The organism is Campylobacter hyointestinalis subsp. hyointestinalis (genome assembly GCF_013372145.1).
In the GTDB taxonomy this organism is placed as follows: Bacteria; Campylobacterota; Campylobacteria; order Campylobacterales; family Campylobacteraceae; genus Campylobacter; species Campylobacter hyointestinalis.
The window spans coordinates 1,549,374-1,607,044 of sequence record NZ_CP053827.1; the positions used below are offsets into that span (position 1 = coordinate 1,549,374).

Here is a 57,671-nt window from a genome sequence, read left to right on the forward strand (position 1 = left end):
CTATCATTGTGTATATTTCCGACTGCTATATGTTTTGCAGCGTGAGACGCACAAGGCACGACAAGTCCATCTCCGTGTATAAATAACGATTCAAAAGGATATGAACAACTTTGTTTTCCATCTATAGGAGCTTCAGATATTGCCATGCTTCTTTCATCGCCAAATGGAGAAATCGGCACGTATCTTTGTACTGCTACATAATCAACCTTATCCACCCAATATTTCTTAAATGCTTCAAGTTCGTGTTTGTTTTTTTGTTGTAGTAAAAAACTCACGCGAACTATAGGCAAATTTTTACCCATTTTCGCGCGTAAATTTAAAAACGTTTCTATATTTTTTATAACAGTTTTAAAATCTAGCCCAATTCGAATTTTATTATAAGTTTCTTCAGTAAAAGCATCGATACTAAAATTCATTCTGCTTACATTTGTATCAAGCATTCTACGACTGATTTCTTCTGTGAGTAAAGATGCATTTGTATTAAAATGTATATCCATTATATTTTTTTTTGTGCTTACGTATTCAAGTCTTTCCATTATATCAGGATCTAAAAGTGGCTCATTTGTTTGCGAAACACCTACGGATGGACATTCGTGTTCGTCGCATTCATCGACAAGTTTTTTAAAGGTATCAAAAGCCAAATAGCCTTTATAAGCATAATCTTTTCTTAAATCAGGATGACCATGGACGCACATTGTACAGCGAGCATTGCATTTAAATTGATTTTCAAAACGGACAAAAAGCGGAAAATCATTTAAAATTTGCTTTGATGCATCACTCCATTTTTTGCGATAATCAAGCCATTTTTGTCCATATTTTTTTACAAAAATTTCATTGATATCATTTTTTGAGTTATTAACAACTCTGCCAGCAGATGTTGCTTCAGTTTTTATCTCATTCATAATCTTCCTTTTTTTCTAAATTTTGATTAACTTTTAGCTCTATAATTCTATAAATAATATCAAATACATATATAAAAGATATGACAAAAAATAGAGCCTTAAACCAGCCAAATATCAAAAATAAACTAACAGTGCTAAGCATCAAAGAACAATCAATGCCTAAAATAAAATTTCTATCCATAAACCATTTTTTAAGCCCAAATCTACGAATTTGCTTTAATTTTCTGAGCTCTTTTTGCAAGTAAAACATCGCTATAAATCCATGCAAATTCATACAAAAAATAACCATCAAAGCAAGATATATACTCAAATTTTCGCTTATTGCTATAAAGATAAAAATCACGTTAAAAAATACATTATCGTTAAATCTATCCAGCCTAGAGCCGATCCAGGTTTTTTTATCAGTGTATCTTGCTAGTGTTCCATCAGCATGATCAATAATAGCATAAACTTGTATAAAAATAGCAGCTAAAGTATAATAATGATAATATATAAAAAATAATACAAGAGGGAAAATTATACAATTGACAGCAGTAACCGCAACTGGATGTATGCCGCTTTTAGCAAGCGGTATAAGTAAAAATTTTCTGACTATCAAAATTCTATAAACGTATTCTATTAAATACATAGATTTTGTTTCTAGTCGCTGACGTTTTTTTAATTTTTCATCTAAATCCACAATTTATCCTTTTTATTTTTTTAATCGACAAAAACGAGCTTTTATTGATATTTAGCAAAATATTTTATCAAAATTTAATTCATTGATATGACGAAATTTAAATTTATTATCTATATTTTTTCTCATTGCTAAACGTTTTTCGTAGTTTAAATTTTGCAAATTTTCTAAAATTTTATCATCTTTTACGCTTAAGATTATTCCCATTTCAGAGCCAAATTTGGCTAAATTTTCTTGATTTTGAGCCAAAACTAAACCCAAACTAGGCACACCAAGACAAAACAGTTCATATGCAGTCTGTCCAAGCCCACAAATAGCAATATCACAATTTTTCATCAAATCCACCATTTTCGCATTTTCATAACATTTTATATTTTTACTTTCAAAAGAAATGATTTCATCTCTAAATTTAAACGCTTTGCCTATAACAGCATGTAAAGTAATATTTTTTTGTTTTAAAAATTCGCTTAAACTCAAAATAATTTTTTTAGTTAAATTTTTATCGTCACTTCCGCCAAGCGTAAGCAATATATCCGTAATTTCATTTTTTATATGAATTTTATTTTGCCCTAAAAACTCATCTCGTAAGCACAAAAATTCAAAAAATTTTTGCGTTCTTTTAGCTGTTTTATAAGGTAAAAGCTTAGCATATAAATTTTGATTAAAAATATAATCCACATCGTAAAACTCAAGTTCGCATTCATCATCTATGCACATTACTTTTTTAAATTTTGTTTTAGATTTTGTAAAAAATTCGGCCGACACATCATAACTATCAACGATTAGAAACTCAGCTTTAATTTCTAGAATCTCATCTAAAGTTTGAATCTTAACTAGTTCAAATCCGCTATTTTTAACCAGATCATGTCCAGCACTAAATCTTGATTTATTATCACTAACAAAATAAATCTGAAATCCTTTTAGATACGAAGCAAATGAGATCATTCTAACAATATGACCTAGTCCGACACTTTGGCCGCCATTTGCATAGATTAAAACTTTTTTCACTCTAATTCCTTATTGATCTGACTAAAATATATTCCATCGTCGATTAAAACTCTACTTTGTTTTGCTCCGATATTAAAAAGCATATCAAGTACTGATAAATTTGGCTCAAATCCTACTTTTGTCTGCGTATAAATAGGAGATTTATACCCACAATATAGATGATTAAATTTTTGACTATTTAAAAAATTTATATCCACATAAGCTTTTGAACCCTCGTTTGATAAATAAGTATCAGCACCTACTGCTTTACATATAGAAGCTAAAAAACTATTTTTTGCTGTCATACCCCCCCCAGCATCTCTTTCTAACAAATAATTTTCATCATATACAATAGGTGTTTTTATTTCTAGCTCATTTATAAAAAAATTTATTAAAAACAGATCTAATTCATATAGACTTTCCCATCTTCTTTTATATAAATCTTCGAAAAAATCTATATACAAACCATAAAATTTGCTTTTTTGGTAAGCCATTTTTATACTTAAAAAATGTTTTTTACCCCAATCATTATCATTATTTATCTTTACTTCTTTTATTTTTTGCTCAAATTTTCCTTTGCTAAGCACAGGAACACTTAAAGTCAAAACACCATTTTGAGTTAAAATCCTATTGCGATTTTGCCAAGACTTTTTCTCAAATTGCACATTTGAAATTATCATAAAAATATCGCTAACAGCTATCTTAGCAAAGAATCCTGGATATGGTAGATAATTAACCTGATGAGCACTTGCTAGCATATTATTTTGTCAGCGTTATCGCATAGTCATCATCAGCAAAGCTATCATTCTCATGCGACCTTAAAATTCTATTTATTTCTATATTTTTAAATTTAGAAAAAATACGCTTTACTTCATCTTTATCAAAAAAATACATCGGCATTCCGTTTTCTTTAAATGCAGATCTTGACTGATCGCTTTCATTTATAGTTACTTGATAAACGCTCTCTTTTATACTATCTTTATATCTGTAATCATCTAAATTTCTAACCACTACATAAGCTTTTGATCCAGGTTTTAGCACTCTGTGTATTTCATTAGCTGCTTTTTGAATAATTTCTTTTGTATTGTAATAAAGTACGCCATAGCATATCAATCCATCAAAAAAATTATCACTATATGGTAGATCGCTTACGCTAGTTACATCAAGTTTTGCATTTAATGAATTTTCTTCCAATAAACTTTTAGTTGCTATTATGCCATTTTGTGAATAATCACAACCATAAGCGTCATAGCCTACTTCTGATAAAAACTTTACGTGTCTTCCAGCACCGCAACCAAGATCTAAAATAGTCCCACCACGAGAAAAATTTTTAAATACAAAAGTTACTACATCATCACTTGGGTATTTTGGTTGATGACGTTTGTCTTTGTGAAGCTCTAACCATTCATTTTGATTTTGCATCATTTCTCCTCATATTTTTTCTTATATATTTTCTAAAATTATATCGATATTTTGCTTAATTTGATTTTCGCTTATACTCTCATCAAGCCACAAATTTACCACTTGTTTTTCAAAAATTTTAGAATTCTCAAGACCACAGTGAGGGTAACTAAAAATCTTATCGTTGCATTCATACCAAGAACTACAATCTATATTATGACTCCGTAATTTTTGCAGTAGATCATCTCTACTTTTCCCTATAAAACGAAAAGTATATCTCCAAGGTATTGTATCACTAGAAATTTTAGGATTTATAATGAGTGGGTGTTTTAATTTACTTTGGTAAATTTTAGTTTTTTTTATTCTATTAGAACAAATTTCATCAAGCCTATTTAATTTTTCTTCTAAAAGCTCATTTTTACTTTCTTTATATAAAAATGTATACTCCAAAAGTAAATCTCTGATTTTATTATAGCAATCAGCGCTTTGTTTATCTATAGCATAATATTTGCTTCTATACCCCTCAAAAAGCTCTACAAAATTACTAGGGCGAGAAACCAAAGTATTATTAAGTGTTCTTAAATCATCTAAATTCAAAGCACTAAGCAAGCAACCCCCCCCAATCTTATTTTGTAGAAATTTCGTATGACCAAAGCTTAATATAGAAAAATTTGAATTTGAGTTTATTTTATAGGTTTGAGCAGAGTCTTCTATTATAAATATAGATTTTTCTTTGCAAAAATTTATTATGTTTTTGTCGCATAAATGCCCATAAATATGCACTAAAACAAGAGCTTTAAAGCCAAACTTCTCATAATTCTCTTGAACGCTTTCATAACTAAGAGTGAAATTATCTAAGCTTATATCTCCAAAAATAGGCGTTAGTCCAGCCTTAATACAAGCACAAGTAACTTGTGGGCAAACTATATTTGGTATTAATGCATTTTTTATACCCATATTTTTCAAATACGTAAAACATATATATAACGCACTAGTCCCTGAAGCAGTATACATACACTCTTTTGCGTTAAATTTTAGTGCAATATTTTTTTCTAGTCTAGTCATAATCATATCTTTAAAAATTTTGTTTTATTATACATTAAAATTTAGCTTGTTTAGGTAAAATCATAATCTCAAAAAGCCGATTTGAAAATATCAAGCATAGACAAAGAGACTTTCACTCAAAATAACGGAGATATACAAAATGAATTCTACATCACAGAGGCCATACATAATAGCTGAAATGTCGGCCAACCACTGCGGAGATAAAAACTTAGCTTTTGAAATCATAAAAGCGGCCAAAGAAGCTGGAGCTGACGCCATAAAAGTGCAGACCTACACAGCCGATACTATCACGATCGATTGCAAAGATGAGATATTTATGACTCAAAATGACGGTCTTTGGGCAGGACAAAGCTTATATGAACTATACAAAAAAGCGTACACGCCTTGGGAGTGGCAAGGCGAGCTAAAAGCGTACGCCGATGAGATCGGGATAGACTTTTTCTCAACTCCGTTTGATTATAGTGCTGTGGATTTTTTAGAAAGCATTAACGTTCCTATGTATAAGATCGCCTCTTTTGAAGCGATCGATTATCCACTCATCAGATACGCAGCTAAATTTAAAAAACCTATGATAATCTCAGTTGGAATTTCAAGCTTAGAAGAAATTTATGAAACCATTGAAGCTTGCAAAAGCGTAGGAAACGACGACATAACTATACTTAAATGCACTTCAAGCTATCCAGCTAAAATAGAGGATATGAACTTGCTCACCATAAAAGATATGCTTGAAAGGTTTTCTCCTATGGGTGTAAAAGTCGGACTCAGTGATCACTCTATGAGCTTAGAAGTCCCGATAACAGCGGTCGCATTAGGAGCTAGCGTGATAGAAAAACACTTTACCATAGACAGGGCTCTAGGCGGGGAAGATAGTGGATTTTCTCTGAATAAAGATGAGTTTAAAGCTATGAGCACAGCAGTTAGAAATACTTATAAGGCTCTTGGGGACGTGGATTACAGTGTAAATGAAAAAAATAGAAAAAGCGCTAGATCGCTTTTCGTAGTAGAGCGTATTAAAAAAGGTGAGGTTTTTACTCCGAAAAATATCCGCTCAATACGCCCAAATAGCGGACTTCATCCTAAATTTTACGATGAAATTTTAGGAAAAACGGCAAAAAAAGATTTGGAATTCGGACATCCCTTAAGTTTAGATGATACCCAATAAATTTATTAGGTAGAGTAAAAATTTGGCTGATCTTCAGCCAAATTTAGATATCTATTAAACGTATCCTTGATCTATCATAGCGTCAGCAACTTTTCTAAATCCTGCTATATTTGCTCCAAGAACAAGGTTTCCAGCATCGCCAAACTCTACTGAAGTATCGTAACTCTCATGAAAAATATTTGTCATTATATTATGAAGTTTTTTATCGACTTCATCAAAAGTCCATTTTTGCATACTTGCATTTTGAGCCATTTCTAAACCGCTAGTAGCAACGCCACCGGCATTTGCGGCTTTTGCTGGACCAAACAAAAAGTCTTTTTTGCTAAGCATAAAATCGATCGCATCAAGAGTGCTAGGCATATTCGCACCTTCGCAGACCAAGCGACAACCGTTGTTATAAAGAGTTTTTATATCTACTAAATGAAGTTCATTTTGAGTAGCACTAGGGAAAGCAGCGTCACAAGGTACGCTCCAAACACCGTTTGTTCCTTCTTTATATGCGCTAACAGGAGTAAATACTGCGCTTTTTTTCTCATTTGCGTACTCTATAAGACCTTTTCTTTCCACCTCTTTTAGGCGTTTTAAAAGCTTAGTATCGATTCCATCTTTGTCATAAACAAATCCAGTTGAATCACTAACAGTAACAGGAAGTGCGCCAAATTCATATAGTTTTTCTACTGTATATATAGCAACATTTCCAGCTCCACTAACTGAGCATTTTTTGCCTTCTAAAGAACCGCCTGATTTTTTCAACATCTCATTTGCAAAATAAACCGAGCCATATCCAGTAGCTTCAGTCCTAGCTAAGCTTCCACCCCAATTTAGCCCTTTTCCTGTAAGAGCTCCATCAAAGCGATTAGTTAGTTTTTTATACTGGCCAAACATATATCCGATCTCACGACCACCTACTCCGATATCACCAGCTGGTACGTCTTTTACGTCGCCTATCAGCTTATAAAGTTCATTCATAAAAGCTTGACAAAATCTCATAATCTCGCCGTCGCTTTTACCTTTAGGGTCGAAATTCGCTCCGCCTTTTCCACCACCAATATTAAGTCCGGTAAGTGAATTTTTAAAAATTTGCTCAAAACCAAGAAATTTGATGATATCTAAGCAAACCGATGGATGAAATCTCAAACCGCCTTTATACGGGCCAAGAGCAGAGTTAAACTCTACGCGATATCCAAAATGCGAGCAAGGTTCATTTTTGTCATTCATATAAGTTACTCTAAACATCGTAGTACGTTCCGGCATAACTATACGATCAATTATACGATGCTTTAGATACTTATCTTCTTTGCTTAGCAAAGGCTCTAAACTACGTAATATCTCTGTTGCTGCTTGTAAAAATGTTGTTTGACCAGGACTTGTACGTTTGATATGCTCAAGCGTTTGATTTATGTAGTCATGTACTCCCATTTTGGCTCCTCTTTGTAATAAATTTATTTTTCATTATACAAAAAAATATTTAAAGTTTGATTTAATATTAAAATTTATACTAAATAAATTTTTAAATAGTTACCATACTAAACACTATTTAGGATCGAATTTCAATTCCCTAGCCAAATTTAGAAAAATTTTCAGAGATTTTTTCTCTTTTTTATCCATTTTATAGCTTATAAAGCCAAGATACCATAGGATATCTTTTGATTTTACGTTTCTACTTTTAGAGTATTGATCCACTATGTATTTTGGTATTTTAACTTTAGTCTTTAAGAATTTTTTAATAAGTTTTTCATAACTATTTTTATTTTTAATATACGAAAACCTTCCGAAAACAAACGGAAGATTTCTTTTTTCGTGCCAAATTCTACCCATATCATAAAACGCATTTTCCCCCTCATCAAGGTAAGCTTTCAAAGCTCTATCGCCTATGATGACTTCTCCTTTTAAACCTAAAACTTTACAAAGCATATTTGAAGTCATGGAAGCTGGATCTAAAACTTTATCGCTATTTTTTCTGATAAGAACAGATTTTACGTCTTTTTTAGAACAAATTCCAAAATCAAGCGTTTTATACTTGCTTTTCCTGCTTTCTATGCTTGAGATAACAGCCGCATCCACGCGCCTAAACTCAAGATCTTTACACAATTTACTAGGAACGCCTTTTTTAAATTCAATACTTTTTTTTATATAGCTTTGTAAAGGATATGATTTTAAAAAGACGTGAAACGGAAGCAAATTTAGATAATCGATCTTGCCAAATAACATATTTATACCTTTTTACAACGTGTTAAAAACTCTATCTCCAGCATCTCCAAGTCCAGGAACTATATAGCCTTTTTCATTTAAGCCTTTATCGATAGCTGCAGTATAAACTTCTACATCTGGATAAACTTCGCTAAATCTATTAAGCCCTTCAGGAGCTGCTAAAATAGAGATGAATTTGATCTTTTCTACACCTTTAGACTTTAAAAACTTGACCGCATCTATAGCAGTACCGCCAGTAGCAAACATAGGATCTATGATGATCGCAGTACGTTCAGCGTGATCTTTTGGAAGTTTTGCATAGTAAAACTCTGCTTCAAGAGTTTTTTCGTTTCTTTGAAAGCCTAAAAATCCGACACTTGCATCAGGAAGCAGTTTAAATACGCTATCAAGCATACCAAGAGCCGCTCTTAGAACAGGACATATCATAATCTTCCCAGCTAATTTTTTTGATTTTGTAGTGGCAACTGGCGTCGTAACCTCGGTGTCTTTGAGCAAAAAGTCTCTGCTGGCTTCAAAAAGCATAAGATAAGTTATCTCATCAACAAGCATTCTAAACTGAAACGGATCTGTATTTATATCTCTTAAAATAGTGAGTTTATGCTCAATGAGCGGATGGGAGATCAGCTTTATATTTTGCATTTTTTTCCTTTATCACCTAGTATTTTTATATGGATTATACTGTAAATTTACTTAATATGAGCCGTATAAATAAATCATAAATAAGGAAAAAATTTACGAAAATCTCAACTCGTAAAAAATACTATAAAACTGAAATAATATAATTTTTATTAGATTTACTATATTGAAATTTGATATTTACTATAAGAAAGTATTATTCTAAAGATATCAAAATATAAATTTTTTAAAGGAAAATGATGAAAAAGTATTTGTTTGCTCTAGCTCTTGTTTTGCCGTTATTTGCGCAAGATAAGATCATGGAAGTTTATAAAGGACCTGCTTGCGGTTGTTGCGGACTTTGGGAAAGCTACATGCAAAAAAACGGTTATAAAATCAATTCTCATACGAGTGAAGATTTTTTAAAAATCAAAGAAAATTTGGGCATTAAAGAAGAGTATCAAAGCTGTCACACGGGCATTATCGATGGTTACGCTATCGAAGGCCACGTTCCTCAAAGTGCCGTAGCATGGCTTTTGGAAAGTAAACCTGCTGACGTGATAGGAATTTCTGCTCCTGGTATGCCTATGGGAAGTCCGGGGATGGAACAAGGAATGCAAGAAGAGTACCCAGTAATCTTGATGAAAAAAGACGGTTCTAGCGAAATTTTCGGCTATTATAAAGGCGATAAAAAGATTTGATTTATCTTGCGAGGCTTTGGCTTCGCAAGAATTACATTAATTTTCTAAGTAAATTTAAGATTTAAAAGACTATCTTTAGATCAATCAAACTCTATCCTAACAAAAATATTATACATTTAGATTTTATCTCTGATTTTACTACAACACAATATCATAAATTTCAAGAGCCAACTAAATAGCTATGGATTAGCAAATTTGAGAGTGAATATTTAGCTATTTTAAACAATAATGTAATTTTGATTTTGGCTTTAAGATAAGATGAAAATTTGATAATAGCCACCGAATTTCGGATAGCTATCATTAAATTTTTACTCAATTAGAATAATTTTTTAAGCTTTTCTATATAAGCAGCTTTGTCAAAGTCTTTTACCAAAGCTACTCCATCTTTTATGGCTGCTTCGGCAACTGCTGGAGCTACCGTAAATAAAACTCTAGGATCGAACGGTTTTGGTATGATATAATCCTTACCAAATTTGATCTCTTTACCATTATATGCGGCAGTAACGGCTGATGGAACCTCTTCTTCTGCTAGTTTTGCTAAAGCGTCTGCAGCTGCTATCTTCATATTTTCAGTAATTTTTGTAGCTCTCACGTCTAGCGCACCACGAAATATAAATGGAAATCCCAAAACATTATTTACTTGATTTGGATAGTCGCTTCTTCCTGTTCCCATCATGATATCATCTCTTACTGAGTGAGCGATTTCAGGCATGATCTCAGGAGTAGGATTTGCTAAGGCAAATATTATAGGATTTGGCGCCATGCTAGCAACCATATCTTTGCTTAAAACACCAGCTTTTGAAAGACCTAGGAACATATCGGCACCTTTCATAGCATCTGCTAAAGTTCTAGCGTCTGTATCTATGGCAAAATCCATTTTTTCAGGAGTTAAATTTTCTCTTTTAGTATGTATAACGCCTTTGCTATCTAACATTATGATATTTTTTACGCCAAGGTTTCTATACATTTTTGCGCACGCGATTCCAGCTGCACCACTTCCGCTTACTACTACTTTCATCTCATCCACTTTTTTGCCTGTGATTTTTAGGGCATTTATAAGACCTGCGGTAGTTATGATAGCAGTTCCGTGCTGATCATCATGCATAACTGGTATATTTACGCTTTCTTGAAGTTTTTTCTCTATGTAAAAACACTTTGGCGCACCGATATCTTCTAAATTTATACCACCAAATGTTGGAGCAAGAGCTTTGCAGATCTCGACTATCTTATCTGGATCATGCTCATCAAGCTCGATATCAAACGCATCTACATTTGCGAATTTTTTAAATAAAACAGATTTGCCTTCCATAACAGGTTTTCCAGCAATCGCACCTATATCTCCAAGTCCTAAAACCGCCGTACCATCACTGATAACTGCAACAAGATTGCCTTTATTGGTGTATTTGTAAGCAAGCTCATTATTTGCCTCTATCTCTTTGCAAGGTACAGCAACGCCAGGAGTATATGCAAGGCTGAGGTCATCAGCGGTCTCGCAAGGTTTTTTTACCTTGATTTCGATCTTTCCGTTATCGTGATACGCTAACGCTTTTTCTTGTAAATCCATATGTAATCCTTAATAATAACTTTCATATATTTTGTAATTTTTCGATTATAGCTAAAATAGTATGAATTATAATTAAATATAAATTTAGTAATATATTTTTTTAATTAGATGTTACTTTTAGTAATAATACTCAAATAAAATCTAAAATATTAACTTAAAAAATTATTGTAAGACTTTCTTAACTTTACTGCGTAACTAAATTTTAGTTTAAATAGACATCGATATATTTGAATATTTTCTCATTAATAAAACAGTATTTTTGATGGCTCTTATATGATCTGATATGGGTTATCATATAAGAGCGAATTTGTATAAATTTAATTATTATTTTAAATTTTTAAGTAGTTTTTGGATTCTAGCTTTAAGTTCTTTTATACCAATCACCTCAACCACTTCGAATATACTAGGACTAACAGAAGTTCCAGTTATCGCTATCCTTAAAGGCTGAGCTATATCTTTTAATTTTTTACCTCTAGCTTCAAGGAATGATAAAGCAAAACTCTGGATATCCTCAGCGTTATTCATATCATCACTCAAAGCAATGCAAAACTCACTCAATAGAACTTTAGAATCGTCATTTATAAATTTAGCAACGGCTTTTTCATCGTAAGTTTCAGGTGAGTTTATGATATTTAAAGCTGAATTTTTAAGCTCTACTAAAGTCTTGCTTCTCTCTCTAAGTGAGTTTAAAAGTAGCTCTCCTTTATCAAGCGCTCTAAAGTCAATACCAAAAAACTTCATATCATCAGCCAAGCGCTCATAAGGTAGAGTTTTTATGTAATGCGCATTTAGCCAGTCGAGTTTTGTAAGGTTATATGTAGAAGCGGACTTGTTTATATCGTGCGGATCAAAGTATTTTAGCATATCACTCATAGAAAAGATCTCATCATCGCCATGACTCCAGCCCAAACGCACAAGGAAATTTAAAAGTGCTTCAGGCAGATAACCCATAGCTTTATACTCCATAACATCAGTGGCGCCGTGTCTCTTAGATAGCTTTGAGCCATCGCTTCCATTTATCATAGCCACGTGAAAAAACTCCGGTAAGTCAAATCCGAGCGCTTCATAAAGTATGATCTGTTTTGGGGTATTGCTAAGATGATCATCTCCTCTTATAACGTGAGTAACCCCCATCAAAGCATCATCTATCACAACAACAAAATTATACGTAGGCGTACCATCGCTCCTTGCTATGATAAAATCATCAAGTATATCGGCGCAGTTAAATTTAACATCACCTTTTATACCGTCTTTAAACTCTATAGTTCCACTAAGTGGCGCTTTGATACGGATAACTGGCTCAATTCCAGCTGGCGGAGTACCAGTAAATTCCCTATATCTACCATCATATTTTGGGCGCTCTTTTTTAGCTTCTTGCGCGGCTCTTAACTCATCAAGCTCTACTTTAGTCATATAACATTTATATGCTTTGCCCTCGTCTAAAAGCTTTTTTATATACTCTTTGTATATATCAAATCTTTTTGACTGGTAAGTTACTTCGCCATCGTAATCTAGTCCGCACCAGTTAAATGCTTCTCTTATGGCAATTACTGCTTCTTCAGAGTTTCTTTTTAGATCCGTATCTTCGATACGAAGTAAAAATTTACCTCCGTTTTTTCTAGCATAAAGATAGCTATAAAGCGCAGTTCTAAGACCCCCGACGTGTAAAAAACCAGTCGGACTTGGAGCAAATCTAGTTGTAAGCATAACTGTTTTATTCCTAATTTATTAAATTTGGATATAATTTTAACTCAAATTTGCTTTAATAAAGGTTTTATTTAATGAAAAAAATAGCATTTTCAACCGTTTTTCTATTTAGCTTGGCAAGTGCAGATTATGTAAATGGCATTATAGCCACTGTCGAAAATCAGCCTATAACAAATTATGAACTAAACACAGTTATGAAAAAAATGAATATCGATAACCAAAAAGCTCTAAATTTGCTTATTAGAGAGAGACTTGAAGATGCGCAGATAGTAGCTTTAAATATCGCAGCAAATGGCTTTGAAGTTGAAAGCAAAATAGAACAATTAGCAAAAGCAAACGGTATGGACAAAGCTACTTTTAAAGAAGCCCTTACTTCCAGGGGGATTGACTATAACGCATTCAAACAAGACGTGGAAAAAAATCTAAAAAAAGAAAAGCTATATGCTAGGATCTTAAATAACCCGAGCCAAAATATCACGCTTGAAAATGCTAAAAAATTCTACGAAGCAAATCCAGGTATGTTTGCTCAATTTGATACCATAAACGTGGCTCGTTATAGCTCAAACTCAAGACAAAATTTAGAAACGGTAGTAAAATCTCCTATGAGTATGCCAAGCGGAGTTAGCATAGAAAACTTAAGCCTAACCTCTAAAAATCTAAATCCGCAATTAAGATATATATTTATTAACTCAAAAGATAAAACATTTACTCCTATCTTCCAGATCGCCGCTAATGAATTTGAAATGTTCTATATAGTTTCAAGAGAAGGATCTTATCTGCCTGATTTTGCAAGCGTAGAACAACAAGTCGTAAATGCAATGGCAAGTCAAGAACAAGAGATCGCGGTAGCTGATTATTTTAATAAATTAAGAGTAAAAGCAAATATAGAAATCTTAAAAAGATAGATAAATTTGGTATCAAATTTGATACCAAATTTAAATTTAATGTTTAGATAGATAGTTTGTATCGTAAAGATTGTTTATAAAATCACTATTATCCATCATATGAAGGTGAAAATCTTTCGTAGTTTTTATACCTTGTATCACAAGCTCATCAAGCGCTACTTTCATCTTAGCAATCGCCCTTGTTCTATCTTTGTCATAAACTATTAGCTTGCCTATCATACTATCATAATAAGGCGGAACGCTATAGCCCTCATAAACATGGCTATCCATACGTACATTTCTACCACCAGGTGCGATGTATTTCGTGATCTTGCCTGGATTTGGAGTGAAGCTTTTTGGATCTTCGGCAGTGATGCGGCACTCTATAGCATGTCCACTTAGCTTGATCTCTTCTTGACTAAGAAGCTTTTCACCCTGAGCGATACGTATCATCCACTCTATGAGATCTAGCCCGCTACACATTTCACTTACGCAGTGTTCGACTTGAAGTCTTGTATTCATCTCGATAAAATAAAATTTGTTATCTTTTTGATCATATAAAAACTCAAAAGTTCCAGCTCCTGCGTAACCTATAGCTTTTGTAGCTTTTACGGCTGTGGCGTGAAGCTCTGCTCTAGTTTTTTCATCTAATATAACAGCTGGGCTTTCTTCGATAAGTTTTTGATGTCTTCTTTGAAGAGAGCAGTCTCTTTCGCCTATATGCACAACATTTCCATGTTCGTCGCCTAAGACTTGGACTTCTATATGGCGTGGATTTGTGATGTATTTTTCCATATACATAGTACCATCGCCAAACGCACTCATAGCCTCACTCTCAGCAGACCAAAAGCTTTTTTCTAAGTCCTCTTCACGTTCTACTACGCGCATACCGCGACCGCCGCCGCCAGCTGCAGCTTTTACGATGACAGGATATCCGATCTCGCGAGCAAGCTTTTTGGCAGCCTCTATATCTTTTATAGCACCATCACTTCCTGGAACTACAGGTATACCAGCTCTCATCATAACTTGTTTTGCCTTGCTTTTATCGCTCATCAAAGCCATAGCTGCTACGCTTGGACCTATAAATTTTATGCCGTGCTTAGCACAAATTTCAACAAAGTTTTGATTTTCACTCAAAAATCCATAGCCAGGAAATATAGCATCGGCTTCGCTTATTTCACAAGCAGTGATAATAGCTGGGATATTTAGATAGCTTTCGCTACTTCTAGGCTTACCGATACAGATACTAGCATCGGCATACTTTACATAAAGAGCGTCTTTATCAGCAGTAGAATGCACGACGATAGCCTCTTTGCCCATTTCTTGGATAGTACGAAGAGCTCTAAGAGCTATTTCGCCACGATTTGCAATGAGAATTCTTTTTATTTCTTTCATATTTTTTCAACCTCGTATAATGCCATGCCAAATTCCACCGGTTGTCCATCTGCAACTAGCGCTTTGATTATACGGCAGTCATACTCAGCCTCGATCTCGTTCATTATTTTCATAGCTTCTATGATACCTATACAATCGCCTTTTCTTACGGTTTGACCTACTTTTACAAAGCTTGCCGCACCTGGGCTTGGAGCAACGTAAAATGTTCCTACCATAGGCGAAGTTAGAGTATCTCCACTCAAGCTTTGGCTGCTAGCACTTTTTTCATTTACAACATTTACGTTTATCGGAGTTGGTGCTGGAACTGGTGGGCAAACGACCGGAGCTGGAGCTGCCTCTGGTTCATATTTTTCAAGCTCTATTTCAAATTCTTTGTCTTTTATCTTAATTCTATTAATGTTAGTCTCATCAAAGAAAGTCATAAGCTCTTTAATTTCATCTCTTGTCATAAGAATTCTCCTAAAATTTAATTAACTTTACATTTTATCAAATTTGAGTAAAGATTTGGTTTAAATTTAAAAAAATATCTAAAATTTGGATTTAGATACTAAATTTAAGCGTAAGATAATCAAAATAATCCAAATTTATCAAACTTCAAAAGTTCGCGTATGTTTTAGTCTACCTATCATCCAAAACATAAATGAGCTAAGAATCACAAGAACGAAGCTGAGGATGAGAGCTTTTTCGTTTTCACCATCATAAACCGCATTAAATATCGCTAGTGATACGGTATCTGTCTTTCCTATTATATTTCCACCGAGCATAAGCGTTATGCCGACTTCGCCAAGACCTCTTCCAAGAGCTAAGATAAGCGATGCGAGCAGCACATGGGTGATGTTTGGAAAAATAATAAAAACAGCTATCTCAAACCTATTTTTTCCAAGACTCAAGCCAGCTTCAATAAGATCTTTTGGGAAATTCTCAAATGCAGCTTGAATCGGCTTTACAAACAGCGGTAGAGCTGCTAAAAATGAAGCTATAACTAAAGCTTTGAAACTAAAAACTATCTCTAAATTTAAAAAACTAGCTATAAAACCATTTCTACCAAATACGTAAAGTAGTAAAAATCCAGTAGCAATAGGTGGAAAAATAAGCGGAAACATTATAACTAGTTCAAAAAATGTTTTAAATTTACCTTTGTAAAATGCCAAAAAATATGCCAGTAAAATACCTATAGTTATAAACAACACCAAAGAAAAACATAGAGTTTTAGCACTCAAAATAAGAGGAGCTAAAAGCCACTCTAAGTTATTTAAGTCCAAATTTTGCAAAAATAGCCTTTGAGCGTTCGCTTTTTAGCTCATCTAAAAATTTAGCGCAAATTTCATCAGAACAATGAAGCTTTGCAGCACTTATAAATACCGGTTCATAAAGTGATTCATCTACATAAATAACAGAACCAAACTCGCTTTTTCTAGCTTCGGCTTCAGTAGAGTTGATAAATCCAGCATCAACTTCTGCATTTAAAACATAAGCTACGACTTGAGGTACAGTAGATACAGCTAAAATCTTGCCTTCAAGTTCATTTTGCAAATTTGCATTTTTTAAATACTGCGTTGCCCTTATGCCGTATATCGCCTTTTTAGGATCTGGGATAGCGATCTTGCTAAATTTAACTATATCTTTTGGATCTTGTATCTGCTTTAAAGAAACTAAAGCCAAAGTCCCTTTTCCGATTCTTTCATAACCTTTTATATCTAACCCGCTTTTATCCAAAAATGCCTCGTCGCCGATGATGAGCGCCATTTTACCTTCTTTTGCTTGAACGGTTATCTGTTTTATATTTGCAAATGCTGCTTCAACATTTATGCCGTCTTTTTTTTAAATTTTCTATTACAGCCATTACCGGTTTTTTATATCCAGCTCCAGCACCGATCAAAAGAGTATCACCGCCAAAAACAAAACTAGCCAACAAAAGTGAAAATAAAATCTTTTTCATATACAGCTCTCCTAAATTTTGGTATTTGATTATATAAAATATATTATTATATATCTATAAAAGTAGTTAAATTTAAGATCAAATAAATTTATCGTGTTACATTTTTTAATTCTCATTATAAAACTATATGTTATAATCCATAAATTTAAATCAGGAGCGATCATGGGTCTAAAAAGCGATAAATGGATACGAGAACAAAGCATAAAAAACCAAATGATAGAGCCGTTTTGTGAACAAAATATAGGCAAAGGCGTCGTAAGCTACGGACTTTCGAGCTATGGTTATGATATAAGAGTGGCTAGAGAGTTTAAAATATTTACAAATATCGGCGGTACCGTTGTCGATCCAAAAAATTTCGATGAAAAAAACGTAGTGGATTTTGAAGGTGACATCTGCATAGTCCCGCCAAATTCATTCGCACTAGCAAGAACAGTAGAATACTTCAAAATGCCGCGAGACGTTCTAGCTATCTGTCTTGGAAAATCAACTTACGCAAGATGTGGAATCATCGTAAATGTAACGCCTTTTGAGCCTGGATTTGAAGGACATATCACGATAGAAATTTCAAATACGACTCCACTTCCAGCAAAGATTTATGCAAATGAAGGCATCGCTCAAGTACTATTTTTACAAGGCGATGAACCGTGCGAGATAAGCTACGCCGATAAAAAAGGCAAATATCAATCTCAAGAGGGCATAACTCTTCCGCGTATATTAAAGTAAGGGATTAAAAATGACTTATAGCAGACAAAGCATAGATGATGATGATATCAGAGCAGTTGTAGAGGTTTTAAAAAGCGATATCATAACTTGTGGCAAGAAAGTAGATGAGTTTGAAAAAGCACTTTGTGACTACACTGGAGCTAAGTTTGCCGTGGCGATGAACTCAGCTACTTCTGCATTACACGCTGGATACTTAGCACTTGGACTTGAGAGTGGCGATGAAGTCATCACAACTCCTATCACGTTTGCGGCTACTGCAAACGCAGCTTTGATGTGCGGCGGAGTAGTTAAATTTGCTGATATCTTGCCAAATGGAAATATCGATCCAAAAAGCGTAGAAAAACTCATAACTACAAAAACAAAAGTCATAACTCCGGTTGATTTTGGCGGACTTCCAGTAGATATGGAAACATTAAATTTAATAGCAAAAAAGCATAACCTTAAAGTCTTAGACGACGCTTCCCACGCTCTTGGAAGTAGTATAAATAGTCGTAAAATAGGTACTTTTGGCGATGCTAGCATATTTAGCTTCCATGCCGTCAAGCCCATCACTACGTTTGAAGGTGGAGCACTCCTAACAAATGATGAAGAAACCGCAACAAAAGCAAGGCTATTACGCTCTCATGGTATCATCAAAAAAACTGCTTGGAACTCAGATATGACGACTCTTGGCTACAACTACCGCTTAAGCGACGTGGCTTGTGCTTTAGGTATTTCTCAACTAAAAAAGTTAGATATTTTCATAGCAAAACGCGATGCAATAGCCAAATTTTATGATGAAGCATTTGAAAAAAGTCCGTATTTAAGCACTATAAAAATTCCAACCAATATCACTAGCTCACATCACCTCTATCCAATCTTGCTTTTTAGAGATTTTTGGTGCGACAAAGAGAGCATCTATGAAGAGCTTCGTGGCGAAGGTATCGGTGTGCAAGTGCATTACAAACCGACTTATCAATTTAGCTTTTACAAAAATCTTTATGGCGAAATTAGCCTACCAAATGCAGAGGATTTTTATAGAGCTGAGCTGAGCTTACCTTGTCATCAACTGATGAGCATAGAAGACGCGAAATTCGTAGTAGAAAAACTAAACGAAACGTTATCCAAACATAAAGGCTGTAAGTTTTAATCCCAACTTTGATATCAAATTTACTCAAATTATTATTATAAATTTGAGTAAATTTAGTCTTTCTTTACAGCACTTTTGCTATAAGCTCGATAGGATTTTCACATCTCATATCGGAATTTTGAAGATGAAGCGCGTTATTTAGTTGCATTTTACAAGCGCTACACTCTGCGCTTACACAGTTAGCTTCAGTTTTTATTATGCTAGTAGCTCTACTAAGTCCTGCTGCGCGAGATAAATGATACTTTTCGCTTTGCATAGTCACGCCGCCAAATCCACAGCAGCTAGTAGTATCCCTCATCTCTTTGATATTATAAACCTTACTTAGTAAAGCTCTAGGTTCTTTAAATACGCCTTGCATTTTTTTAGCATGACAAGGATCGTGATAAGTGATAGTTTGTTTATCTAAATTCGCTCCTATTTTTGCAAGAATTTCACTCAAATTCGTATATTTCTCAAAATACTCTGTAGCCAAAAATATCTTTTTACTCACATTTTTAGCACGACCCTGCCACTCTTCATCATTTGCAAAAAAATGTTCGTAATCGACCTTTATCATCGCACTACAAGTGGCTTCTGGGATAATGATAGCTTCACAAATTTCAAGCATTTTCTCAAAATACGCAATATTTTTTTTAGCCAAAACCTCAACCGTGTTAAAATCACCAGTAAAATACGCCGGAGCAGCGCAACAACTTTGATCTTTCATCAAATGAGCATTTAAATTTAATGTTTTACAAATTTTTAGCAATCCTTCACCGATGCTAGTATATGCGTAGTTACCCATACAGCCTATGAAAATTCCGACTGTTTTTTCGCCGCCGTTATCAATAAATTCTGGATGAGAATTTAAAAAACTCTTTTTGCTAGCAGTCGGAAGTAGTCTTTCTTTTTTTAACATCGGGATGCTAAAACGCGCTTGCATCTCACCGTTTCCTACTTTAAATCCACAACTTTGAAAAACATATCCCATACAAGCCGCAAGATCCATAATCTTACGATGTCTAAGCAACCAAAAAAATGCTTTTTTAAACCATGCTATACCGAATTTATCTGCTATATCGCGCCTGACGTTTTCTATCATCGTATCAGTTGCTAACGAATTTGGACATTCGCTTACGCAATTTGTACATAAAAAGCAACTTTCAAATATATCTTTAGTGTTTTTATCTAGTTTAAGCTCACCGCGACTGTAAGCACCAAGCAGATCAAGAAATCCCCTAGGGCTCTTTGTCTCATCGCCGCTGATCTTGAAAATAGTACAGTTTGGCTTACATTTTCCACATTTTACACACGCATCTGAAATGGTATTAAAATTATATTTTTGCATTTAACTTCTCTGTTTTTTTGTACTTGCTTTTACAGCTTCTATAAAAGCGCTTCTAACGGCGTATTTTTCAAGCTCTGCTACGCCTTCTATCGTAGTACCTCCCGGACTGCAAACTGCTTCTTTGATAAGAGCTGGATGTGAGCTTGCTAAAAGCTTGCTAAAGCCGTTAAAAAGTCCATTTACTAAGATATTTGCATCATCTTTTTTTAATCCTTCTAAAACTCCTGCATTACTTAGAGCTTCAGCTATGAGAGCAAGATATGCAGGTGCACATCCCCCAAGCACGCTAGCAGCGTCTAGCTCATTTTTAGTTTCGAGCTTGACTGAGCTACCAAAGCCGTTTAAAATTTGCGATATCAAAAGTGTGTCACCTTCACTCATAAAAGGTGTTATGCTAGAGTTAAATTTAGCAGCGATATTTGGCAAACAAACAGCGTAATTTTGAGCTTTTATATGACTTTTTAATAGCTCAAGACCTGTTCTTGCTAGTACGCTTATGCAAACTTTTGCATCTCCTTTTAGTAAATTTGATACGCTTTGTAAAGCGTACGACTTTACTGCAAGTATTATATTTTTATCTTTTATATCAAAGACATCGCCGTAAAGCTCTACGCTAAATCCTGCTTCTTTTAGATTTACAAGTTTTGCTTTATCTCTTCCTACTATAATGACATCAAAACCGCTATTTTTTAGCCCGTAAGCCATAGCAGTTCCCATATTTCCGCCGCCTAAAATATATATTTTCATTTTACAACCTGTTTTAAAACTGAAATATCATCAAATTTACTCATATCGTCATCGTTTTTTATAAAATTCGTTATATCATTTAAACTATATTTTGTATGATTAAAGCTTACGATACTTATCTCATCACCAGTTTTTAAAAAGCGATTTTCACCCTTAGGCTCGTATCTAGTAGCTCCGATCGTGATGATGACGTCTTTTTTATACCCGCTTTTTCTTAGAATTTCACCTAAATCCTCAAGTACAGAAAAATCTTTTTGAGAGTTAAAAGTGTCTTTTATCCAGCCTAAAAGTTTGGCGTAGATATAGTTATATTCACTTATTTTCGCACACTCGCCATACCTAAAAAACTCTTCATTGCTTTTTAAAAACGAAACTAAAGAGTAATCATTGCAAATACCAGTTTCATCAAATTTATCTATTTTTATCTCGTTACCAAAACCTTTTGAACCGCTTGAGAAATTCTTTTTTTGAGATATTTTGGTAGCTGTCTTATCGCCTCTAACTGAAGCGTCGTTAAACGCCATAAACGCAATCGGCGTGATATCTTTAATGATACCGTTTTCATACTCAAACTCACATCTAATGGCGATTTCTGGTTCAGCTTGGATATCTTTACCGTGAGCCAATATCAAATTTAAATTATCAATACAATCTCTCCCCAAAAATCCATCAAATCCAGGAATATAAAAAGGGAAAATCCCTTTTGGAGCGTCTACTTCTTGAGTCTTGATATCTACAAAGTCACTCGCCTCTCCTGCTTGCTCTAAATGAAAAGCAAAGTTCCCAACCACCCCAAATCCTAAGAAATTTTTCATCTTTATACCGTTTTTGAAAAGCTATTTTTGACGTCTTTGAATTTGACCATATATTCATCAAAACACATAGCGATATTTCTTATAAGAAGAGTTCCTGTTTCATTTACTTTTATCTTTTGGGGTGAAATTTCTACAAAATCCTTTAATTCTTCAAGCTCATTTAGCTCATTTTTAAAATGTTCCCAAAAATCAATGTTAAATTTAGTTTCAATAGCTTTTATGTCAAGAGCGAAATTCGCCATAAGATCCATAATCACGGCTTTCCTTAGCTTGTCCTCTTTGCTTAGCATTACACCTTTGAAATTTGGCAGTCTGCCCTCGTCGATAGCTTTTTCGTATCCGTCCATATCTTTGAAATTTTGCGCGTAGTAGTCCTCGCCCTCGCCTATACTAGTAAGTCCGATACCGATGAGATCAGCACCGCCCTTGGTCGTATATCCTTGGAAATTTCTATGGAGCGTCCCGCTTTTTAGTGCGTGAAATAGCTCATCTTCAGGCTTAGCGTAGTGATCCATTCCTATCATTTTGTATCCATTTGAAGTGAGAAATTCCATAGTGTATTTTAGAATTTCTAGCTTGACTTTTGGGCTTGGAAGAGTGCTTTCATCAAATTTTCTCATACTCTTTTTAATCCATGGCACATGAGCGTAATTAAACACGGCAAATCTATCAGGATTTAGCTTAAGTCCTAGATCTAGCGTATTTTTGAAGCTCTCTAAACTCTGAAATGGAAGTCCGTAAATAAGATCTGTATTTACGCTGATGATACCCTTAGCCCTAGCCATATCTACTGCGTTTTTAGTCATGTCAAACGGCTGAATTCTATGGATCTCTTTTTGAACTTTTTCATCGAAATCTTGCACACCAAAGCTCACACGGTTAAACCCGTGACTAGTTAGCACATCTAGTTGCTCTTCGTTTAAAAATCTAGGATCGATCTCACAGCTTATCTCAGCATCATCACTCCAGTTTTTAAAATGCCTTTTTATGGATTCAATAAGTCTATTAAGCTCACTAGCGCTATAAAACGTAGGCGTTCCACCGCCAAAGTGCATCTGCGTAACTTTGCGATTTGTATCTAAAACCGTACTTAAGATATCAAGCTCTTTATCTACATAATCCAAATACCTACCCATTTTGTCACTTTTGCTAGTGTATATGACATTACAGCCACAAAAATAACAAGCCGAACGACAAAATGGTAGATGAAAATACAATGATAAAGGTCTATTTTTATCGCCGTTTCTCAGTCGTTTTGTGTATTCATCATAGTTAAACTCGTCACTAAACTCAAGCGCAGTTGGATAGCTCGTGTATCTTGGTCCTGGTTTAGAATATTTTATAAATGCGTCAAAGTTTATCATTGTATTTCCTTGTTTGTATGGATCAAATTTTGCATATCTACAAATAAATTTGGATGTTCTCTTTTGATTTTTTTGATTATCTGATCCAAATTTGGCTCTTTTTTAAATTTTTTGCCTTTTATCTCATTTATAGCTACACTCCAAACATCGCCAAAATCAACAGGAATATGCTGCCAAATAGATCTTTCAAGCTTTAGCTCAAAATTCTCTTTTTGTGTATTTTTTAATGAATTTAAAATAGCTTCAAACAGAGCTGCTGATATAAGAGCACACTCTTCTCCATTGCTACTGACGCCAAACCATGGGTTTGTAAGATCGATATTTCCTCTGTTTATAGTGAGCTTCATCTCTTTTTCATCTATTTGTTCTAGCTTAAATGTTGTTCGTTTTGCTTTAGAGATACCAAGAGTGCTACTTATATCATCTAGTCTTTTATGCTTTTTACTCATATCTTTTCCTATCGCACCAAACCATTACGCCTTTTTGAGCATGCAAACGATTTTCTGCTTCGCTGAAGATCTCTTCTGCGTGAGCTTCAAAAACGCTTCCACTTACTTCATATCCGCGGTAAGCTGGCAAACAGTGTAAAAATTTAGCATCTTTAGCAGCTAAGCTCATCATCGCATCATCAACGCAGTATCCAGCAAAATCCTTAATGCGCTTTTCTTTCTCATCTTCTTGCCCCATAGAAACCCAAGTATCTGTAGTAACGACGTCCGCACCACTAACAGCAACTTTTGGATCATTTGTAATGATTAAATTTGCACCGCTTATTTTGGCGTTTTTTTCTGCCTTGTCTAAAACCCATTGCGGTACTTCATAGCCTTTTGGAGTGGCAACCCTAAGCTCAAAACCAAGCTTAGATGCAGCCATAAGCCACGAATTAGCCATATTATTGCCATCGCCTATATATGCTACTTTCATAGTTTGTAAATTTAATCCAAGTTCGCTTAAGGTAAGCAGATCAGCCATAAGCTGAACAGGATGAAAATCATCGCTAAGACCATTTATAACAGGTACGCCACTAAATTTAGCAAATTCCTCTAAGTCGCTTTGTTTATAAACTCTAGCCATTATCATATCTACCATTCTTCCAAGAACTCTAGCAGTATCTTTGATAGGTTCGCCGCGCCCTAATTGTATATCGCGACTACTTAAAAATAGCCCTTTGCCGCCGAGCTGATGAATGCCGACTTCAAAGCTAACTCTTGTCCTAGTCGAACTTTTTTCAAATATCATTGCTAAGGTTTGGTCTTTGAGATAAGAGATATAATTTTTACTTTTTGCCTCTTTTTTAATCTTGGCGGCTAAATTTAAAATATCTAAAATCTCATCTTTACTAAAATCGTTTAATGTCAAAAAATGTCTCATCATCGCACTTTATTTTGGGATTTTAGGATTTTAGCTACTTCTTTTGCGTGGTAGCTTATTATCAGATCTGCTCCTGCACGCTTAAATCCAACCATTGTTTCCATCATAACGCGCTCATAGTCGATGACACCGGCTTTTGCACCGGCTTTTAGCAGCGCATACTCGCCACTTACGTTATACGCACAGACTGGAAGAAGAGTTCTTTCTTTGATATCACGCAATATATCAAGGTAAGCTAAAGCCGGTTTTACCATTAAAATATCTGCACCTTGCGCTTCATCTTCTAAGCTTTCATTTATCGCTTCAAGGCGGTTTGCGCAGTCCATTTGGTAGCTTTTTCTATCGCCAAAGCTTGGCGCACTCTCAGCCACGTCGCGAAATGGCCCATAATACGCAGAAGCAAATTTAGTAGAATACGCCATGATCGGAAGATTTTCATATCCGTTTTCATCAAGAGCGTTTCTTAAAGTTTCTATGATGCCATCCATCATACCGCTTGGAGCTATCATATCAGCACCCGCTCTTGCATGAATTAAAGCTTGTTTAGCAGAGATCTCAAGCGTGGCGTCATTATCGACTGTTTTATGAACATGATCAAGTATTCCGCAATGCCCGTGATCCGTATATTCGCAAAAGCAAAGATCAGTTATGACCACAAGCCCTGGAAATTTAGCTTTTATAGCTCTTAGAGATCTCGCGATCAGTCCATCATCACTCAAAGCGTCGCTACCTATGCTATCTTTTAGGCTTGGAATTCCAAATAAAAGTATGGATTTTATACCTAAGCTTACGACTTCTTCACACTCTTTTAAAAGCTCGTCAATACTTAGCTGAAATACTCCTGGCATCGAGCTTATCTCTTTTTTGATACCATTTCCCTCAACGACAAAAAGCGGATAGATGAAATCTTCTACACAAATTTTATTTTCCCTGACCATATCGCGAACGGCAGGATTTATTCTAAGTCTTCTAAATCTCGCAAACATAATATAACTCCTAGTTTTTGACAATTATATCTAAAATAATGTTAATTAAAAATTATCTATTTTTCATAAATTTAAATATTTTTGATACACTTTAGGTAAAAAATAAAAAGAAGAGTCAATGCAAATACAAAGCTCAGAGATAGCAAATTTGCCGAGTCGTTTTGGCAAATTTAAAATAAAATCATACAAAGAAAACTCGTGCAAAGAACATCTTGTCGTGTTTTCCCCAAATTTAGACGTAAGCAAACCAGTAAATGTGAGAATTCACTCGGAGTGCTTAACAGGAGACGCGATCGGTAGCCTAAAATGCGATTGCCGCGATCAGCTAGAAGCTAGCCTAAAATACATAAACGAAAATAGCGGAATGGTCATTTACTTGCGCCAGGAAGGGCGAAACATCGGACTACTTAATAAAGTAAATGCTTACGCCTTGCAAGACATCGGGCTTGATACCATAGAAGCAAATCACCAGCTAGGTTTTAAAGCCGATGAGAGAACTTATGAGATAGTCGATTTTATACTAAAAGATTTTGGTATAAAAAGTATAAATTTACTAACAAACAATCCGTTAAAACTAGCCGGTCTTACTTGCGTCAAAATAGAAAAAAGAATTCCTATCGAGATAAAACCAAATGAGTTCAACGAAAGTTATTTAAGAGTCAAAAAAGAGCAGATGGGGCATATGCTAGATGTTGTTACCAAATGATTTTTGGGACAAAGTAGATGAATTCGAGCTTGTCTTAAAACAGTTTAATAAAATCCATAGTTTGACGAATTATAACGACATAAAACCGGTCGTAGAAGATAGTATAAAGCCGCTTGAGTTTTTAGATATTAGCCCTAAAACAGTGTGCGACGTAGGAAGTGGAGCTGGTTTTCCAGCTCTATTTTTAAGTCTCATTTTAAAAACAAGCGAATTTCATCTTTATGAACCGATCGCTAAAAAATCAAGCTTTTTAGCCTACGTAAAAACGAAGCTTGGTTTAAAAAACATAACAGTTCATCCAAAAAAACTTGAGGATAGTACTAAATTTATAGCTGATCTCATCACTTCAAGGGCGCTTATGAAAACTCAGTTTTTACTCAAAATTTGTAATGGATTTTATGATGAAAATACAAAGTTTTTACTATATAAATGAAGTCTAGCAAAAGATGAGATCAATGACTTAGAGTGCCAAAAAGATATCATCAAAAACAAAGCTCATAGAAACTATATATTTTTAAAAGGGATAAAATGTTAGGAAAAATCATAATCTTCGGAGTTATAATTGCGATCATTTACTTTTTTATACTGCCTAAATTTAGAAAAAAAACACCTAAAAACAGCATAGAAAATTTCGTAGAATGCGATGAATGCAAGACGTTTGTAAGTATGAAAGATACTATTTTAAAAGACGGCAAATACGTTTGCAAGGAGTGTTTAAAATGATAGTTTTTGGAAGTGAGTTTGTGCCGTATTCAAAGATCGTTTTAGAAGATTTTAGCCTTTTAAATTTAAAAAAACAAGCCGAGTTTCTAAGAGTAAATTCAAAAAAACAAGCTATTTTTGCAAATGCAAACTCAGTTAAATTTATAGTCTGTGATAATCTTAGCTTCGCTAGAGTTCTTCAAAGCATAGCAAATGACTATCTATTTGATTCTAAAATAGCTCTTCTTGTAAATGACGATATAGAGCTAGAAGCGGCGTGCGATGCAAGAATAGACGCCGTGATATATAAAAATATATTAGGATAATATATGGAAGTTTTTAAAACGACTGCGTTTATGGTTATTTTGATGCTTTTATTTGTTAGCGTAGGCTTTTATATCGGCGGGACTAATGGTATGATTATGGCATTTTTGATAGCTTCAGCGATGAATTTCTTTAGCTATTTTTATAGCGATAAGCTTATACTAAAACACTTTAATGCCATGCCAGTTAGTCAAAATAGCCAAATTTATCTGCTTGTAAAAGAGCTAACAAGCAGAGCAAACCTACCTATGCCAAAAGTCTATATCATAGATGATAATGCCCCAAACGCCTTTGCAACCGGTAGAAATCACGAAAATGCAGCAGTAGCACTCACTAGCGGACTTATAAATTTAATGAATGAAAATGAGATAAAAGCCGTTGTAGCCCACGAACTTGGGCATATCAAGCACTATGATATTTTAACAGGAAGCATAGCGGCAGTTTTTGCAGGCGCTCTGTCTTTGATATCAAATTTCGCTCAGCTTGGAACCATTAAAAATGAAAATCGTCCAAATATGATAACAACTATCGCTTTAGCAGTGATTACGCCATTAGTAGCTAGTATAATTCAGATGAGTATATCAAGAAGTAGAGAGTATGAAGCAGATCGTTTTTCAGCTATCACGACTCAAAACCCGCAGTGGCTCATAGATGCTTTATCGAAGCTAGAAAACTACTCGCAAAATCACGCTGTGCTAAAAAATGCAGATCCGCAGACCGCTCATATGTTTATCATAAATCCATTTGGCAATGTAAAATCAAATTTAAGCAATCTTTTTAGAACTCATCCAACCACGTCAGATAGGATACAAAAACTAAAACAGATGACAAATCAAAGCCCAGCAGCAAGGTATTTTAACTCATTATAAGCAAATTTATATAATTTTTCTTGGTATATCCTTGCTTAATTTTACTAAGATATCATAGCTTATAGTTCTAAAAAACTCAGCCCAGACATTTGCATCATCAAAAACGCAAACTTTAGACCCTGCATCTATAGTACTAAAGCTATCCATAGACATTTTACCTAGAATTTTTTGTCCGTTTGCCAAATGCAAATCCCCTACCCCGCAGTATCTAAGAAGCCCATCTCCATAGCCTAAGTCATAAGTAGCGATATCTAAATCAAGACTAGCCACAAATACTCCGCCGTATCCGACGCATTCTCCTTTTGCTAGTACTCGTTTGCTAACTCTATGAGCCCACAGGCTAAGAACTTTTTTTAAATTTAAACTATCATTAAACTGCGCATAACCAAACTGAGCGATCCCAACTCTTACAAGCTCATCACCAAAGCCAGTCGCTCTTTCAAGCGCAGCTGAATTATGCGAGTGAAAAACTCCTTTTGGTAAATTAAACTTATCAAAAAGCTCTATTAATCTCGCCTTTGCTATTTCAAAATTTTCTTTTTGCACGAAATATTCACCGCTAAGCTCATCACTACTTCTAAAATGAGTATAAGCACCGCATATCTTAAGATCCATTTTTTTAGCTATTTCAAATGCACTTTGTAAATCGCATAGTTTAAGACCGTTTCTATGCATCATAGTATCGATAGCTAAATGAACTTTTAGTCCTTTTTTTAAATTTAAAAGATTGCTTATATCATTTATGGCATATATAAATTTAGGATTTTCATCTCCAGTGGGGATATGTGATAGCACGATTATATTTTCGAAAAAGGAGCTGATCTCTTCAGCCTCTCTAGTGCTTTTTACACACGCCCATTTTATACCAAATTCACTTGCGAGCTTAGCCATCAAACTAGCACCGTGCCCATAAGCATTGTCTTTTAAAACGGCGATCACTTTTTCTTTGTCGCCTACTTTATTTGAAATTTGAGTTAGATTATGCAAATAAGCATTTTTATCTATGATGATCTCAGACATTAAAACTTACACCAAATCTCTTATATACGTAAGGTAAGATTTTTCTTATAGAGTAGTCATAAGCGTAGAACTCTTTATAAAGATCTTTTAGACTCTTATCTTTACAAGACTCGAAGTCAAAGACGTTTGAATTGCCTTGTTTTGGTACATTTTTATCCAAAACTTCAAAAAAAGCATCTCTTGCTTTTAGCATTGATTCTATCTGATTTTTTATAAATTCTCTCTCTTGTTCTGATACTTCTTCCATTATTTCTCCTTATGCTATTGCTCGACTAGTATCTTCATCTTATCGCCGACTAGTTTTACGTAAAGGGTTTTGATACCGTCAAATTTATACGTAGCAGTTCTGTATTTTTCTTTGAAACTTACTCTAAAAAACGAGCCTTCTGATGTAGATGGATATGGGCTAATGCTAAATTTAGTAAATTGTATAAATTTGTCCTCTTTCTTTGAAAAAATACTCTTTTTCATATTAGCAAAATCACTGAATTTCATACCGTCAAATCTCAAAAACTCTTTATCATAAAAGTCCAAATACGCTTTTACATCGCTATCTACCCATGCTTTTTTCCATTTAAAAAGCTCGGCAAAGATAGTCGCGATCTGCGCACTTGAAGCCTCTGTTACGTTATTTTCATTTATAAGAACCATTCCACCGTTATCTTTTAAAATTTCATCAAACTGAATGATTTTATCATTTTCAAATGCCACGCAACCTTTAGTTTTATACGTATCTATCCTCATATTTCCATTCATAGGAAAGCCGTGTATCCAGATACCACCGCCTGTTCTTCCTTTTACTTTATCATAGATATTTGGGTATGAAAGGCTAAAAGCAACTGGTCCGTAGTAGTTATCACTAGGTATAAAACGTCTTGTTATCTCATAAACACCAACAGGGGTTTTTAGATCTCCCTCGACTAATTTATCACCCATTAAACCAGTTAGTACTTCATTGTTAAATTTATTAGTCAGTTTTCCGTCTTTATAATCATATAGGCTTAGATTTTTAGCTTTTTTATCCACCACGACTAAAAAAATATCGTCTTCGTAATATCCGTATTTTGTATCCATATTTCCGATACGTTTTTCCCAATAATTTTTGCTTTGAAGATTTGATTCGATAGCATTTTGAACTGCGAGTATTCCTTCATCTAAATATATCTGCTCAAGATCTTTTCCAAACAAGCCGCTAAGACAAGCCAAAACCAATAACCCAAACTTCCTCACTATTTGCCCCTTAAATTTTAAATATAAAAGGCATTATTATAACTTAAGATTTTTAAATTTTCAGTTAGTTTTTACTAAAGTTCATATATTATTTCATAATATTTCAATACAAAGGATATAATATGACTAAATTCATGTTGTCTGCTGCATTAGCGGCTGTATTTGCTTTTGGCGCAGATATCGACGTAAATGGCGCTTTTGCAAAAGCTACTCCGCCAAATGCGCAAAATAGTGCGGCTTTTATGACTATTACAAACAACACAGATCAAAACATATCTCTTGTTTCTGCTAGCAATAGCGTTAGTAAATTCACAGAGCTTCACACTCACGTAAGCGAAAACGGAATGAAAAAAATGATTCAAATTCCGCAAATCGACATTCCAGCTAAAAGTAGCGTTGAGCTAAAACCAGGCGGTCTTCACATAATGATGATAGGTCTTAGCAAAGCTGTAAATCCTGGAGATAAAGTAGATCTTACTCTAAACTTTAGCAATGGTAAATCTATCGATCTAAAAGGCGTAGAAGCTAAAAAACTACAACCTATGAAAAAATAGGTAATTTTGGGCGAGTTTCGCCCAAATTCTTACTTCACTCTTATAAAATTCTCTTTTTTTACCACCTTTTAGATTTAACAATAAAATCATCAAATAGCTTTCTTAAGATTTTAATTTAACTTCAAATTTGGTATAATCAAATAAAGGAGCAGATATGTTCAATAATAAAAATATTCTAATAACTGGTGGAACCGGAAGTTTTGGAAAAAAATATACAAAGATTTTGCTTCAAAACTATAAACCAAATAAAATAATCATCTACTCACGAGACGAACTAAAACAGTATGAAATGGCAAGTGAATTCGGCGAAAAATGTATGCGCTACTTCATAGGCGACGTACGCGACGAAAAACGTCTTAAAACTGCGATGAACGGCGTGGATTACGTCATTCACGCTGCTGCTATGAAGCATGTCCCTATAGCCGAATATAACCCAATGGAGTGCATCAAAACAAATATAAACGGCGCACAAAATGTTATAAACGCTAGCCTTGAATGCGGCGTGCAAAAAGTCATCGCTCTTAGCACCGATAAAGCCTGCAACCCAGTAAATTTATACGGTGCTACAAAACTTGCAAGCGATAAGCTTTTTATAGCTGCAAATAACATAGCAGGAAATAAACCTACTCGGTTTAGCGTTGTACGTTATGGCAATGTAGTAGGAAGTCGTGGTTCAGTAGTACCACTATTTAAAAAGCTCATCGCAAACGGTGCACGTGATCTTCCTATAACAGATACAAGGATGACTAGATTTTGGATCACGTTGGAACAAGGCGTAAATTTCGTGCTTAAAAACTTTGCTCGTATGCAAGGCGGAGAGCTATTTATCCCTAAAATTCCGTCTATGAAAATGACTGATTTAGCTAAAGCTTTAGCTCCGAATTTGGGTATTAAAATTATCGGCATAAGACCCGGTGAAAAACTTCATGAAACTATGATCAGCAAAGACGATGCTCACTTGACTTATGAGTTTAATGATCACTATGTTATAGCTCCATCTATACATTTTTTAACCGAACCAAATTTTAGTCTAAATTTACTCGGAGAAAAAGGCTTAAAAATAAATGGCGAATTTGAGTATAGCTCAAATACAAATAAAGAGTGGCTTGATAGTGTTGGATTAAACAAAATGCTTGAAAATGCATAATGAATATTTTGTTTGCAAATGACGGCTTAAAAAATTTAAAAAAAGTTGATTGCTATGGTTTGGACTAAAAGTTTTATCAAGCTTAGCAATGATGAGCTTTTAAAGAAAATAAAAAAGCTTTATATCTATATCATAAATTTGGATTTATAACTATGATAGAAGATGACAAGATGGCTCAAATTAAATTTAAAATAAACCCCCTTTAAAGAGGGTTTACGGACTAAAAATACGTGGTCTTACGTCTGAAACCGCCACAAATATTACAAATGCTCTAAACTACTTCGTTTGTAGTTTAAGAACGCTTTTAAAGAAATACTTGAAATTATTGCAGTAATTTCAAGACATTTTCACAGAAACAACCTTAGATTACTGAAGTAATTTAAGAACGTTTTGTTGCACGGCATTAGCTTGACTCATCGCATAACTTCCTGATTGCGCTAATATGTTGTATTTAGAGAAGTTTGCGCTCTCTTCAGCGAAGTCAACATCACGGATTTGGCTTTCTGCTGATTTAACATTTACTTGAGTTACGCTGATATTATTTATCGTACTTACTAGTTGGTTTTGTACTGAACCTAGATCGGCACGGATGCTATCAAGTGTTTTTTGAGCAGATTCAGCGATATCTATCATAGCTTGAGCACCAGCAAAGGTATTTACACCGCCTGATTGAGCTGTAGCAGTTTCGCCGCCTTTAAAAAATCCCATAGCTTTAGCAATACCGCTTGAGATAGTGCCTGAGTTCATGTATTTTAAATTTACTGAGGCTTGATTGAAACCTTTAGTAATGGCTGTAGAAGAAAAAAATCCCGCAGACATACCGCCTATAGCAGAAAAAGCTTTCGAAAAACCATTTATACCTACTTTTATATCCCTAGCATCTTGTCTTGTGAAAGTAAGCTGACCTAGATATGCTATACCAGATTGTTTGCTTCCGGTATTACCACCACCTGCTAAACTAAATCCACCTGCGGATGTAGTATCCACATTTATAGCTCTACCGTCTTTAGTTGCTAGGGTTAGTTTACCGTTTTCTATACTAGCTTCTACGCCTGTTTCATCTTTTCTAGCGTTTATAGCTGCAGTTAAGATATTGCCATCATCTCCAGCTTTTACTGTTATATCGCCTATCAAAACACCGTTTATTTTAAGCCCCTTTATATCTCCACCTCGGACTGCTACTGACATAACCTGAACATTTTTTGCACTAGCTTTTACACCTGTTTGATCAGCCAATGCATTTACTTGTTCGGCAACAGCTTTAAAACCGTCTACTCTTAAAACTCCTTTACTTATTGATTTAAAAGTATATCCAGCAGGAAAACCATCTATACCGCTTAATTTCACAGTTATATCACCACCGCTTGCACTTAGTTTCCATACTGTATTCATAGTAGTTTCAAATCTAGTATGACCTATAGAGTTTGAGTCAGTAGCGCCTATGCTTACTTTAGCTGTTTCGTTTGAGTAAGCGCCTATTTGGAACTCTTTGTTGCTAAAGCTTCCGTTTAGAAGTTGTTGTCCGTTGAAACTTGTAGTTTTAGCTATGTTATCAAGCTCTTCAAGAAGTCTTGAGATGTCGTTTTGAAGTGCACGACGTGAATCGCTATTTTGACCATCTTGGGCTGCTTGTATAGCTTTAGTTTTGATAGTATCAAGAATTTTGATTTGCTCATCCATAGCTTTATCAGCTGTTTGAACTATGCCTATAGCGTCATTTGCATTTTTTACTGCTTGACCAAGCCCACTAGCTTGAGCTCTTAGACTATCAGCGATGCTCATACCTGAAGCATCATCAGCCGCTGTTTGGATACGAAGACCTGAGCTAAGCTTACCTAAAGATCCGTCTAAACTACGATTATTTACAACCGCGTTTGTATGTGCGTTCATCGCAGCAATATTTGTATTTATTCTAAAACCCATTTTTAGTCCTTTTAAATAGTTTGGACTAATAAAGCAAAATGTGTTCCAAAATTAAAGAATTGAAATTTAAAACTTATATATTTCTTTTCTGTAGCCTATTTTTAAAATCAAAATTGTAATCTTTTCATCTTTTAATTCAAATAACGCTCTTCTGATATTTTATATCTATAAATTTGAGAAGTTGACCAATGAAGTTATTCTTATTAACTCCTTTGATTTTTATCATTGTATCTAAAAAAATAAAATAGTCTAAATGGCAGAAGTTAGAATTTAAAAAGCTGGAGAAAACTCCAGCTTTGAAGTGATACATAAGATTGTATTATTGAAGCAGTCTTAATACATTTTCACAGAAACAACCTTAGATTACTGAAGTAATCTAAGAACGTTTTGTTGCACTGTGTTAGCTTGACTCATCGCGTAGCTACCACTTTGAGCAAGGATGTTAAATTTAGAGAAGTTCGCACTCTCTTCAGCGAAGTCAACATCACGGATTTGGCTTTCTGCTGATTTAACATTTACTTGAGTTACGCTGATATTATTTATCGTACTTACTAGTTGGTTTTGTACTGAACCTAGATCGGCACGAATTCTATCTAGTGTTTTTTGAGCAGACTCTGCTATATCTATCATAGCTTGAGCACCAGCAAAGGTATTTACACCGCCTGATTGAGCTGTAGCTTTTTCACCGCCGTTAAAAAATCCCATAGCTTGAGCTATTGTACTTATGATATTTCCTGAATTCATATATTTTAAATTTACAGAGGCTTGGTTGAAGGCTTTAGTAATGGTTGCAGAAGATAAAAATCCCATAGACATACCTGAGCTTGACATTTTCGAAATGCCATTTATACCTACTTTTATATCCCTAGCATCTTGTCTTGTGAAAGTAAGCTGACCTAGATATAATGTACCACTTTTAGACAATACTTTTGCACCGCCTGCAAGACTAAAATTTCCAGCTGTAGTATGTACAGCTACATTTATAGCTCTACCGTCTTTAGTTGCTAGGGTTAGTTTACCGTTTTCTATACTAGCTTCTACGCCTGTTTCATCTTTTTTAGCATTTATAGCTGCAGTTAAGATTTTGCCATCATCTCCAGCTTTAATTGTTATATCGCCTATCAAAACATCGTTTATTTTAAGACCGTGTATAGTTCCAGCAGTTACGGCTGTAGACATAACTTGAACATTTTTTACACTAGCTTTTACTCCAGTTTGAGTAGTCATAGCATTTATCTGCTCAGCTATAGCTTTATAGCCATCTTGTTTCAAAGTAGCCTTATCTACAGTTTTAAATGTATATCCAGCAGGGAATCCGTCTATACCGCTTAATTTTACAGTTAAATCTCCAGCAAGACTTGCTTTCATGACAGTATTATTCGTAGTTTCAAATCTAGTATGACCTATAGAGTTTGAGTCAGTAGCACCTATGCTTACTTTAGCTGTTTCGTTTGAGTAAGCGCCTATTTGGAACTCTTTGTTGCTAAAGCTTCCGTTTAGAAGTTGTTGTCCGTTGAAACTTGTAGTTTTAGCTATGTTATCAAGCTCTTCAAGAAGTCTTGAGATGTCGTTTTGAAGTGCGCGACGTGAATCGCTACTTTGACCATCTTGTGCTGCTTGGATGGCTTTAGTTTTGATAGTATCAAGAATTTTTATCTGCTCATCCATAGCTTTATCAGCTGTTTGAACGATACCGATAGCATCATTACCGTTTTTGATAGCTTGACCTAAACCATTTGCTTGAGCTCTTAGAGAGTCGGCGATGCTCATACCTGAAGCATCATCAGCCGCTGTTTGGATACGAAGACCTGAGCTAAGCTTACCTAGTGAGCTATCAAGGTTGCGGTTGTTCATAACCGAGTTTGTGTGTGCGCTCATCGCAGCAATATTTGTATTTATTCTAAATCCCATTTTAAATCCTTTTATTGATTTGTATTTTGCTTTAGCGTCCTTGCTAAAACCTTATTTGATATATCGGAGAGATTTTAAAAATATTTAGCAAATTTAGAAATTTTGCTCTAAATTTAGAGCAAAAAATATCAAAGCCAGTCTTTAGAAGCTTCTTTTAACTTTTCAAGCGCAGCATTTGTGCTACCTGCTAAGCTAAAAAACCAGTAGCTTTGACAAGAAACCCACTCAAAAAGCTTATCGTTTTTTTCTTCTTCACTATCACTTCTTCTAGCAGATATAACAGTAAGTTCTAGCTCTTGATGCATTAGCATAGAGCTACAAACAGCGTAATACACAGACTGAAACATAGCTTCTTTATATGTTTTTTCTTTAAACGCATCTATCTCAAAAGATATGTTTTGTAACTTCATATAGTCGATTTTATCTTTTTTATCTTTAGCTATAAGCTTTTTATCTTTTTCTATCTCTTTTGCTATCTTTAAAAATATCTTTTCACATTGCTTTTGTAAATTTTCGCCATATTTTATAACACTTTTTAGATATCTTTTAGCTTTTCTTATGTGTAATTCTTGCTGTTTTGGTGAGAGTTTTGGTACTGCTACAAATCTCTTTTTTATACCTGCTTTGATGATCTCATCTGCTTTTTGCTTAAATGGAACTTCTATGGTACCTTCTATCCTAGCACCGCCCTCAGTACAGTTATAAATAGGGTATTCGCCCTTAGTTCTTTTTAAATTAGCTATAGAATGCTCAAAATACGTTCTAAATAAATTCCATGTAGAAGTAGTAGCTATCTCTCCAACCCCACCGTATTTTGTAGTCATAATCTTTTCACGTTTAGTAGGATCTATCTCGGTAGATTTAAATATATGACCCTCTGAATGACTTTTACCGTCTTCACTAAAAGCTAGATCTTGCCCTATAAGTATGATATCCTCACACTCTAAAACTTGAGCTACGTTAAATGCCATATGGGCTGCGCTTTGCCCACCGCCTATATAACCAAATTTAAAATCCTTAAATCCCATTTCATAAGACAAAGGTCTAAATGCGTAGCAAACTTCTCTACCTTTTAAATTTGCCACGGTATCATCATGAGTAAGAGAAGCAACTATAAAAATAATACCTTTATCAAATTCGCTTACTGGATCGCCAAAAAATTTTGAAGTCGCGGGAACTCTCTCGATAGAAGTAACATAATCAGGCTTTATGCCATGCTTTTTAAGTACAGGATAGCTAGCATCTACTGCGATGATAGTAGTATATGGAGCTAGTTTTTTTAGCATAGGAAGCTGCTTGGCTAGAGATGGTCCAGTGGATACTATGACTGCTGAACTACACTTTTTTTTACGTTTATCAATAATATTTTTCAAAGGTACGCCCGAGAATACTGCAGGTAAATGTTTTGTAGTATGCTCCATACCTATAAGATTGTCTTGGGAGTCGTTTCCTTGTTCTTTTATAGCTTGAGATATGGCTCTTGACATCTCTTGATTTATATTAATAACGCTATCTTTGTATTTTTCTCCAGCGTAATAATCATTCATAATATGTAGATTATATAACCTTAGACTATTAAACACTTCTGGAATTCTACATATGATATATAACTCTATAAATTTAACCTTATCCGCATGTAAAACTATAAGCCTATCTTTAAAGATCTCCTCAGAAAAATCTATCAAACTAAGCGCAGCATATAAGATCTCAATTTCTGGCTCAAACACTATTATCTTAGCGTGAGATGGATTAGACAGTAGGGATTTTAAAAAAATTCCATTTCCGATACCGTATAAAAATACTGCCTTATGACGGCTATACTCTTTTTCAAATTCGATTAGCTTTTTTTCTACATCTTTAGCCGGGCTTTCGTACAAATACTCTTTAGTTTCTAAATTTACTATATTTATATCTAGTGGATCTTTGCCCATATACACGCCAAATTTGGTATTTTCTTTTAACTCAAAAAGTTCTGTGGCCAGATCAATGCCATATGGCATAATGGCAGCTATATTTCTATCTAAAGTGGTTATCTCTTTTTTTGTAGTTATCTGGTCGGCTAATTTATTGTTTAATTCCTGAAATTTCTTCTCATCAGGAGTTAGTTCTCTCTTGTTATTTTCAGCGCTCATATTTTTCCTTAATTTTATGATGAAACATAACTTATAAATCGGTTGATATTATTTTATATTTACAATTTCAAATCCATACTCTAAACCGCTACTTCCAAGCATAGCGATAGTTCCTTGCATACTTTTATCTAAATTAAATTTAGTTTTTATCTCTTTTTGTTTTGTTGTCAAGACTACTTCTGAGCCATCACGAAGTTTTGAAGCCATAGCAAAATAAGTCCCACCTCTAAACTCATCTGATTTAGAGTGAGTAAATACTACTGCACCATCAAAACTATCAAGCTCGTCAAGCTCATAAAGCTTACCGCTAAGCGTGATCTTTTCACCATTTAAGTTTAGCAGACCAAAACCAAATTTGGTGCTTAGCAAATTTAACATCTCTTTAGTTTGGCTAGGATTTTTCGCAAATATCTCATCACTTACGATACAAAACTTAGTATCTTTGATAAACTCGCAGATATCAGGAAGCTCTTCTTCACCTATGTTGCTCTCTCCGCTTAAGTATCCAACATCAAGCTCATCAAAAAACTCATCATTAAGTAAATTTTGGCATATCAGGGCTAGAGCATAGCTTACGCTTCCTATCTCGCACTTGATAAACTCTGCATTTAAAAGTGTATCTTTTAAAGGACTGATGACTAAGATATCGTCATCTTTGAATTTGTCTGATAAATTTGGGGATTGAATTGAAAGCATACTTGCTAAGCTTAAGATTTTCATACTCTTACCTTGAATTAAATTTAAATGTAACTAAGAAAATTATAACTGAATTTTGTTTATGTAATGCTTTTTTAGTATTGTAAATTGAGCTTTATAGTTTTAAAGCCTTTAGTAGATAGATAAAAGATTTTTATAAAATTTAAAAGCGAATTTAAACAAGATATAAATCTGCTTAAATTCGCAAACTCTTATAACGCTGAAATTAGAGCATTATAGGAGCAAAAACAAAGCCAAGAGCCACTGAAAGAGCTATAGCTAAAACTCCAGGAATTAAGAAAGCGTGGTTAAATACGTATTTTCCTATTCTTGTTGTACCTGTATCGTCCATTTGAACAGCACCAAGCAATGTTGGATAAGTAGGAAGGACAAATAGAGCTGAAACTGCCGCAAATGAAGCTACAACTATATAAATTTGACCACTATTTTCAGGAGTGATTCCTAAAGCTAAGATAACTGCAGGGATGATAGCTTTTGCTGTTGCTGCTTGAGAATAAAGAAGCATTGAAGCAAAAAATAGCGCTACAGATAGTAAAAACGGATATTTGCCAACTAGATCAGAAGCAAAACCTTTGATCTCATTGATATGTCCACTAACAAAAGTATCGCCGAGCCATGCCACACCAAGTACGCACACGCAAGCTACCATACCTGATTTAAATACACTTGATTGAACCAAAGTATCTGTTCTGACTTTACAAACTATAACGATAAGTGTAGCTATAGTAAGCATAAAGCTGATGATAGCGTGATCTCTACCAAGGATAACAGGATCGATCAAACCTACATTTTTTGATATAGCAGTCGCATAGAAAACTACTGCCAAAACGCCTATCAAAAATATAGCAACTGAAGTTTTTGCAGATTTTGAAACTTCTTTATATTGCGCACCTTTTATCTCTTTTACTAGACCATCTTTTACTCTTTGTTGATAAACAGGATCTTTGTCAAGGTCAAGATTACAAAATGTACTAACGATAAACGAAGTAATCATACAACCGATAAATGTTGTAGGGATACAAATAGCTAAAAGCATAGGATATGAGCAGCCAAGCGGTTCAAGAACGCCACTCATAAATACGACCGCAGCTGAAACCGGGCTTGCTGTGATAGCGATTTGGCTTGCAACGACTGCTATGCTAAGCGGTGCTGAAGGTTTTATATTTTGACCTTTTGCAACCTCAACGATAACTGGTATCATAGAAAATGCAGTGTGACCAGTACCAGCAAAGATAGTTAAGAAATAAGTAACTGTAGGCGCAAGATAGTTGATATATTTTGGATTTTTACGCAAAATTTTCTCAGCTATTTGAACCAAATAATCAAGTCCGCCAGCCATTTGCATCGCTGTGATAGCTGCGATAACTGACATAATGATAAGGATAACGTCCCAAGGAATATTTCCTGGTTTCATACCCAAAACAAGAGCCAAAACAACAACGCCAAGTCCACCGGCGTAACCTATACCCATTCCGCCGAGTTTAACACCTAAGAATATCGCTCCAAACAAAACGATAACTTGTAAAATCAGCATAATATCCATGAAATCTCCTTATTTTTTAAAGCAGCTTTTGAGCACTACTTTTATTAATTCAAACAATATCTATTTATTACTTCAAATTTCTGCTAGCTTTTTATCTATGAGATAAAAAGCTTTTTGTGCAGAATTTTGTATCAATATCCTAAATTTTCGCCGAAAACTCATTCGAGTTTTGCGTTAAATTTGTTTGCTACTCCAAATTTTCGCCGAAAACTCATTCGAGTTTTGCGTTAAATTTGTTTGCTACTCCAAATTTTCGCCGAAAACTCATTCGAGTTTTCTTTTGCGAAAATTTTATTTTTTAAATTTGCTTTTATCTTCATTTGTCATATGAGGATTTAGCATATTTTCTGGACGTAAAATATCATTTATTTGATCTTGAGTTAAAAGTCCTCTTTCAAGTGCGATAGTTGCTACGCTTTTTCCTGTTGTTAAAGCTTCTTTTGCTATGCTAGCACTGTTTTCATAACCGATATATGGATTAAATGCTGTAACGATACCGATTGAGTTATAAACGAAATCAGAACAAACTTTCTCATTTGCAGTGATGCCATCAATACATTTTGTAGCTAAAGTACGGCAAGCTTTTTTAAGCATTGCGATAGAGTTAAACAAGCTATAAGCGATAACTGGTTCAAATACGTTTAGTTGAAGTTGTCCGCCTTCACTAGCTAAAGTTACAGTTACGTCATTACCGATAACTGCAAAACAAACTTGATTTACTACTTCAGGGATAACAGGATTTACTTTACCTGGCATAATGCTTGAGCCTGGTTGCATTTTTGGTAAGTTTATCTCATTTAGTCCGCATCTTGGACCACTACTTAGAAGTCTTAAGTCGTTACAAATTTTACTTAGTTTTGTACTAACTCTTTTTAAAACACCTGAAATTTGAACATAAGCGCCTGTGTCTTGAGTAGCTTCTATAAGGTTACCAGCAGTGATAAATGGACGTTTTGTTACTTCTTGAAGTTTTGTCTCAACTACTTTTGGATAGTCTGGGTGAGAGTTGATACCTGTACCGATAGCTGTTCCACCTAGGTTTATCTCGCGTACTAGGTTTCTAGCTTCTCTTACGCGGTCGATGTCTTCGCCAAGCATAACTGAAAAAGTTTTAAACTCTTGACCCAAAGTCATAGGAACTGCGTCTTGAAGTTGGGTTCTACCCATTTTTAAAACGTCTTTAAACTCTTCTGCTTTTTTATCAAAGCTATCTTTTAAGATATGCATAGCTTCAGTTAGCTCACAAAGTCTTTCATAAATAGCAACTCTTAAAGCTGTAGGATAAGCGTCATTTGTACTTTGACTTAGATTTACGTGATCGTTTGGATGGCAGTATTGATACTCGCCTTTTTTGTGTCCCATAATCTCAAGCGCGATGTTTGCTATAACTTCGTTTGCATTCATATTTGTACTTGTTCCTGCGCCGCCTTGTATCATATCTACAACGAATTGATCGTTATATTTACCGCTCATTATTTGATCGCAAGCTTCACAAATAGCATTTTTGATCTTCGCATCAAGCAAGCCAAGATCGAAATTTGCAAGTGCTGCTGCTTTTTTAACTTGAGCAAGCGCTACTATAAAATTTGGAAAATTGCAAATACGTTCGTGAGTAATGTTGAAATTCTCAACTGCTCTAAATGTTTGAACTCCATAGTAAACATTATCGGCAATTTCTAATTCACCGATAAAATCGTGTTCTTTTCTAGTATTCATAAAGTCTCCTTAACTATTAAAATGAATAAATTCAATTAAAATTGTAGCTATGAACTATTAAATCCAACTTAAAAAAATATTTTGCTTTATCTAATTAAGCATTTAAGAGCTTCCACATAGACCTAAATTTATATTTTTAAATTAAAATATGTGTAAAATCGTAGCACAAATATGGCTATATGGTGACTATCTAAGTAATTCTTAAATAATCTAGCAATAAAACTTTACTATGCATAATAATTTTGGCTTATTTGACCTATTATGGTTATGTATTAAAATACCAGAATTTAAGGATTTTATCAGAAAAACAAATTTAAAATAATCGGATTAAATAAAATAAACAATTATTAAATAAATTTTTGGTTATGATAATGTATAGAAAATTAATAATTTTATTTCTTTATATAAATTTAACGCAAGCTGCTCAAACTAATCAAGACGATCTAATTTTTATAGGCGCTGATGATGCTCACGCTCAAAACATTACTGGTAGTGGAATTAGGGTCGGTGTTGTAGATGGCGCACCAAATGCTAATCATCCTAGCCTAAATGGTCAAATTGCAGATCAAATTTACTCTACTTATAATTACAAAACCTATACTCCTGATTTTTTAGCAGATACTCATGGTAGTCACGTAACTAGTATAATCTTAGGTAAAAATTTAGGCTCTAATAATCCGCGTGGTGTAGCATATGATGCTAAAAGCTATAATGTCCAAATTACCGGATATAATGTTACAGGAAAGAGTTCATTTATAAATCCTGATATTTATGATTATTTTGTAAAAAATGACGTTAAAGTGATAAATAATAGCTGGAATTCTACAATTTATCCATTTATTGGAATGAACGGAATTTATTATTATCCATCATATTCTAGTAATAGTTCAAATGAATGGTTAAAAACTGTTTATTCTCAATCAACTATTTCTAAAAATTTAGCCGATTTATCTAAAGAAAATAGATCTTTAGTCGTATTTGCAAGCGGAAATGAGGGTATGAGTTCTCCAGGTATCTCTTCAGTGTTGCCTAGCTTTGATGAAGATTTGCGGTCGTGGTTAAACATAGGAGCTTTAGATATCTCACATATTACAAAAGATAGCAATAATAAACTAAAAATCTCATCTCTTGGAGTGCCTATTTTTAGTAATGGCTTTAAAGGTGCGACAAATTACTCTCTTATGGCGCCGGGCAATTTTGTAGTCGGCGCAAACGCATCTTATGGTGTGCGAGACGAGGTATTTGGAAAAGTAGATAAAAATTTATATATAGCTGTTAGTGGTACATCTCAAGCTGCGCCTTATGTCAGTGGAGCTGCTGCATTAATAATGCAAAAATTTAATTTTTTAAAACCTAATCAGGTAGCAGATGTACTTTTAAGTACCGCAAATAAAGACTATATTGCACCAAAAGTTGTTTTAAAACAGACAAAGGCTAGGGTATTAAATGATACAAAAACAGCTATGGTAGACAAAGTATTTTATACTTTATTTTATATTGATAATAAAATTCCTAAAAAAGCCGATGGAACGGTTGATATGACTCAAATTAGCAAAGATATACAAGAGGCATATAAAGAGGCATATAAAGATAGCAATGATTTATATTTGGCATATTATTTTTTAACACAAGATTCAAGAACGCAAGATAAATATCAAAGAATAGAAGATTATGAGTCTAGTTATCCTTGGTTGCAAGAGGTTAGTCGTGAGGAAATTTTTGGGCAAGGAATACTTGATATCACAAAAGCCTTAAAAGGAATAGGTACACTCGATGCAAATAGGCTTAGTGATAAAGACGTAATAGATAATTATAAAAATGAAAATAAAGCCGTATACTATATGCTTGATACCAAAGATAATGATGCTGAGTTTAGCAATGATATAAACCAACGCAAATGGGAAGCAGATACGCATAGAAATGATGCTTTAAATTTACCAAAAAATTTAGATGGGCTAAACATCGGTTTTATAAAAAATGGAAGTGGTACGCTTACGATGAGTGGAAAAAATAGCTATGAAGGTGCTACTATCGTCAGACAAGGAAGCTTAAAACTAACAGGAAATTTAGCTAGCAATACTTACGTAGAAAACGGAGCAAATTTAATAGGCAATGGAACAATAGCAAAAGATTTATATAATGATGGCACAGTCCGTCCGGGAAATGAAGATTTGAGTGATTTAGTAGTAAGCGGAAAATATATACAAACAGGCAATGCAAGGCTTATTTTAGACTTTGGTAATGATGATAACTCAAAGCTTATAGCTAATAGTTACGATATACAAGGCGGAATACTTCAATACAACCCATTAGAAAAATACTATACCACAGATAAAGAATATAAGATAGATTTAGGAGATTTGGCTAATTATATAAATGCTTTTACAAACATAGAAGTAAAAGAAAATAATGCAATTTCTTTTAAAATATCTCTTGATAATGCAGATAAACAAACTATAAATAAAGCCATTACAACGTCTCCTGTTAGCGATGATCAAACAGAAAAACAAGATAATACTGGAAATTATGATGGCAGTAGTAGTGAAGAAAATAGCAAAAAAGATGATTTAAATACTCAAACAAATCCTAGCAATCCTGATCAAATCAACAAAGATCATATTGTGGTTACTCCTATCGTTAAAAAAGATGTATATAATAGCACTTTATTAAATATAAGAAAAGGAGATCTTAACTCTGCTTATCAAGACTTCTTTGCTAAGATAGAAAATAGCGATCAAACAACTTTTAATCAAGCAATAAAATCGATAAATTCAAATTTAATCGCAGATGTTACTCCGTACGTTTTTTCTCAACAAGAGTCTTTTAACCAATCAAATATGATGTTAGCTATCAATCCAGTGATGTTTAATACTATAGATAATATTGCCCACTTTAAACAGTCCCCTACATACTTTGCTTATAACGGCATTACTTCATCTGATTTTATCTATGATATGGGACTAATCGAAGAAGCAAAATCGTTTATTTGGTATCTATCTCCTAAATATAAGAAAATTAAAGCTGATAATTATAAAGGTGATGCTTATGGGTTCGATCTAGCATTTGGAGGTAATCCAACCCCAAATTCTCAAGCCATATTCAATATAAATTTCGTTCAAACTAAGTTAAATTTTAATGATCATCTAGAAAATTTTGAGAGCAAATATATAAATTTAGGAGCTAATTATATTTATGATTTTGAAATTGCTAAGTTTTTAAGTGGAGCCAACTTTGGCTTTGGTGATAACAAAATCAATAGACAAATAATAGGAACTAACTCAAATTTATCAAGTGATTACGATACAAAAATAACCTCGCTTCAACTAGGCTTATCTAAAGATTTTGTAGTTAGTGATAACTTTACACTAACACCGCTAGTTTATACCAGTGGTTCATACATGTTTCAAGATAAATTTAGAGAATCAGGCTCTTTATTTGCCAAAGAATATGAAAAAATATCTCATTTTAGCACTAGCATAACTGGAGGACTATACAGCACTTACAAGCTAAAGCATAGCGAAAATATGACTGATATATCATTGTATAGTTTGTATGAGCGTAGACTTAGCGGTAAAAAGCTCAAAAACAGCTATAGTTTTGTAGATTTTCCATCACTTGCAAAAATAAGCAGCGATCAAAAACTAAATAAAGATGTTATTAGCGTAGGTATAAATTCAAAAACATCATTTAAAAATGGATATTTCATTAGTTTTGGTATACTATCAGAGTATATAGATGATGTTAATAATATTAATTTAATGGCTATGTTTGGAAAAAGATTTTAAAATCATTTTTGATATTTTAAAGAGCTATATTTTTTAGTCGGCAATCTCTAGAATCAATCATAAGCTAAAATATATAGCTTATGATAATGGTTGTAAATATTTTGCTCGTCAATCCGCTTTGTTGCTAAGCAGTATTGCTAGGAATTTGGTTTTTGGATTTTCATTTAAGGCTATTTTGATACTCATAGTAAGAGGAACGGCCAAAAACATTCCGCCGATCCCAAGCACAAATCCCCAAAAAAGTAGGCTAAGTATTACAACAAGTGTTGAAATTCCAAGTCCAGAACCTAGAAATTTAGGCTCTATAAAGTTGCCTATAGCGATATTTACGACTAGATAAACCAGGCTTAGCCACAGCGTATCGCCAAAATCATTTACTAAAAGTGACATCAAAATAGCAGGAACTGCAGCTATGATAGAGCCTATAGTCGGTATATAATTTAGTATAAAAGCCACAACGCCCCAAAGCGGTGCGTAAGGAATATTGAAATAAACCAAAAAACCCCATAAAATAAGACCAGTAGCGATAGAAGATATGGTTTTTATAGCTAGATATCTTTTTAAATTTGATATAAAATTATTTACTATATCATGTGTTTGACTATGTTTTTTAGAGAAATACTCTACTTTGTCTTTAAAAACCTGAGTTTCAACAAGCATAAAGATCACTAGTAAGAACACCAAAAATGACTTTGTAACTATCTCACTAGTTTGCCTTAAAATAGTGCTTGTAGTAGAAAAGATCTTGTTTGTATCTATGCTATCTATCACAAAACTGTTTATCTTGATGATCTCGTAAGAATTTAGCCAAGCTATAGTCTTATCGATGAAGTTTGAGAGTTTTACTTGATATTCAGGAAGCGCGGCGCTAAAACCGTTTAACGCAGTGGCGATAACATTTCCTAAAAACCATAACACAAGAGCAAAAGCCGAGATAATCACCACAAAAGCCAGAGTTCGCCTTATTTTTAGTCTAGCCATAAAATCAAGCATAGGAGACACGATAATAGCGATAAAAACCGCCAACAAAAAAGGCACGACGATGGATGATGCTGCGCTAAGCCCTGCTACAATGATGACAAAACTAGCTATAGAAATCAAAATAAGCTGATATTTCAAATTTGATCCTTGCGAAATTCTAAAAATGCTATCTATATTCGACTTAAATTTTACATAAGTCAAAACCTAAAATTATAAATTTAAAAATAATTTTAGTATTATAAAATATTTTCATAAAATCTAAGCAAACAATTTGTATTTATGCTGTAAAATCAGCTTTTTAAATTTAAAAAAGTGAAAAATAATGGAATTTTCTTATATACTTATTGGTATCGTAACTGGTATCATTTCTGGACTTTTTGGGATCGGTGGAGGTACGATAATAGTACCATTTATGCTTAGCATAGGATTTAGCTCTCATCACGCCATAGCGATCTCTGTTTTTCAAATGATGTTTTCGTCAGTATTTGGCTCATTTATAAATTATAAAAAGAAAAATTTAAATATAAATGATGGCATATTAGTCGGTTTAGGAGGATTAGTAGGTGCTAGTTTTAGTGGTTTAATTTTGACTTCGGTTTCAGATATCACTTTGACAGCTGCATTTTTGTGTTTAAGCATAGTTTCACTCTTAAAATATGCATTAAACGTAAAAAACGTAGTTAATCATACTCAAAGAAACGAGTTACAAAAACGTCTCATTTTGGTAGGAACAGGAGCGATAACTGGTGTTTTTGCCATATCTTTAGGTATCGGCGGAGGATTGCTTATGGCGCCTATTTTGGGATATATGCTAGGGTTTGATAGTAAAAAAGTTGTACCGATATCTCTATTTTTTGTGATATTTTCTTCTCTTTCTGGTACGATTTCTTTCATAAGCTCTGGTGTTATAAATAAAGATATAGTAAATGCGGGTATTACCGTTGGTATATCATCTATGATAGGAGTCGTTATAGGTATAAAGATCATAGAAAAAATGCAAGTAAAAGCCCATAGAAAAATACTTATTGGAGTATATATACTATCGATAATACTTACGTTTATAGGACTATTAAGAAAACTAGAAATCATAAGTTTTTAGTTTTGAATTAAAGTAAAATATATAAAGCGTTTTTTAGGATATTAAATCTGAAATAAAAAGAATAAATCTTGGTGACCCCTACGAGACTTGAACTCGTGTTACCGCCGTGAAAGGGCGATGTCCTAACCGCTAGACGAAGGGGCCACTTACGGTTTGTTTTTTGGAAATGTGATTATACTTCTTATTCACTTAATAAATACTTAAAAATACATAAAATTTAACATTTTACTGTATAATTTTGCAAAAATTTAAAAAGGCTGAATGTTGTTTAAATTTAAATTACTACTTTTCATCTGTATTATAGGATTTTTTACGGGCTGCGCTACGCCTGAAGCAGATCATTCAAAAAGCATATCTTTACTCATAAAATCAAAGATTTTAAAAGTAAATGACGCTGGATTTATACACTTTTACAAAAATTACACAAACGTACAAATTTATAATAGCGGAAAAAGCGTTTTAAATTTAAACATCAAAGATAAAATTTGCATAAATAACGCCTGTGAAAATAAAACCGAATTTAATAAAAAGTTCTTTTTAAATGCTCATTACGAAGATTTGCTAGAGGATATTTTAGAAGCTAGAGCGATATATGATGGCAAAAACTTAGTAAAAACAAACTGTGGCTTTGAACAAAATCTAAGAAATATTTCAGTAGAATACAAAATTTGTGGCGGCGAAGTCCGCTTCACAGACCAAAAAAACGGTATAAAAATAGTAATGAAAGAGCTTAATTGAAGAAAATCGGAGCACATGTAAGTGCTAGCGGCGGAGTGCAAAATGCTCCGTTAAACGCCGCAAAAATTGGTGCTGATGCGTTTGCGTTATTTGTAAAAAACCAAAGGCAATGGAGTGCAAAACCACTAGCAAATGAAGATATAGAAGTATTTAAACTAAATTTAAAAATATCAAATATCAATACCAAACACATACTTCCGCACAATAGTTATCTTATAAACCTAGGTCATCCAGAGACTCAGCAAAGACAAAAAAGCATAGATGCATTTTTAGATGAGATAGAACGCTCACAAGCTCTAGGACTTGAGATGATAAACTTTCACCCAGGCTCTCATCTAAATTTGATAAGTGAAATACAGTGTTTGCAAAACATAGCAAATTCCATAAACTATATCTTAGAACATTCGCAAAATATCACTTTAGTCATAGAAAATACAGCTGGTCAAGGCTCAAATATGGGATATAAATTCGAACATCTCGCCTACCTCATCAAAAACACGGCCGATAAAAATAGAATAGGCGTTTGCATAGACACCTGTCATCTTTTTACCGCGGGATACGACATCAGAGACAAACAAAGCTACGCAAAAACTATGGGCGAGTTTGAAAACTTGATAGGTTTTGAGTATCTAAAAGGAATGCATATAAATGATAGCAAATGCGATCTCCACTCAAAAAAAGATCGTCATGAAAGCCTAGGAAAAGGATATCTTGGGTGGAGCAGTTTTGAAAATATTATGAACGACGATAGGATAGATGAGATACCACTTATCTTAGAAACTATAGACGATAGCATATGGAAAGATGAGATAGAGCATTTAAGAAATTTGATAAAAGGATGTAAATGATTTATAAAAAAATAGCTGTTCTAGTAGGCGCGGTTTACTCACTGCAAGCAGCAGGCTACAAGATACCAGAGCAAAGTAGCGACGCCGTAGCTTTAGGAGCATCAAACATCGCTTCTAGCTTCGGTCCTGACGCGGCTTATTACAACCCAGCAAATATGATGTATGTTGAGGACGTTAGACATTATTTTGAAAACTCATTTACGTATATCCATTTAGCAAAGCACTCATTTAAGCCTGATGTTTCAAATGCTAACAACTACAATACAACTTCTGGGAACTCGGACTTTTTAGTTCCTACGTTTCATTTCGTATCTCCAGAATACATCCCAAACTGGCGTTTTGGACTTAGTTTTGCAGTACCTGCTGGACTATCCATAAGCTGGGATGATAAATACCCCGCATCAACCGCAAAGCTTTTTTCGCTCAAAGTTTTTGAACTAAATCCTAGCGTAGCCTATAGAGTTACTGATGAGATTAGCGTAGGCGGTGGATTTAGAGTCGTTTATGCGACTGGTAAAGTAGAAACAAATCCCAATGGTAGCATAGGAGGTGGAGCCATAAACTTAGACGCTCATAGAGAGCTTGATGGCGATGATATAAATTTCGGTTGGAACGCCGCCATAACTTATAAACCTACTGACGAGCTTAGTCTAGCAGCTACTTACCGCTCAAAAGTAGATCTAAATTTAGAAGGCAACGCAAAGATAACTTCAAAATCAAATCTTCCTATACCGGCGTTTAATGGCTCGTACGATGGACACGTAGATGTCAGCATACCGCTTCCTGCTACTTTGATCTTAGCACTTTCATATAAGATTAAAGATGTGACTTTACTTACTGCTTATGAGAGAACCTACTGGTCAAAACTAGAAAGATTTGATTTCAATTACGGTGGAACTACTATCCCAGCTTCAGCCGTATTTGATCATCCCGTGGAAAAAAACTGGAAAGACTCAAACACCTACAGATTTGGCGTAGCGTGGGATGTAAATACCAAATTTAGACTAATGGGCGGTTTTGCTTATGATGAAAGTCCAAGCGATCCAAGCTTAATAGGATTTGAGCTTCCAGATACTTCTGCTTATGTGTATTCGTTTGGATTTAATTATAAATTTAACGAAGATATCGAGCTTGCGTTTGGTTACTTATATCAAGATAGAAAAGATAGACATATAAACAAAAGCGATCCAGTAAATTCGTTTAACAATGTCGTTGGTGAGATGAAAAATGGCAACTCTCAACTAGTAAATTTAGGTATAAAATATAGGTTTTGATTATGGAATATAAATTTAATAACTACTATGAAATGCTTGATAGCTCGGCTTCTTTACATCCTAAAAATATAGCGATTTTCTCAGAAAAGGCAAAACTATCTTATAAAGAATTAAAATTAAAAGTAGATCAAACCATAACTTTTTTACGAGATAATCAAATAGCTAAAAACGACAAAGTAGCTATGATAGTGACAAACTGCGAAGAATTTGTCATATCGTTTTTTGCCATCACAGCCATCGGAGCGATCCCCGTTCCTATAAACACTTTTTTAAAAAAAGATGAATTTAGATATATACTAAACGATTGTCAAGCTAAAATGCTGATAGTCTCAAACTCTCATTTAAAAGAGATAGACGGCTTAGAAGCGTCATCTCTAAAAGTAGTTGTGATCGGTGAGTTTGAAAACAGTGCTTATCAAAGCTTCAAAGACGCTTTTTATAGAGCCATAGATAAAGACTTTGTTTCACCAGCTAAGCTTGAAGACACTGCTAGTATCATCTATACTTCAGGAACTACTGGTCATCCAAAAGGCGCAGTTATCAGCTATAAAAACGTATTTTCAAACATACTTGGCATAAATGAGATATTTAGCATAACTCACAAAGATAGATTTATCGTTTATCTTCCTATGTTTCATAGCTTTACGCTTACTGTTATGGTCATAATGCCTATATACAGCGCGAGTAGTGAAGTTATCGTTAAATCTGTATTTCCGTTTTCAAATGTTTTAAAACAGACTTTGCTCAAAAGAGTAACCGTATTTTTAGGAGTTCCTGCTATTTACAGCGCTATCGCAAAAGCCAAAATTCCGTGGTATTTTAAATGGTTTAACGCCATAAGATATTTTGTATGTGGCTCAGCTCCGCTTGCTAAACAAACCATAGACGATTTTGAGCGAATTTTTCCGCGTGCCAAACTTCTTGAAGGATATGGGCTTAGCGAGTGCTCACCACTAGTAAGCGTAAATCGTCCCGAAAATAAAAAAGTCTCAAGCGTAGGGCTTCCGCTTCCAAAATTTGACGTAAAAATAGTAGATGATGAAATGATAGAAATGAAAACAGGGGAAGTCGGAGAGATCATCGTAAAAGGTGATAACGTCATGCAAGGATATCTAAACAATCCTACGGCTACTGATGAAGTGATCATAAATGGCTGGCTAAGGACAGGAGATCTTGGAAAAGTAGATAGCGATGGATTTTTATATATAGTAGATCGCTTAAAAGATCTCATCATTTCTAAAGGACAAAACATATATCCTAGGGAGATCGAAGAGCTCATCTACAAAATAGAAGAAGTCGAAGCGTGTGCGGTGATCGGCATAAAAGACGAAAACGAAGATGAAGACGTGGTTGCGTTCATACAACTAAAAGAAGATATGGTCTTAAGCGAAGCTAAAGTCAAGGCATTTTTAAAAAATCATCTTGCAAATTTCAAGATACCAAAACATGTTTATTTTGCAGATGAATTACCAAAAAATGCAGCCGGCAAAGTTTTAAAAAGAGTTCTTAAAGAAAATATCAAAGGCAAAATAAATTGAAATATCTAAAAGATTTTTTAGAAAATAATACGAATTCGGAAATTTTCACGATCTTAGAATGCGATAAATACGAGATCAAGATCTTGCAGTACATGACAAATCACTACATAAATGGAGTTAGCTCAGCTACTGTATTTGACGTGCTTAATGCTATTTTTAAAGAAGAAAATTTAAAATATTTAGAATACATATCTCAGATAAAAAATCTAATCGATATGGGCTATTTGGTACATAATTTTTCATTTTTAAAAGAAAACGCCAAACAAAAATCATCTAAGCTAAGTATGCTTTATAACGAAATAGAGTTAAGCGAACAGTTTTTAAGACTACTTGAAGATGGAAAAACTATAAATTTAATGCCTGCTAATGAGCCATATAATGATCACTTAGAATACCTAAAAGATGAGTTTTTACGAGTAGAGCTTTATCAAAAAAGATTAAATAATCACAGCCAAAACGCCAAATCAAAACTAGATAAAAAAATAAAAAATTTAGAGAGTATCATCGAAGATCGCCTAAAGATCAGCAAAATTCATCTAGCCTGTGAGCAAATTTTTAAAGAAAATAGTCTCAATGAAAAAGAGCAGATAATATTTCTAGCGCTTTTAAAAGAGGAGTATAGTGGTGAGTTTGAAACGCTAAGAGATCTAAATACGCTAGTAAGCTTAGTCAGCAAAGACGATATGGAGCGGATGAAAAACAGAAGCTTGCTTGAAGAAGGCTCAAATTTACTTGAAAACGCGCTTATCGACTATGACGAAGTTTTAAATGCTTTTGGAAGCGTAAGCAGAAGTTTTTTTATAAATGAAGATATATTACAACTGATCATGCATCCTCAAAACTCTAAAAAAAGAAGAAAACTTAAGCTAGAAACGATGGTAAGTAAGAGCGATATATTTGAACTTATAGAGCCAAGCAGCGACTTAAACGACGTAGTTTTAAACGATCAAACCAAAGAGCTTTTAGACAATATCCTAAAACAAACGGATAAAAAAGTAATAAATAGGCTAAATAGTTGGGGTATAAAGAGTCAAAAAAGCGTATCGGTTAAAGTCATATTTTACGGAAGTCCTGGAACTGGCAAAACAATGAGCGCCTTAAGTCTTGCAAAAAGTCTCAAAAAACAAATTCTTAGCTTTGACTGCTCAAAAATACTAAGCAAATACGTAGGCGAAAGTGAGCAAAACGTCCGCAAGATCTTTGATACATATAAAGAAATCTGTGCAAAAACAAAAACAGAACCAGTCTTGCTGCTAAATGAAGCCGATCAATTTTTATCAACGCGCACGGACTCTAGTAGTGGAAGCGATAAAATGCATAACCAAATGCAAAATATTTTTTTAGAACAGATAGAAAAATTTGAAGGTGTTCTTATCGCGACTACGAATTTTATGCAAAGTTTGGATCACGCATTTTCGAGAAGATTTGATTATAAGATAGAATTTAAAAAACCAGATCTAGCAGCAAGGCTAAAAATTTGGCAAAAGATCATCCCGCAAAATGCTAGTTTTGAAGAAGATTTTAGTTTAGAAGAGTTGGCTAAATTTGAACTAAGCGGAGCCCAAATAGTTCTTGTACTAAAAAATACTGCTCTTAAAGTAGCTTGCGATGATGAGGGAATATTTACTATGGAAGCTTTTGAAAAAGAGATAAAAAGAGAGATCAACTCGGCTTTTGGGGAAGACAAAAAAGTCGGGCTTTTATAAAAATTAAGCAACCTTAGCATCATTTACTTATCTTATTTATATGACAAGTTCTTTATGTATGACTTAAAAAGGCGGCGTAAATTTGCCTATAGATAGGATATTCTATGCTTTATTCTATTCATAACGCCGAGTTCGTTGCAGCTTATCACATCTCCACCATCACAAGCAAGTTTAAAGTGCTTAGCTGCTTTTTTATAGTCGTTATTTTCAAAGGCTGCAAAACCATCTTCATAATCACCGCCAAACGCCATAACTATCCCAAGCAGACAGATCAAAGCAACTTTTTTCAAATTTAAACCTTTGTGATTATTTATATTTTATACTTTATTTTGTTAAATTAATATCTCAAATAAAACAGACCGATCAGCTAGCCATAACTCTTAATTTTTTAGATTTTTTTAGTTTCGCTTCATCTCTAAAAACAGCCCTAACGGTGTCCATACCGATATAAAACTCTTTCATCAAAATAACAAAGATATAGCGTCCAAACTCGGTTAATTCTATAAAATTTCCGTTTATTTTGATAGCATTTGTAAGCTTCAAAAGTAGAATTTCTTTAAATAATGCAGTTTTTAAATTCGCACCGCAAGCCGCATTAAATTTATTCACATCTATCTTTCCGTCAAAAAGTTCGGTTAAAAATAGATATTTTAGTCTTTCTTTATATTTAAATTTACATTTGGCTATCGTAGCACTTGCTTTTGCGTTGATACGCTCACTATAGTCATCAAGGTTGAAAGCATTTATAACTAGCTCGCCATCTAAAAAGCTAAAAGCTCCACTTCCAACACCGACATATTCGTGGTTGCTACTTACATATTCATCTTTTAGACTTAGGCTATTTTTTGAAAAAGACCAAGCGTTATTAGGACAATACTCTTTAAACTCGGCGCATATCAGCTCGTAAAATTCACGTTCAAAGTCGTTATTGCTTACACCAAGACTGGCGGCTATCTTATCTTTTGTTAAATTTGATTTCATCAAAGGATAAAATGTGATCTGCTCAGGATCCAAGCTTTTTGCAATAGTAATATCGTTTAAAAGAAGCTCCTTGGTTTGAAAAGGGAAATTAAAAATAAGATCCAAACTAGTAACTGGAAGTATACCTATGGCTGCGCTTAGTTTTTCTTGTAGCTCTTTTGATGAACCGAATTTATCATATCTTGCAACCTTTTTTAAGATATCATCGTTAAAACTCTGAACACCGATACTAAGCCTATTAATGAGTCCTTTAAAACGAGTGAGATTTTCAGCTGCTATGTGATTTGGATCTGTTTCTGCAGAGATATCTTTTATATTAAAAAGATTTTTAGCGTGCTCAAGTGTTTTTATAAGCTCGTCTTCGTTTATCAAAGTAGTTCCGCCACCAACATACATAGAGCCAAAGTCATATCCTGCGTCTTTCATCGCAGTCATTTCAAGCCTTAAGCTTGCAAAGTATTTTTTAGCCGCTTCCTCATCATAAGCGTATTTATGAAATGAACAATACGGACAAAAAGTATGGCAAAAGGGGATATGCGCGTATAGCATATATTTTTTATCAGGATTTGGAATTTTTTGAAAATCGTTAGTTAAAATGTCGATATTAAGCTCATTATATAATGATTTTTGCATGGAAAGAGCAGCGTATTTTACGCTTGAGTTTTGAATAAAACTTAAAAAACTCATCTCATTAATCCTTTATCTATTATTAAATATAAATTTTAATAATATCATATTAGAATTAACAAGATGAAAATTGAGAAAATTTAGTCTAGTTTTACCAACGCTTTTATGATTTCGACTAATTCTTCTTGACTATTTACTTTTTCTAAATTTACTAGATATTTTCCTTTTACTATAAAAGCAGGAGTTCCGCTGATCTTAGCGATATCTAGCCCCTCATCAAATCTTTTTACAAAGTTCTTACCTTTTTCACTGCTAGCATAGTCTAGTATATCTTGTACACTCACGTCTTTTTTGGTAGCTTCTTTTATAGCGTTTACACCCACTTCATAAAATGCTTTTGGAGTACCCCATCTTTGTCTATGTTTAAAATATCCCTCGAAATACGCTTTCATAACTTGATGATAAGCCGACTTTTCATTTAGCGAGTTGTTTATAAAGTTTTTCTCATCGATCATTTTTGCATACGCTAAAACCTCAGCCATATGATAACCAAATTCTCCCATCTGTTTTACTTGCCACTCTTCGTATTTGAACTCTGGCAAAAACTCTGATACGAACTTTAACGTACCAACTTTAAAGTGGTTATAACAGTGAATGCAAGCGTAGCTAAAAAGCTCTATGATTTTATCATCAGCACCTTGTATAATCTCATTGCCCTTTAATTTTGTATATTCTACACCCTCTGTGATCGCACTTAAAGTAGTACTAAGAGTAAGTAAGCTTGCGACTACTAATTTTTTAAATTTAAACATTTTAATCCTTTATTTTAAGTTTTTAAAGCTGAGTGGTAAATTTAACCCAAGCTCTTTTACAAGTTTTATAGTTGCTTGAAGATCATCTATGCTCTTACTTACAACTCTTATCTCTTCGCCTCTGATACTAGCATTGACTTTAATCTTTGAATCTTTTATCGCCTTTGTTATAGTCTTTGCGTTCTCTTTATCTATCGTATCATTGAGCTTTAAAGTGCATTTCGTATTTGCTCCGCTTGCGCTTTCTCTTTTTTCTTCACTGATCGCTACAGGCGGAATATCACGCTTTATGAGTTTGCTTAAAACTATATCTTTTAAAGCATCAATCTTGTTGTCACTTGAACTAAGTAAAGTTATGGTCTTGTCTTTTTCATTTAACTCTATCTCGGCTTTTAGTCCTTTAAAGTCGAATCTAGAACCAACCTCTTTTTTAGCGATTTCCAAAGCATTTTTGACCTCCATAAGATCAACGCTTGCACTTATATCAAAACTATGTTCGTCAGCCATAAATTATCCTTTTATAAAATCTTTGATATTTTTTACTATTAAATTTAACAGTCTTTTCCTAGCCTCTACGCTCGCCCAAGCGATATGAGGAGTTATAAGGAGTCTATGTTTGTTTTTTACATTTAGAAATGGATGGTTTTTTTTCATAGGCTCGGTTTCTAAAACATCACTCGCAAAGCAAATTTCACGCTCATCGACGAGTTTCGCGATCACTTTTTCATCCACTATCCCACCTCTACCGTAGTTCATAAGGATAGCACCGTCTTTTAAGTGTGATAAAGCTTTCTCATCAAAAAGACCTTTTGTATTTTCATTTAGTGGGGAATGTATGCTTATGATATCTGATTTTAAAGCTTCATCAAAGCTTACTTGTTTGAATTCATTATTTCGATTTGCACCACTAGTTGAATAATAACTCACAACACATCCAAAGCTTTTTGCTATATTTGCTACTTTTTTACCGATCTCGCCAAGCCCAATTACACAAAAGCTTTTGCCTTCTAGCTCAAAGATAGGCTTATCTAAATGCACGAAAATAGGACTAGAAGACCAACCGTCTTCACGCTTACAATACTCGTCGTAATAAGCAACTTGATTACGCAGTGCTAAA

At 34.1% G+C, this 57,671-nt stretch carries 57 protein-coding genes and 1 tRNA gene (2 of these 58 cut by a window edge); 19 read left to right on the plus strand and 39 right to left on the minus strand.

All coding sequences use genetic code 11. From position 1 onward, the window contains the following. The 6 genes in view from CHHT_RS07960 to CHHT_RS07985 are tightly spaced (at most 51 nt apart) and all read right to left on the minus strand, a layout consistent with a single transcriptional unit that may run on beyond the window. Window positions 1-902: the 5' portion of a radical SAM/SPASM domain-containing protein gene (locus CHHT_RS07960; protein WP_034961911.1), read on the minus strand. The gene continues 109 nt to the left of window position 1, outside the view; only the first 902 of its 1,011 coding nucleotides appear in the window; its start codon is at window positions 900-902; the stop codon falls past the left edge of the window. Beyond that, window positions 895-1,581 carry a CDP-alcohol phosphatidyltransferase family protein gene (locus tag CHHT_RS07965; protein WP_034961908.1) on the minus strand — a complete coding sequence of 229 codons (687 nt, stop codon included), beginning with the start codon at window positions 1,579-1,581 and terminating at the stop codon, window positions 895-897. The genes CHHT_RS07960 and CHHT_RS07965 overlap by 8 nt, the downstream gene beginning before the upstream one ends. A 51-nt stretch (window positions 1,582-1,632) precedes the next feature. Then, window positions 1,633-2,586 (minus strand): UDP-2,4-diacetamido-2,4,6-trideoxy-beta-L-altropyranose hydrolase, encoded by a 954-nt coding sequence (pseG, locus tag CHHT_RS07970; RefSeq protein ID WP_051663717.1) that lies wholly within the window; start codon window positions 2,584-2,586, stop codon window positions 1,633-1,635. Further along, complete coding sequence (locus tag CHHT_RS07975) at window positions 2,583-3,323, minus strand: WbqC family protein (protein WP_059429274.1); 741 nt, start codon at window positions 3,321-3,323, stop codon at window positions 2,583-2,585. The genes pseG and CHHT_RS07975 overlap by 4 nt, the downstream gene beginning before the upstream one ends. A 1-nt stretch (window position 3,324) precedes the next feature. Beyond that, window positions 3,325-3,987 carry a class I SAM-dependent methyltransferase gene (locus tag CHHT_RS07980; RefSeq protein ID WP_051663716.1) on the minus strand — a complete coding sequence of 221 codons (663 nt, stop codon included), beginning with the start codon at window positions 3,985-3,987 and terminating at the stop codon, window positions 3,325-3,327. 21 nt (window positions 3,988-4,008) lie between these two features. Then, window positions 4,009-5,031, minus strand: a complete 1,023-nt coding sequence (locus tag CHHT_RS07985) for a DegT/DnrJ/EryC1/StrS family aminotransferase (RefSeq protein ID WP_074898785.1) — start codon at window positions 5,029-5,031, stop codon at window positions 4,009-4,011. 139 nt (window positions 5,032-5,170) lie between these two features. On the opposite strand from CHHT_RS07985, the gene pseI reads away from it, so the two are divergent. Beyond that, the gene (gene pseI, locus CHHT_RS07990; protein ID WP_034961895.1) at window positions 5,171-6,193 is read left to right on the plus strand and encodes a pseudaminic acid synthase; all 1,023 of its coding nucleotides are present in this window, start codon (window positions 5,171-5,173) and stop codon (window positions 6,191-6,193) included. A gap of 54 nt (window positions 6,194-6,247) precedes the next feature. On the opposite strand, the gene gdhA is transcribed toward pseI, so the two are convergent. The 3 genes from gdhA to upp form a co-directional block, all read right to left on the minus strand. Beyond that, window positions 6,248-7,612, minus strand: coding sequence for an NADP-specific glutamate dehydrogenase (gene gdhA, locus CHHT_RS07995; protein ID WP_034961892.1), 1,365 nt, complete (start codon window positions 7,610-7,612; stop codon window positions 6,248-6,250). Between the two features lie 114 nt (window positions 7,613-7,726). Next, on the minus strand, window positions 7,727-8,404 hold the full coding sequence (locus CHHT_RS08000) for an MqnA/MqnD/SBP family protein (RefSeq protein WP_034961890.1): 678 nt from the start codon (window positions 8,402-8,404) through the stop codon (window positions 7,727-7,729). Between the two features lie 12 nt (window positions 8,405-8,416). Continuing rightward, window positions 8,417-9,043 carry a uracil phosphoribosyltransferase gene (upp, locus tag CHHT_RS08005; RefSeq protein WP_034961888.1) on the minus strand — a complete coding sequence of 209 codons (627 nt, stop codon included), beginning with the start codon at window positions 9,041-9,043 and terminating at the stop codon, window positions 8,417-8,419. A gap of 236 nt (window positions 9,044-9,279) precedes the next feature. On the opposite strand from upp, the gene CHHT_RS08010 reads away from it, so the two are divergent. After that, entirely contained in the window at window positions 9,280-9,720 is a 441-nt protein-coding gene (locus CHHT_RS08010) for a DUF411 domain-containing protein (protein WP_034961886.1), read from the plus strand. 316 nt (window positions 9,721-10,036) lie between these two features. Here the strand turns inward: CHHT_RS08010 and CHHT_RS08015 are convergent, their stop codons facing one another. After that, a complete protein-coding gene (locus CHHT_RS08015; protein ID WP_034961884.1) occupies window positions 10,037-11,284 on the minus strand; it encodes a malic enzyme-like NAD(P)-binding protein in 1,248 nt (415 codons plus the stop codon). 324 nt (window positions 11,285-11,608) lie between these two features. Beyond that, window positions 11,609-12,991 (minus strand): glutamate--tRNA ligase, encoded by a 1,383-nt coding sequence (gltX, locus tag CHHT_RS08020; protein WP_034961880.1) that lies wholly within the window; start codon window positions 12,989-12,991, stop codon window positions 11,609-11,611. A gap of 74 nt (window positions 12,992-13,065) precedes the next feature. Between gltX and CHHT_RS08025 the strand changes: the two genes are divergently transcribed. Continuing rightward, window positions 13,066-13,896 carry a SurA N-terminal domain-containing protein gene (locus CHHT_RS08025; protein ID WP_034961878.1) on the plus strand — a complete coding sequence of 277 codons (831 nt, stop codon included), beginning with the start codon at window positions 13,066-13,068 and terminating at the stop codon, window positions 13,894-13,896. Between the two features lie 36 nt (window positions 13,897-13,932). Here CHHT_RS08025 and CHHT_RS08030 read toward each other — a convergent pair whose 3' ends face one another. From CHHT_RS08030 to CHHT_RS09240, 5 genes are all read right to left on the minus strand, one after another. Next, window positions 13,933-15,270 carry an acetyl-CoA carboxylase biotin carboxylase subunit gene (locus CHHT_RS08030; protein ID WP_034961876.1) on the minus strand — a complete coding sequence of 446 codons (1,338 nt, stop codon included), beginning with the start codon at window positions 15,268-15,270 and terminating at the stop codon, window positions 13,933-13,935. Beyond that, the gene (gene accB / locus CHHT_RS08035; RefSeq protein ID WP_034961874.1) at window positions 15,267-15,719 is read right to left on the minus strand and encodes an acetyl-CoA carboxylase biotin carboxyl carrier protein; all 453 of its coding nucleotides are present in this window, start codon (window positions 15,717-15,719) and stop codon (window positions 15,267-15,269) included. Before accB ends, CHHT_RS08030 begins: the two co-directional genes overlap by 4 nt. 138 nt (window positions 15,720-15,857) lie before the next feature. Beyond that, on the minus strand, window positions 15,858-16,532 hold the full coding sequence (locus tag CHHT_RS08040) for a molybdate ABC transporter permease subunit (protein ID WP_370510347.1): 675 nt from the start codon (window positions 16,530-16,532) through the stop codon (window positions 15,858-15,860). Then, window positions 16,519-17,016 (minus strand): molybdate ABC transporter substrate-binding protein, encoded by a 498-nt coding sequence (modA, locus tag CHHT_RS08045; RefSeq protein WP_234945118.1) that lies wholly within the window; start codon window positions 17,014-17,016, stop codon window positions 16,519-16,521. Before modA ends, CHHT_RS08040 begins: the two co-directional genes overlap by 14 nt. Window positions 17,017-17,068: 52 nt before the next feature. After that, window positions 17,069-17,209 carry a hypothetical protein gene (locus CHHT_RS09240; protein ID WP_234945117.1) on the minus strand — a complete coding sequence of 47 codons (141 nt, stop codon included), beginning with the start codon at window positions 17,207-17,209 and terminating at the stop codon, window positions 17,069-17,071. A gap of 162 nt (window positions 17,210-17,371) precedes the next feature. Here CHHT_RS09240 and dcd point away from each other — a divergent pair, with 162 nt between their 5' ends. Then, window positions 17,372-17,932: a dCTP deaminase gene (dcd, locus tag CHHT_RS08050; RefSeq protein WP_034961869.1), complete on the plus strand. Its 561-nt coding sequence runs from the start codon at window positions 17,372-17,374 to the stop codon at window positions 17,930-17,932. A gap of 10 nt (window positions 17,933-17,942) precedes the next feature. Next, on the plus strand, window positions 17,943-19,061 hold the full coding sequence (gene pseC, locus CHHT_RS08055) for a UDP-4-amino-4,6-dideoxy-N-acetyl-beta-L-altrosamine transaminase (protein WP_059429284.1): 1,119 nt from the start codon (window positions 17,943-17,945) through the stop codon (window positions 19,059-19,061). A gap of 64 nt (window positions 19,062-19,125) precedes the next feature. Here pseC and CHHT_RS08060 read toward each other — a convergent pair whose 3' ends face one another. The 7 genes from CHHT_RS08060 to hemB are packed head-to-tail and all read right to left on the minus strand — an operon-like array spanning window position 19,126 to window position 25,671. Continuing rightward, window positions 19,126-20,388 (minus strand): (Fe-S)-binding protein, encoded by a 1,263-nt coding sequence (locus CHHT_RS08060; RefSeq protein ID WP_074898784.1) that lies wholly within the window; start codon window positions 20,386-20,388, stop codon window positions 19,126-19,128. Next, window positions 20,389-21,135, minus strand: a complete 747-nt coding sequence (locus CHHT_RS08065) for a pyrroline-5-carboxylate reductase (RefSeq protein ID WP_034961867.1) — start codon at window positions 21,133-21,135, stop codon at window positions 20,389-20,391. Beyond that, window positions 21,132-21,950: a DUF5718 family protein gene (locus CHHT_RS08070; protein ID WP_034961865.1), complete on the minus strand. Its 819-nt coding sequence runs from the start codon at window positions 21,948-21,950 to the stop codon at window positions 21,132-21,134. The genes CHHT_RS08065 and CHHT_RS08070 overlap by 4 nt, the downstream gene beginning before the upstream one ends. 2 nt (window positions 21,951-21,952) lie before the next feature. Beyond that, window positions 21,953-23,314, minus strand: coding sequence for an oxygen-independent coproporphyrinogen III oxidase (gene hemN / locus CHHT_RS08075; protein WP_034961863.1), 1,362 nt, complete (start codon window positions 23,312-23,314; stop codon window positions 21,953-21,955). Then, window positions 23,311-23,763, minus strand: a complete 453-nt coding sequence (locus CHHT_RS08080) for a DUF2603 domain-containing protein (RefSeq protein WP_034961862.1) — start codon at window positions 23,761-23,763, stop codon at window positions 23,311-23,313. The genes hemN and CHHT_RS08080 overlap by 4 nt, the downstream gene beginning before the upstream one ends. Beyond that, window positions 23,756-24,685, minus strand: coding sequence for an ornithine carbamoyltransferase (gene argF, locus CHHT_RS08085; protein WP_034961860.1), 930 nt, complete (start codon window positions 24,683-24,685; stop codon window positions 23,756-23,758). Before argF ends, CHHT_RS08080 begins: the two co-directional genes overlap by 8 nt. Next, a complete protein-coding gene (gene hemB, locus CHHT_RS08090) occupies window positions 24,685-25,671 on the minus strand; it encodes a porphobilinogen synthase (protein ID WP_034961858.1) in 987 nt (328 codons plus the stop codon). The genes argF and hemB overlap by 1 nt, the downstream gene beginning before the upstream one ends. Window positions 25,672-25,789: 118 nt before the next feature. On the opposite strand from hemB, the gene ribA reads away from it, so the two are divergent. From ribA to htpX, 5 genes are all read left to right on the plus strand, one after another. Beyond that, window positions 25,790-26,377, plus strand: a complete 588-nt coding sequence (gene ribA, locus CHHT_RS08095; protein ID WP_034961856.1) for a GTP cyclohydrolase II — start codon at window positions 25,790-25,792, stop codon at window positions 26,375-26,377. Continuing rightward, window positions 26,361-26,810, plus strand: coding sequence for a 16S rRNA (guanine(527)-N(7))-methyltransferase RsmG (gene rsmG / locus CHHT_RS08100; RefSeq protein WP_305954509.1), 450 nt, complete (start codon window positions 26,361-26,363; stop codon window positions 26,808-26,810). Before ribA ends, rsmG begins: the two co-directional genes overlap by 17 nt. A 95-nt stretch (window positions 26,811-26,905) precedes the next feature. Further along, window positions 26,906-27,100: a PP0621 family protein gene (locus CHHT_RS08105; protein WP_034961854.1), complete on the plus strand. Its 195-nt coding sequence runs from the start codon at window positions 26,906-26,908 to the stop codon at window positions 27,098-27,100. Then, window positions 27,097-27,405: a hypothetical protein gene (locus CHHT_RS08110; protein ID WP_034961851.1), complete on the plus strand. Its 309-nt coding sequence runs from the start codon at window positions 27,097-27,099 to the stop codon at window positions 27,403-27,405. The genes CHHT_RS08105 and CHHT_RS08110 overlap by 4 nt, the downstream gene beginning before the upstream one ends. A gap of 3 nt (window positions 27,406-27,408) precedes the next feature. Beyond that, complete coding sequence (htpX, locus tag CHHT_RS08115) at window positions 27,409-28,272, plus strand: zinc metalloprotease HtpX (RefSeq protein WP_034961849.1); 864 nt, start codon at window positions 27,409-27,411, stop codon at window positions 28,270-28,272. 6 nt (window positions 28,273-28,278) lie between these two features. Here htpX and CHHT_RS08120 read toward each other — a convergent pair whose 3' ends face one another. From CHHT_RS08120 to pgp2, 3 genes are read right to left on the minus strand one after another with little or no spacing between them, the layout of a single operon-like run. After that, window positions 28,279-29,292, minus strand: a complete 1,014-nt coding sequence (locus CHHT_RS08120; protein ID WP_034961846.1) for an alanine racemase — start codon at window positions 29,290-29,292, stop codon at window positions 28,279-28,281. Continuing rightward, the gene (cmeU, locus tag CHHT_RS08125) at window positions 29,285-29,539 is read right to left on the minus strand and encodes a CmeU family protein (protein ID WP_034961843.1); all 255 of its coding nucleotides are present in this window, start codon (window positions 29,537-29,539) and stop codon (window positions 29,285-29,287) included. Before cmeU ends, CHHT_RS08120 begins: the two co-directional genes overlap by 8 nt. Before the next feature lie 14 nt (window positions 29,540-29,553). Then, window positions 29,554-30,522, minus strand: coding sequence for a cell shape-determining L,D-carboxypeptidase Pgp2 (gene pgp2 / locus CHHT_RS08130; protein ID WP_051663715.1), 969 nt, complete (start codon window positions 30,520-30,522; stop codon window positions 29,554-29,556). Window positions 30,523-30,644: 122 nt separating this feature from the next. On the opposite strand from pgp2, the gene CHHT_RS08135 reads away from it, so the two are divergent. Both CHHT_RS08135 and pseB read left to right on the plus strand, forming a co-directional pair. Beyond that, the gene (locus tag CHHT_RS08135; protein ID WP_034961839.1) at window positions 30,645-31,076 is read left to right on the plus strand and encodes a copper chaperone PCu(A)C; all 432 of its coding nucleotides are present in this window, start codon (window positions 30,645-30,647) and stop codon (window positions 31,074-31,076) included. A gap of 154 nt (window positions 31,077-31,230) precedes the next feature. Further along, window positions 31,231-32,223 (plus strand): UDP-N-acetylglucosamine 4,6-dehydratase (inverting), encoded by a 993-nt coding sequence (gene pseB, locus CHHT_RS08140; RefSeq protein WP_034961838.1) that lies wholly within the window; start codon window positions 31,231-31,233, stop codon window positions 32,221-32,223. Window positions 32,224-32,589: 366 nt separating this feature from the next. Here pseB and CHHT_RS08145 read toward each other — a convergent pair whose 3' ends face one another. The 6 genes from CHHT_RS08145 to aspA form a co-directional block, all read right to left on the minus strand. Further along, window positions 32,590-34,146, minus strand: coding sequence for a flagellin B (locus CHHT_RS08145; RefSeq protein WP_034961836.1), 1,557 nt, complete (start codon window positions 34,144-34,146; stop codon window positions 32,590-32,592). Between the two features lie 363 nt (window positions 34,147-34,509). Next, window positions 34,510-36,057, minus strand: a complete 1,548-nt coding sequence (locus CHHT_RS08150) for a flagellin B (RefSeq protein ID WP_034961834.1) — start codon at window positions 36,055-36,057, stop codon at window positions 34,510-34,512. 128 nt (window positions 36,058-36,185) lie between these two features. Next, window positions 36,186-38,189, minus strand: coding sequence for a motility associated factor glycosyltransferase family protein (locus CHHT_RS08155; RefSeq protein WP_074898782.1), 2,004 nt, complete (start codon window positions 38,187-38,189; stop codon window positions 36,186-36,188). A gap of 48 nt (window positions 38,190-38,237) precedes the next feature. Further along, window positions 38,238-38,909 carry a hypothetical protein gene (locus tag CHHT_RS08160; RefSeq protein ID WP_034961832.1) on the minus strand — a complete coding sequence of 224 codons (672 nt, stop codon included), beginning with the start codon at window positions 38,907-38,909 and terminating at the stop codon, window positions 38,238-38,240. 202 nt (window positions 38,910-39,111) lie between these two features. Continuing rightward, a complete protein-coding gene (locus CHHT_RS08165; protein WP_034961830.1) occupies window positions 39,112-40,449 on the minus strand; it encodes an anaerobic C4-dicarboxylate transporter in 1,338 nt (445 codons plus the stop codon). A 291-nt stretch (window positions 40,450-40,740) separates the two neighbouring features. Further along, window positions 40,741-42,165: an aspartate ammonia-lyase gene (gene aspA, locus CHHT_RS08170; protein WP_034961829.1), complete on the minus strand. Its 1,425-nt coding sequence runs from the start codon at window positions 42,163-42,165 to the stop codon at window positions 40,741-40,743. A 371-nt stretch (window positions 42,166-42,536) separates the two neighbouring features. Between aspA and CHHT_RS08175 the strand changes: the two genes are divergently transcribed. After that, window positions 42,537-45,950, plus strand: coding sequence for a S8 family serine peptidase (locus CHHT_RS08175; RefSeq protein WP_074898781.1), 3,414 nt, complete (start codon window positions 42,537-42,539; stop codon window positions 45,948-45,950). Between the two features lie 108 nt (window positions 45,951-46,058). Here CHHT_RS08175 and CHHT_RS08180 read toward each other — a convergent pair whose 3' ends face one another. Then, on the minus strand, window positions 46,059-47,069 hold the full coding sequence (locus CHHT_RS08180) for an AI-2E family transporter (RefSeq protein WP_034961826.1): 1,011 nt from the start codon (window positions 47,067-47,069) through the stop codon (window positions 46,059-46,061). 184 nt (window positions 47,070-47,253) lie between these two features. Between CHHT_RS08180 and CHHT_RS08185 the strand changes: the two genes are divergently transcribed. Then, window positions 47,254-48,030 carry a sulfite exporter TauE/SafE family protein gene (locus CHHT_RS08185; RefSeq protein WP_034961824.1) on the plus strand — a complete coding sequence of 259 codons (777 nt, stop codon included), beginning with the start codon at window positions 47,254-47,256 and terminating at the stop codon, window positions 48,028-48,030. 69 nt (window positions 48,031-48,099) lie between these two features. Here the strand turns inward: CHHT_RS08185 and CHHT_RS08190 are convergent. Continuing rightward, window positions 48,100-48,174, minus strand: a tRNA-Glu gene (locus CHHT_RS08190). 120 nt (window positions 48,175-48,294) lie between these two features. On the opposite strand from CHHT_RS08190, the gene CHHT_RS08195 reads away from it, so the two are divergent. Genes CHHT_RS08195 through CHHT_RS08215 form a run of 5 tightly spaced genes read left to right on the plus strand, consistent with a single transcriptional unit; the run spans window position 48,295 to window position 54,134 of the window. After that, window positions 48,295-48,768 (plus strand): hypothetical protein, encoded by a 474-nt coding sequence (locus CHHT_RS08195; RefSeq protein ID WP_167540853.1) that lies wholly within the window; start codon window positions 48,295-48,297, stop codon window positions 48,766-48,768. Further along, window positions 48,765-49,616, plus strand: a complete 852-nt coding sequence (gene nfo / locus CHHT_RS08200; protein WP_034961820.1) for a deoxyribonuclease IV — start codon at window positions 48,765-48,767, stop codon at window positions 49,614-49,616. The genes CHHT_RS08195 and nfo overlap by 4 nt, the downstream gene beginning before the upstream one ends. Next, window positions 49,613-50,890: an OmpP1/FadL family transporter gene (locus CHHT_RS08205; protein ID WP_034961818.1), complete on the plus strand. Its 1,278-nt coding sequence runs from the start codon at window positions 49,613-49,615 to the stop codon at window positions 50,888-50,890. The genes nfo and CHHT_RS08205 overlap by 4 nt, the downstream gene beginning before the upstream one ends. A 2-nt stretch (window positions 50,891-50,892) precedes the next feature. Beyond that, window positions 50,893-52,428 (plus strand): fatty acid--CoA ligase, encoded by a 1,536-nt coding sequence (locus tag CHHT_RS08210; RefSeq protein WP_034961816.1) that lies wholly within the window; start codon window positions 50,893-50,895, stop codon window positions 52,426-52,428. Further along, complete coding sequence (locus CHHT_RS08215) at window positions 52,425-54,134, plus strand: ATP-binding protein (RefSeq protein ID WP_034961813.1); 1,710 nt, start codon at window positions 52,425-52,427, stop codon at window positions 54,132-54,134. Before CHHT_RS08210 ends, CHHT_RS08215 begins: the two co-directional genes overlap by 4 nt. Window positions 54,135-54,220: 86 nt before the next feature. Here the strand turns inward: CHHT_RS08215 and CHHT_RS08220 are convergent, their stop codons facing one another. The 5 genes from CHHT_RS08220 to CHHT_RS08240 all read right to left on the minus strand — a co-directional run. Further along, entirely contained in the window at window positions 54,221-54,424 is a 204-nt protein-coding gene (locus CHHT_RS08220) for a hypothetical protein (RefSeq protein ID WP_034961810.1), read from the minus strand. Window positions 54,425-54,497: 73 nt separating this feature from the next. After that, the gene (locus CHHT_RS08225) at window positions 54,498-55,802 is read right to left on the minus strand and encodes a coproporphyrinogen III oxidase family protein (protein WP_034961808.1); all 1,305 of its coding nucleotides are present in this window, start codon (window positions 55,800-55,802) and stop codon (window positions 54,498-54,500) included. Window positions 55,803-55,882: 80 nt separating this feature from the next. Next, window positions 55,883-56,554: a thioredoxin domain-containing protein gene (locus CHHT_RS08230; RefSeq protein ID WP_034961806.1), complete on the minus strand. Its 672-nt coding sequence runs from the start codon at window positions 56,552-56,554 to the stop codon at window positions 55,883-55,885. Window positions 56,555-56,563: 9 nt separating this feature from the next. Further along, entirely contained in the window at window positions 56,564-57,061 is a 498-nt protein-coding gene (locus CHHT_RS08235) for a YajQ family cyclic di-GMP-binding protein (RefSeq protein ID WP_034961804.1), read from the minus strand. 3 nt (window positions 57,062-57,064) lie between these two features. Next, window positions 57,065-57,671, minus strand: partial view of a D-2-hydroxyacid dehydrogenase gene (locus CHHT_RS08240; protein WP_034962167.1) — the 3' portion only. Its footprint extends 326 nt past the window's final position; 607 of the gene's 933 nt are visible here — the last part of the coding sequence; its start codon lies off the right edge, out of view; its stop codon occupies window positions 57,065-57,067.

What these genes read in the sequence shown, in the direction of transcription:
- CHHT_RS08025 (WP_034961878.1), top strand. Translation starts at nt 13,066, where the DNA reads ATGAAAAAAATAGCATTTTCAACCGTTTTTCTATTTAGCTTGGCAAGT.
- gdhA (WP_034961892.1), bottom strand. Translation starts at nt 7,612, where the DNA reads ATGGGAGTACATGACTACATAAATCAAACGCTTGAGCATATCAAACGT.
- upp (WP_034961888.1), bottom strand. Translation starts at nt 9,043, where the DNA reads ATGCAAAATATAAAGCTGATCTCCCATCCGCTCATTGAGCATAAACTC.
- dcd (WP_034961869.1), top strand. Translation starts at nt 17,372, where the DNA reads ATGGGTCTAAAAAGCGATAAATGGATACGAGAACAAAGCATAAAAAAC.
- CHHT_RS07980 (WP_051663716.1), bottom strand. Translation starts at nt 3,987, where the DNA reads ATGCAAAATCAAAATGAATGGTTAGAGCTTCACAAAGACAAACGTCAT.
- pseI (WP_034961895.1), top strand. Translation starts at nt 5,171, where the DNA reads ATGAATTCTACATCACAGAGGCCATACATAATAGCTGAAATGTCGGCC.
- cmeU (WP_034961843.1), bottom strand. Translation starts at nt 29,539, where the DNA reads ATGGAAGAAGTATCAGAACAAGAGAGAGAATTTATAAAAAATCAGATA.
- hemB (WP_034961858.1), bottom strand. Translation starts at nt 25,671, where the DNA reads ATGTTTGCGAGATTTAGAAGACTTAGAATAAATCCTGCCGTTCGCGAT.
- gltX (WP_034961880.1), bottom strand. Translation starts at nt 12,991, where the DNA reads ATGCTTACAACTAGATTTGCTCCAAGTCCGACTGGTTTTTTACACGTC.
- CHHT_RS08160 (WP_034961832.1), bottom strand. Translation starts at nt 38,909, where the DNA reads ATGAAAATCTTAAGCTTAGCAAGTATGCTTTCAATTCAATCCCCAAAT.
- CHHT_RS08165 (WP_034961830.1), bottom strand. Translation starts at nt 40,449, where the DNA reads ATGGATATTATGCTGATTTTACAAGTTATCGTTTTGTTTGGAGCGATA.
- CHHT_RS08070 (WP_034961865.1), bottom strand. Translation starts at nt 21,950, where the DNA reads ATGAAAAATTTCTTAGGATTTGGGGTGGTTGGGAACTTTGCTTTTCAT.
- CHHT_RS08145 (WP_034961836.1), bottom strand. Translation starts at nt 34,146, where the DNA reads ATGGGTTTTAGAATAAATACAAATATTGCTGCGATGAACGCACATACA.
- CHHT_RS09240 (WP_234945117.1), bottom strand. Translation starts at nt 17,209, where the DNA reads ATGAAAAAGATTTTATTTTCACTTTTGTTGGCTAGTTTTGTTTTTGGC.
- CHHT_RS08225 (WP_034961808.1), bottom strand. Translation starts at nt 55,802, where the DNA reads ATGAGTTTTTTAAGTTTTATTCAAAACTCAAGCGTAAAATACGCTGCT.
- CHHT_RS08015 (WP_034961884.1), bottom strand. Translation starts at nt 11,284, where the DNA reads ATGGATTTACAAGAAAAAGCGTTAGCGTATCACGATAACGGAAAGATC.
- CHHT_RS08105 (WP_034961854.1), top strand. Translation starts at nt 26,906, where the DNA reads ATGTTAGGAAAAATCATAATCTTCGGAGTTATAATTGCGATCATTTAC.
- rsmG (WP_305954509.1), top strand. Translation starts at nt 26,361, where the DNA reads ATGTTGTTACCAAATGATTTTTGGGACAAAGTAGATGAATTCGAGCTT.
- CHHT_RS08030 (WP_034961876.1), bottom strand. Translation starts at nt 15,270, where the DNA reads ATGAAAGAAATAAAAAGAATTCTCATTGCAAATCGTGGCGAAATAGCT.
- htpX (WP_034961849.1), top strand. Translation starts at nt 27,409, where the DNA reads ATGGAAGTTTTTAAAACGACTGCGTTTATGGTTATTTTGATGCTTTTA.
- CHHT_RS08135 (WP_034961839.1), top strand. Translation starts at nt 30,645, where the DNA reads ATGACTAAATTCATGTTGTCTGCTGCATTAGCGGCTGTATTTGCTTTT.
- CHHT_RS08205 (WP_034961818.1), top strand. Translation starts at nt 49,613, where the DNA reads ATGATTTATAAAAAAATAGCTGTTCTAGTAGGCGCGGTTTACTCACTG.
- CHHT_RS08110 (WP_034961851.1), top strand. Translation starts at nt 27,097, where the DNA reads ATGATAGTTTTTGGAAGTGAGTTTGTGCCGTATTCAAAGATCGTTTTA.
- CHHT_RS08120 (WP_034961846.1), bottom strand. Translation starts at nt 29,292, where the DNA reads ATGTCTGAGATCATCATAGATAAAAATGCTTATTTGCATAATCTAACT.
- CHHT_RS08080 (WP_034961862.1), bottom strand. Translation starts at nt 23,763, where the DNA reads ATGAGTAAAAAGCATAAAAGACTAGATGATATAAGTAGCACTCTTGGT.
- pseB (WP_034961838.1), top strand. Translation starts at nt 31,231, where the DNA reads ATGTTCAATAATAAAAATATTCTAATAACTGGTGGAACCGGAAGTTTT.
- CHHT_RS08010 (WP_034961886.1), top strand. Translation starts at nt 9,280, where the DNA reads ATGAAAAAGTATTTGTTTGCTCTAGCTCTTGTTTTGCCGTTATTTGCG.
- CHHT_RS07985 (WP_074898785.1), bottom strand. Translation starts at nt 5,031, where the DNA reads ATGACTAGACTAGAAAAAAATATTGCACTAAAATTTAACGCAAAAGAG.
- CHHT_RS08175 (WP_074898781.1), top strand. Translation starts at nt 42,537, where the DNA reads ATGTATAGAAAATTAATAATTTTATTTCTTTATATAAATTTAACGCAA.
- CHHT_RS08065 (WP_034961867.1), bottom strand. Translation starts at nt 21,135, where the DNA reads ATGAAAATATATATTTTAGGCGGCGGAAATATGGGAACTGCTATGGCT.
- aspA (WP_034961829.1), bottom strand. Translation starts at nt 42,165, where the DNA reads ATGAATACTAGAAAAGAACACGATTTTATCGGTGAATTAGAAATTGCC.
- argF (WP_034961860.1), bottom strand. Translation starts at nt 24,685, where the DNA reads ATGAGACATTTTTTGACATTAAACGATTTTAGTAAAGATGAGATTTTA.
- hemN (WP_034961863.1), bottom strand. Translation starts at nt 23,314, where the DNA reads ATGATAAACTTTGACGCATTTATAAAATATTCTAAACCAGGACCAAGA.
- CHHT_RS08230 (WP_034961806.1), bottom strand. Translation starts at nt 56,554, where the DNA reads ATGTTTAAATTTAAAAAATTAGTAGTCGCAAGCTTACTTACTCTTAGT.
- CHHT_RS08000 (WP_034961890.1), bottom strand. Translation starts at nt 8,404, where the DNA reads ATGTTATTTGGCAAGATCGATTATCTAAATTTGCTTCCGTTTCACGTC.
- pseC (WP_059429284.1), top strand. Translation starts at nt 17,943, where the DNA reads ATGACTTATAGCAGACAAAGCATAGATGATGATGATATCAGAGCAGTT.
- modA (WP_234945118.1), bottom strand. Translation starts at nt 17,016, where the DNA reads ATGGCGCTCATCATCGGCGACGAGGCATTTTTGGATAAAAGCGGGTTA.
- ribA (WP_034961856.1), top strand. Translation starts at nt 25,790, where the DNA reads ATGCAAATACAAAGCTCAGAGATAGCAAATTTGCCGAGTCGTTTTGGC.
- CHHT_RS07975 (WP_059429274.1), bottom strand. Translation starts at nt 3,323, where the DNA reads ATGCTAGCAAGTGCTCATCAGGTTAATTATCTACCATATCCAGGATTC.
- CHHT_RS08210 (WP_034961816.1), top strand. Translation starts at nt 50,893, where the DNA reads ATGGAATATAAATTTAATAACTACTATGAAATGCTTGATAGCTCGGCT.
- accB (WP_034961874.1), bottom strand. Translation starts at nt 15,719, where the DNA reads ATGACAAGAGATGAAATTAAAGAGCTTATGACTTTCTTTGATGAGACT.
- CHHT_RS08060 (WP_074898784.1), bottom strand. Translation starts at nt 20,388, where the DNA reads ATGCAAAAATATAATTTTAATACCATTTCAGATGCGTGTGTAAAATGT.
- CHHT_RS08235 (WP_034961804.1), bottom strand. Translation starts at nt 57,061, where the DNA reads ATGGCTGACGAACATAGTTTTGATATAAGTGCAAGCGTTGATCTTATG.
- CHHT_RS08185 (WP_034961824.1), top strand. Translation starts at nt 47,254, where the DNA reads ATGGAATTTTCTTATATACTTATTGGTATCGTAACTGGTATCATTTCT.
- CHHT_RS08150 (WP_034961834.1), bottom strand. Translation starts at nt 36,057, where the DNA reads ATGGGATTTAGAATAAATACAAATATTGCTGCGATGAGCGCACACACA.
- CHHT_RS08155 (WP_074898782.1), bottom strand. Translation starts at nt 38,189, where the DNA reads ATGAGCGCTGAAAATAACAAGAGAGAACTAACTCCTGATGAGAAGAAA.